45 protein-coding genes (1 of these 45 only partly in view) are annotated in these 57,671 nt (G+C 60.9%); 24 read left to right on the forward strand and 21 right to left on the reverse strand.

Translation table 11 applies throughout. The features are described 5' to 3' along the window. Positions 1-142 precede the first annotated feature (142 nt). The 7 genes from tssH to tssB all read right to left on the reverse strand — a co-directional run bounded on the left by tssH (position 143) and on the right by tssB (position 9,306). On the reverse strand, positions 143-2,806 hold the full coding sequence (gene tssH, locus FHK92_RS22735; RefSeq protein WP_181290086.1) for a type VI secretion system ATPase TssH: 2,664 nt from the start codon (positions 2,804-2,806) through the stop codon (positions 143-145). 144 nt (positions 2,807-2,950) lie between these two features. Then, a complete protein-coding gene (locus tag FHK92_RS22740) occupies positions 2,951-3,442 on the reverse strand; it encodes an Hcp family type VI secretion system effector (protein WP_030138671.1) in 492 nt (163 codons plus the stop codon). A 13-nt stretch (positions 3,443-3,455) separates the two neighbouring features. Continuing rightward, positions 3,456-5,180: an OmpA family protein gene (locus FHK92_RS22745; protein ID WP_181290087.1), complete on the reverse strand. Its 1,725-nt coding sequence runs from the start codon at positions 5,178-5,180 to the stop codon at positions 3,456-3,458. 8 nt (positions 5,181-5,188) lie between these two features. Beyond that, entirely contained in the window at positions 5,189-5,857 is a 669-nt protein-coding gene (gene tssL / locus FHK92_RS22750) for a type VI secretion system protein TssL, short form (protein ID WP_181290088.1), read from the reverse strand. Beyond that, a complete protein-coding gene (gene tssK, locus FHK92_RS22755) occupies positions 5,854-7,206 on the reverse strand; it encodes a type VI secretion system baseplate subunit TssK (protein ID WP_181290089.1) in 1,353 nt (450 codons plus the stop codon). The genes tssL and tssK overlap by 4 nt, the downstream gene beginning before the upstream one ends. A 23-nt stretch (positions 7,207-7,229) precedes the next feature. Then, positions 7,230-8,765, reverse strand: a complete 1,536-nt coding sequence (tssC, locus tag FHK92_RS22760) for a type VI secretion system contractile sheath large subunit (RefSeq protein WP_181290090.1) — start codon at positions 8,763-8,765, stop codon at positions 7,230-7,232. A 37-nt stretch (positions 8,766-8,802) separates the two neighbouring features. After that, positions 8,803-9,306 (reverse strand): type VI secretion system contractile sheath small subunit, encoded by a 504-nt coding sequence (tssB, locus tag FHK92_RS22765; protein ID WP_181290091.1) that lies wholly within the window; start codon positions 9,304-9,306, stop codon positions 8,803-8,805. A 524-nt stretch (positions 9,307-9,830) separates the two neighbouring features. On the opposite strand from tssB, the gene FHK92_RS22770 reads away from it, so the two are divergent. The 7 genes from FHK92_RS22770 to FHK92_RS22800 all read left to right on the forward strand — a co-directional run bounded on the left by FHK92_RS22770 (position 9,831) and on the right by FHK92_RS22800 (position 21,468). Then, positions 9,831-10,592 carry a substrate-binding periplasmic protein gene (locus tag FHK92_RS22770; RefSeq protein ID WP_181290092.1) on the forward strand — a complete coding sequence of 254 codons (762 nt, stop codon included), beginning with the start codon at positions 9,831-9,833 and terminating at the stop codon, positions 10,590-10,592. 189 nt (positions 10,593-10,781) lie between these two features. Continuing rightward, positions 10,782-12,035: a multidrug efflux RND transporter periplasmic adaptor subunit MexE gene (gene mexE, locus FHK92_RS22775; protein ID WP_181290093.1), complete on the forward strand. Its 1,254-nt coding sequence runs from the start codon at positions 10,782-10,784 to the stop codon at positions 12,033-12,035. A 15-nt stretch (positions 12,036-12,050) separates the two neighbouring features. Then, on the forward strand, positions 12,051-15,230 hold the full coding sequence (locus FHK92_RS22780) for an efflux RND transporter permease subunit (RefSeq protein ID WP_181290094.1): 3,180 nt from the start codon (positions 12,051-12,053) through the stop codon (positions 15,228-15,230). Next, the gene (locus FHK92_RS22785) at positions 15,227-16,651 is read left to right on the forward strand and encodes an efflux transporter outer membrane subunit (protein ID WP_181290095.1); all 1,425 of its coding nucleotides are present in this window, start codon (positions 15,227-15,229) and stop codon (positions 16,649-16,651) included. The genes FHK92_RS22780 and FHK92_RS22785 overlap by 4 nt, the downstream gene beginning before the upstream one ends. Before the next feature lie 438 nt (positions 16,652-17,089). Beyond that, on the forward strand, positions 17,090-18,145 hold the full coding sequence (locus FHK92_RS22790; RefSeq protein WP_181290096.1) for a HEAT repeat domain-containing protein: 1,056 nt from the start codon (positions 17,090-17,092) through the stop codon (positions 18,143-18,145). Positions 18,146-18,298: 153 nt separating this feature from the next. Next, on the forward strand, positions 18,299-19,801 hold the full coding sequence (locus tag FHK92_RS22795) for an ATPase domain-containing protein (RefSeq protein ID WP_181290097.1): 1,503 nt from the start codon (positions 18,299-18,301) through the stop codon (positions 19,799-19,801). Next, on the forward strand, positions 19,798-21,468 hold the full coding sequence (locus tag FHK92_RS22800; RefSeq protein ID WP_181290098.1) for a response regulator: 1,671 nt from the start codon (positions 19,798-19,800) through the stop codon (positions 21,466-21,468). The genes FHK92_RS22795 and FHK92_RS22800 overlap by 4 nt, the downstream gene beginning before the upstream one ends. A 368-nt stretch (positions 21,469-21,836) precedes the next feature. On the opposite strand, the gene FHK92_RS22805 is transcribed toward FHK92_RS22800, so the two are convergent. Genes FHK92_RS22805 through FHK92_RS22825 form a run of 5 tightly spaced genes read right to left on the reverse strand, consistent with a single transcriptional unit; the run spans position 21,837 to position 28,362 of the window. Then, positions 21,837-22,214 (reverse strand): response regulator, encoded by a 378-nt coding sequence (locus FHK92_RS22805; protein ID WP_030142671.1) that lies wholly within the window; start codon positions 22,212-22,214, stop codon positions 21,837-21,839. Continuing rightward, a complete protein-coding gene (locus FHK92_RS22810) occupies positions 22,207-23,472 on the reverse strand; it encodes a hybrid sensor histidine kinase/response regulator (RefSeq protein ID WP_181290099.1) in 1,266 nt (421 codons plus the stop codon). Before FHK92_RS22810 ends, FHK92_RS22805 begins: the two co-directional genes overlap by 8 nt. 5 nt (positions 23,473-23,477) lie before the next feature. Further along, positions 23,478-24,065, reverse strand: coding sequence for a chemotaxis protein CheB (locus FHK92_RS22815; RefSeq protein ID WP_375154626.1), 588 nt, complete (start codon positions 24,063-24,065; stop codon positions 23,478-23,480). Further along, positions 24,062-24,877, reverse strand: a complete 816-nt coding sequence (locus FHK92_RS22820) for a CheR family methyltransferase (RefSeq protein ID WP_181290100.1) — start codon at positions 24,875-24,877, stop codon at positions 24,062-24,064. Before FHK92_RS22820 ends, FHK92_RS22815 begins: the two co-directional genes overlap by 4 nt. Then, the gene (locus tag FHK92_RS22825) at positions 24,877-28,362 is read right to left on the reverse strand and encodes a response regulator (RefSeq protein WP_181290101.1); all 3,486 of its coding nucleotides are present in this window, start codon (positions 28,360-28,362) and stop codon (positions 24,877-24,879) included. Before FHK92_RS22825 ends, FHK92_RS22820 begins: the two co-directional genes overlap by 1 nt. A 260-nt stretch (positions 28,363-28,622) precedes the next feature. On the opposite strand from FHK92_RS22825, the gene FHK92_RS22830 reads away from it, so the two are divergent. The 10 genes from FHK92_RS22830 (at position 28,623) to FHK92_RS22875 (ending at position 40,249) form a co-directional block, all read left to right on the forward strand. Then, the gene (locus tag FHK92_RS22830; RefSeq protein ID WP_181290102.1) at positions 28,623-28,994 is read left to right on the forward strand and encodes a response regulator; all 372 of its coding nucleotides are present in this window, start codon (positions 28,623-28,625) and stop codon (positions 28,992-28,994) included. 75 nt (positions 28,995-29,069) lie between these two features. Further along, positions 29,070-30,362 (forward strand): glycosyltransferase family 4 protein, encoded by a 1,293-nt coding sequence (locus FHK92_RS22835; RefSeq protein ID WP_181290103.1) that lies wholly within the window; start codon positions 29,070-29,072, stop codon positions 30,360-30,362. An 83-nt stretch (positions 30,363-30,445) separates the two neighbouring features. Continuing rightward, positions 30,446-31,351, forward strand: coding sequence for an AraC family transcriptional regulator (locus FHK92_RS22840; RefSeq protein WP_030142678.1), 906 nt, complete (start codon positions 30,446-30,448; stop codon positions 31,349-31,351). Positions 31,352-31,642: 291 nt separating this feature from the next. After that, entirely contained in the window at positions 31,643-32,953 is a 1,311-nt protein-coding gene (locus tag FHK92_RS22845; protein ID WP_181290104.1) for an ABC transporter substrate-binding protein, read from the forward strand. A 163-nt stretch (positions 32,954-33,116) separates the two neighbouring features. Then, the gene (locus tag FHK92_RS22850; RefSeq protein WP_181290105.1) at positions 33,117-34,049 is read left to right on the forward strand and encodes a carbohydrate ABC transporter permease; all 933 of its coding nucleotides are present in this window, start codon (positions 33,117-33,119) and stop codon (positions 34,047-34,049) included. 10 nt (positions 34,050-34,059) lie between these two features. Beyond that, entirely contained in the window at positions 34,060-34,890 is an 831-nt protein-coding gene (locus FHK92_RS22855) for a carbohydrate ABC transporter permease (protein ID WP_181290106.1), read from the forward strand. 120 nt (positions 34,891-35,010) lie between these two features. After that, positions 35,011-36,114: an ABC transporter ATP-binding protein gene (locus FHK92_RS22860; protein WP_181290107.1), complete on the forward strand. Its 1,104-nt coding sequence runs from the start codon at positions 35,011-35,013 to the stop codon at positions 36,112-36,114. Positions 36,115-36,132: 18 nt separating this feature from the next. Continuing rightward, entirely contained in the window at positions 36,133-37,614 is a 1,482-nt protein-coding gene (locus FHK92_RS22865; RefSeq protein WP_181290108.1) for a mannitol dehydrogenase family protein, read from the forward strand. Between the two features lie 196 nt (positions 37,615-37,810). Beyond that, entirely contained in the window at positions 37,811-39,298 is a 1,488-nt protein-coding gene (xylB, locus tag FHK92_RS22870) for a xylulokinase (protein WP_181290109.1), read from the forward strand. A gap of 12 nt (positions 39,299-39,310) precedes the next feature. Beyond that, the gene (locus FHK92_RS22875) at positions 39,311-40,249 is read left to right on the forward strand and encodes a carbohydrate kinase family protein (protein ID WP_181290110.1); all 939 of its coding nucleotides are present in this window, start codon (positions 39,311-39,313) and stop codon (positions 40,247-40,249) included. A gap of 65 nt (positions 40,250-40,314) precedes the next feature. On the opposite strand, the gene FHK92_RS22880 is transcribed toward FHK92_RS22875, so the two are convergent. From FHK92_RS22880 to FHK92_RS22895, 4 genes are all read right to left on the reverse strand, one after another. After that, on the reverse strand, positions 40,315-40,593 hold the full coding sequence (locus tag FHK92_RS22880; protein WP_181290111.1) for a DUF1652 domain-containing protein: 279 nt from the start codon (positions 40,591-40,593) through the stop codon (positions 40,315-40,317). 380 nt (positions 40,594-40,973) lie between these two features. Beyond that, the gene (gene ilvA / locus FHK92_RS22885) at positions 40,974-41,981 is read right to left on the reverse strand and encodes a threonine ammonia-lyase, biosynthetic (protein WP_181290112.1); all 1,008 of its coding nucleotides are present in this window, start codon (positions 41,979-41,981) and stop codon (positions 40,974-40,976) included. A 357-nt stretch (positions 41,982-42,338) separates the two neighbouring features. After that, positions 42,339-43,487, reverse strand: coding sequence for a PQQ-dependent sugar dehydrogenase (locus tag FHK92_RS22890; protein WP_181290113.1), 1,149 nt, complete (start codon positions 43,485-43,487; stop codon positions 42,339-42,341). Positions 43,488-43,528: 41 nt separating this feature from the next. Continuing rightward, entirely contained in the window at positions 43,529-43,870 is a 342-nt protein-coding gene (locus FHK92_RS22895; RefSeq protein WP_181290114.1) for a hypothetical protein, read from the reverse strand. Between the two features lie 223 nt (positions 43,871-44,093). Here FHK92_RS22895 and ku point away from each other — a divergent pair, with 223 nt between their 5' ends. After that, positions 44,094-44,984: a non-homologous end joining protein Ku gene (ku, locus tag FHK92_RS22900; RefSeq protein ID WP_181290115.1), complete on the forward strand. Its 891-nt coding sequence runs from the start codon at positions 44,094-44,096 to the stop codon at positions 44,982-44,984. Between the two features lie 33 nt (positions 44,985-45,017). Beyond that, on the forward strand, positions 45,018-47,000 hold the full coding sequence (ligD, locus tag FHK92_RS22905) for a DNA ligase D (RefSeq protein WP_181290116.1): 1,983 nt from the start codon (positions 45,018-45,020) through the stop codon (positions 46,998-47,000). Positions 47,001-47,005: 5 nt separating this feature from the next. On the opposite strand, the gene lpxO is transcribed toward ligD, so the two are convergent. Beyond that, complete coding sequence (lpxO, locus tag FHK92_RS22910; protein WP_181290117.1) at positions 47,006-47,905, reverse strand: lipid A hydroxylase LpxO; 900 nt, start codon at positions 47,903-47,905, stop codon at positions 47,006-47,008. 403 nt (positions 47,906-48,308) lie between these two features. On the opposite strand from lpxO, the gene FHK92_RS22915 reads away from it, so the two are divergent. Both FHK92_RS22915 and FHK92_RS22920 read left to right on the forward strand, forming a co-directional pair. Beyond that, a complete protein-coding gene (locus FHK92_RS22915) occupies positions 48,309-49,895 on the forward strand; it encodes an ABC-F family ATPase (RefSeq protein ID WP_181290118.1) in 1,587 nt (528 codons plus the stop codon). Between the two features lie 355 nt (positions 49,896-50,250). After that, positions 50,251-51,444: an MFS transporter gene (locus tag FHK92_RS22920; protein ID WP_181290119.1), complete on the forward strand. Its 1,194-nt coding sequence runs from the start codon at positions 50,251-50,253 to the stop codon at positions 51,442-51,444. On the opposite strand, the gene FHK92_RS22925 is transcribed toward FHK92_RS22920, so the two are convergent. Then, on the reverse strand, positions 51,438-52,475 hold the full coding sequence (locus FHK92_RS22925; protein ID WP_181290120.1) for an alpha/beta hydrolase family protein: 1,038 nt from the start codon (positions 52,473-52,475) through the stop codon (positions 51,438-51,440). The two genes, FHK92_RS22920 and FHK92_RS22925, sit on opposite strands and share 7 nt — an antisense overlap. A gap of 180 nt (positions 52,476-52,655) precedes the next feature. After that, the gene (locus FHK92_RS22930; RefSeq protein ID WP_181290121.1) at positions 52,656-53,264 is read right to left on the reverse strand and encodes an FMN-dependent NADH-azoreductase; all 609 of its coding nucleotides are present in this window, start codon (positions 53,262-53,264) and stop codon (positions 52,656-52,658) included. Between the two features lie 130 nt (positions 53,265-53,394). Between FHK92_RS22930 and FHK92_RS22935 the strand changes: the two genes are divergently transcribed. Next, a complete protein-coding gene (locus FHK92_RS22935; protein WP_181290122.1) occupies positions 53,395-54,303 on the forward strand; it encodes a LysR substrate-binding domain-containing protein in 909 nt (302 codons plus the stop codon). Continuing rightward, complete coding sequence (locus tag FHK92_RS22940; protein ID WP_181290123.1) at positions 54,300-54,650, forward strand: MmcQ/YjbR family DNA-binding protein; 351 nt, start codon at positions 54,300-54,302, stop codon at positions 54,648-54,650. Before FHK92_RS22935 ends, FHK92_RS22940 begins: the two co-directional genes overlap by 4 nt. Before the next feature lie 133 nt (positions 54,651-54,783). Here FHK92_RS22940 and FHK92_RS22945 read toward each other — a convergent pair whose 3' ends face one another. Both FHK92_RS22945 and FHK92_RS22950 read right to left on the reverse strand, forming a co-directional pair. Beyond that, entirely contained in the window at positions 54,784-55,206 is a 423-nt protein-coding gene (locus FHK92_RS22945) for a DUF1294 domain-containing protein (RefSeq protein WP_181290124.1), read from the reverse strand. Continuing rightward, a complete protein-coding gene (locus FHK92_RS22950; protein ID WP_030142700.1) occupies positions 55,203-56,033 on the reverse strand; it encodes an undecaprenyl-diphosphate phosphatase in 831 nt (276 codons plus the stop codon). Before FHK92_RS22950 ends, FHK92_RS22945 begins: the two co-directional genes overlap by 4 nt. A 271-nt stretch (positions 56,034-56,304) precedes the next feature. On the opposite strand from FHK92_RS22950, the gene FHK92_RS22955 reads away from it, so the two are divergent. Then, on the forward strand, positions 56,305-57,671 hold the 5' portion of the coding sequence (locus tag FHK92_RS22955) for a methyl-accepting chemotaxis protein (protein ID WP_181290125.1). 268 nt of this gene lie beyond the right edge of the window; 1,367 of the gene's 1,635 nt are visible here — the first part of the coding sequence; the start codon lies at positions 56,305-56,307; its stop codon lies beyond the right edge, outside the window.

The following is a 57,671-nucleotide window of genomic DNA, read 5'->3' on the forward strand; positions in this document are numbered from 1 at the left end:
ATGCAGGTGAATTCGATGCGATAGAGGTAGGGACGACTCAGGTGCTCCTCGCCGACGAACGCGAGGACGTCGAGGTGGGCGTCGAGGCCGGAGATTCGCAGGGTGTGGCGGCTATGGTCGAAGAAGGTCGGCATGGGCATGTTCATTGCGCAGGCTCCATGACCACAGTCTCGGCGGCGTCCGCACCATCGACGAAGCTCAGGGTAATCCCCTCTTCCTGGCAATAACCCAGGTGCACCCCGCGCGTGCGCAACTGCGCGGCCCGACGTTGCAGCAATTGTTGGCTCAGCACCGGCAGGATCTGTTCGTTGAGCAGGCTGTCGACGTTGCGCGCCCCGGTGTCGGGCAGCAGGCAAGCGGCGACCATGGCCTCGCTCAGGGCGTCATCGATCTCACAGTCCAAGCCGTAGTGGCGTTGCAAACGCTTGGCCACCTGGTCGAGCTTGATGGCGACGATGCATTGCAGGGCGTCGACGTTCAGCGGGCGATAGATGAGGGTCTGGAAACGCGCCAGCAGGGCCGGCTGGAAGTGTTCGCGCAGGATCGGTCGCATACGCTCATGCAGCGTGCTGTCCGGAGCGTCGGGTTGCTCCAGCAGACAGTCTTGCAATGTGTCGCTGCCCAGGTTGGAGGTCATGAGGATGACGGTGTTGCGAAAGTCGATCTCGCGCCCTTCCCCGTCACGCATGAAACCGCGATCGAAAACCTGGTAGAACAGGTTGAGCACGTCGTGATGGGCTTTTTCCACCTCGTCGAGCAGCACGACGCTGTAGGGCCGTTGGCGCACGGCTTCGGTCAGCACGCCGCCCTGCCCATACCCCACGTAACCGGGCGGCGAGCCTTTTAGCTGGCTGACGGTGTGGGCTTCCTGATATTCGGAAAGGTTGAGCGTGATGAGCGCTTTTTCTCCGCCGAACAGGCTATCGGCCAAGGCCAGGGCGGTTTCGGTCTTGCCAACCCCGCTGGTACCCACCAACAGGAAGACGCCCAGGGGCCCCTTGTCATCGGTGAGCCCTGTCTTGGCCGCCCGCAGACGCTGGGCCAGCGCGTTGAGTGCCGGGGCCTGGCCGATGACGCGCTCGGCCAATTGTTGTTCCAGCTCCAGCAGGTTGGTTTGTTCATCCTTGAGCAGGCTGCTCAGGGGCACACCGGTCCAATCGGCGATCACTTCGGCCACGCTGCGGGCATCGACGTCCAGGAACAGCAACGGATGTTTGCCCTGGATTGCATCCAGTTGTCGCTGCAACCGCGCGCACTCGGCCCGTTGCATGGGCTCTGCCTCGCGAGCGTCGAGCAACTGCTGGGACAATTCGAGCACTTGGCTGTATTGACGCTCCACCTCGACCCGAGCGAGTTCCAACTCGGCGTGTTGCGCGGCGATTTGCACCAGCCGTTCGGTGCCGATGCTACCGCCCAAGTCTTGATCCGCATCCAGCGCCTGGCGCTCCAGTTCCAGGGCGATTTGCCGCGCCTTGATCCGGACCAGCGCCTGGGGTTCGCAATCGACGCTCATGCGCACCCGAGCGCTGGCGGTGTCCAGCAGGTCGACGGCTTTGTCCGGCAACTGGCGGCCCGTGAGGTAACGCCGCGACAGGCTGACGGCAGCCTGCACCGCCGCGTCCTGGATGTGCACGCCGTGGTGGCTGGCGTACCGGGCCTTGAGGCCGCGCAACATCAGGCAGGCGTTGGCGTCATCCGGCTCGTCGACCTTGACCTGCTGGAAGCGTCGCTCCAATGCCGCATCTCGTTCGAAATATTGTTTGTACTCACTCCAAGTGGTGGCGGCGATGGTGCGCAACTCACCACGGGCCAAGGCGGGCTTGAGCAGGTTTGCCGCATCCGCACCCCCTGCCTGGTTGCCGGCGCCGATCAGCGTGTGGGCTTCGTCGATGAACAACAGGATCGGGATTTCGGCGTGCTGCACCGCGTCGATCACATTCTTGAGGCGCTGCTCGAATTCGCCCTTGACCCCGGCGCCGGCCTGCAACAACCCCAAGTCCAGCGCGCGCACGCTGACCGACTTGAGGCTATCGGGCACGTTGCCCTGGGCGATGCGCAGCGCCAGCCCTTCGACCAGCGCGGTCTTGCCCACGCCGGGCTCGCCGACCAGGATCGGATTGTTCTTGCGTCGGCGACTGAGGATGTCGATGACCTGGCGTATTTCGTCGTCGCGACCGAACACCGGGTCGATCAGCCCTTCCCCTGCCCGGGCAGTGAGATCCTGGGTGAACCTGTCCAGCAGCGCCCGCCGTGCATCGGGCTTCGCGGCAGCGCCGGAGTCGGGCTCGCTCAATGCCCCGTCCGTCGCATTGACAACGAGCGCCTGCACATCGGGACGCTCTTCGGAGATCTGGTCCAGCAACCCGGATAACCGCTGCAGTTGCGGCTCGCCAAGGCTCAGCAACGGCCAGGCCGCCTCGCAGGCCAGCAGGCCGGGCGCGTCCATCAGCGCCCCCAACAGATGGGCGGAGCGCAGCCGGTCGTTGTCGTCATCCAGCGAGGCGCGCAGCCAGGCATTCTTGATCAGTTGCTGCAGCGCCTCCGACAATTGTGGCTTGGCCTGGACGCTGCGCGGCAGGTTATCGAGGTGGCTGAGCAAGCCACACCAAAGCGCCTCAAGGTCCAATTCGTGACGGCGCGCGATGACGGTCAGGTCGCCCTCGCCCTGCCCCAACAATTTGAGCAACCAGTGCTCGATGGTGATGTGCGCATGGGCGCGGCTCTGGCACAGCGACGCCGCGTCGCTCAGGGCTTGGGCGCAATAGGGGTTCAGACGACGAAGCAGACGCGTGGGGCTCTGTACCATGGGTGGCATCCTTGTGCGGGTTCAGTAGAGGTCGGGCGAGCGCTGGACAAAAAGCGGATGTGCTTGGCTGAACGCCCGCGAACGGACGCTCAACCCAGCACACCGGCAATCGACAGGCGCAGGCGGCCTGTCGATGCCCGCGCGTCAGGCGCTTTGGCGCTCGCTCCAGGAATCGGAATGGATGATGTTGCCGTCCTTGTAGGTCCAGGTGACCTTCTCGTAGCGCAACTCAATCTGTTCCAGGTGGTTGTGTTTCTCCTTGGTCGGATCCTTGACGTCGTGCATTTTCGGCGCGACCTTCACCACCTTGACGTTCTCCAGCTTGGTGATGAAGTACTCGACTTCCTGCCCGGCATCATCGATGCGGTACCACTTGAACTCGGCGCTCTTGAGGGTCTGGCCGGTGGTCACGGCCTTGTAGAGGTAGGGACTGGAAGCGTCGATTTCCTTGGAAAACAGGAACGGCGTGTGAACCCGCGCGCCAGTCAGCTTGCCGGTGCTGTTGTCGGTCGGGATGTACAGGCTGTGGTCCTGAGCGATGACTTCAATGCTGCCCTCGCGCTTTTGCACGTCCACCGAACCCTTGATCTCTGCGCCGCCGTCATCTTGCAGCCAGAGGTAAACGGGAATTGCCATGTGAAGCTCCTTTTCATAGATTGTCGCGGGATGCGACGGGGGGTTTGCTGTCCGGCCCTGTCGTGGGGAATGCGCAAGCGCCCACCTCAGGTACCAGACGGATATCGACGCGACGGTTGGCTGCGCGCCCCGCCTCGGTGTCATTGCCGGCAATCGGTTGGCTGGCGCCGAACCCCTGCACGGCAAAACAGCTGTCGGGAATGCCGCCCACATGCAGCATCCATTCATGCACGGCGGCAGCACGCTCCCGGGACAACCGCAGGTTCTGCGCGGCATCGCCCGTGGCATCGGTGTGCCCGGCGATGACGATCAACCAGCCGGGTTGGGCCTTGATCCCGACCAGCGCATTGATCAGCACCCTGGTGGAGTCCGGCTTGAGCCGCGCGCTGCCCGGACTGAACAGCGACAAACTGTCCAGCCTCACCGGTTCGGAAGCCGGCAAAGCCATGGGCCCGGACATCGCCTGACGATGTGAAAGCGCCGCCAGCAACGGCTCACGCAAAGGGGCGCCGCGATACAGCCCCAGGCCCAACGACAGGGGCTCGCCATGTCGGTGATAGGTGTCCAGGCGATGCGCGGCTTCACCGAGGACGGCCTCGGCTTCCTGTCGCCGATGGGATGTTCCTTGCAGTGGCGACTCCACAGCCAGGAGCGGCGCATAACGACGCAGGTCGTCAGTGACCTGGCGCACCAGCAAGGTGTTCTGCCACGCCGAACTGACCAGGGCGACCACGCCGGCGAGCCCGAACATCCATATCGCGAGGATGCCGGCACGCTGTCGAGACGTGCGCTGGGCACGCAATGGAATCAGGCTCAGCACAGGATCCGGAAACGGCAACACCGCCTTCGTGATAGCTCGCCTGGGGTCGGCCAGCGCCACCTTGTCGCGTAGCCACTGCTCCCAGAGATTCCCTTCCACAGCTTCAGTCAACGCCGGTACCGGCCTGACTGCCCAGCACACCGCCGAGCCTCGATCAGCGCCGCCAGCACGGGCATTGAAGTGCGGCAGCACCCTCTCCTGCAGCCATTGCACCGCGCTGTTCAACTGCACGCCGGCCTGCATCCGCATCGCCCGTAAGGATGAGTCGGTGGGCTGCTGCAGCCAGTCGGCCAGATCGACGCTGGCTCCGGCATCAAGAACGCGAGGACTCGACTGACCACCCGTCCAACAGAACCACGGAGTCTCCCCCCGCGGTGCATGGAAATAGCTCACCATCGTCAGCGGCATTGACGCACCCTGACCCGCCAGGGTGGCTTGATGACGAAACGTCCGTATCCGCCCCGCCAGTTCAGCTTCATCACTGTGTGCCGCCGGGTTGATGATGAACATGACACTGAGCTGGGCGCTCCATCCCGGACGCAAGGCCAGGATGCTCTCGGTCACGTTGGGGAGCTGATCGAGCGCCGGTACGCGTAGATAACAACCTTGATGCGTCACCCGTACGGCCAACTCAAGTTCGGGAATGCTGCCGAACAAACCGTCCAGGCCATCGCCGCAGACCAGCACCACTGGCCGACGAAACGAGGCTGGGGGAACGGACCCGTTGGCGGCGAGTTTCACCGATTCGCGCAAACGGGCGACACGCCGGTTGACCACGACCCAACCCACCGCCGTGACGCTCACCATACCCAGCATGACAACCACGCGTATCCATGTGGCAAGCGGGACCATGAGCAGCAACGCCAGGACAAGGATTCCCGCCCATAGCCAAAGGACTCGTTGCAACTGAATTGTCATAAGGCCCCTCACGCCTGGCCGGGCATGAGGGAAGCAACCACGCCGGTCAGCCAGCGATCCATCATCAACCAGACGCCGGCGAGCAGTAGCGCCACCGCCATCCCGTGCGTCCAGCGGGATTGGGAACGGGCCAGGCGACCGCCCTTTCGGGTCACCAGGTTTGCGCTGATTTTCAAGGACGTGACCCGTGCTTCGAGGGCCTCCAACAGTTGCTCGCGCTCAGGATCGGCAAGATCCGCGTAACGACCTTTGAAACCCAGCATCAGGACTCGATGAAACACCGTCAGCACCCGCGGATCCGGTGACGGCTCGCGCAACACCAGGCGGATCTCCTCGTAGAGGAACTCACCGGCCTGATGCCGATTGAACAACTTGGCCTGCAGCGGTTCACGGGTCCATTCAGTCCGTACCGCGTCCTTGGTGCAGAGGAGCACCGCCTCATCCAGCAGTGCGCATTGGGCGTGGTTGATGTGCTCGATGTCCCGCGGATCCATGGCGATCTGTTCGAGCTGCTCGCGAACCTGCTCGACCTGGTTCAGGCAAAGCTGTTGCAGAGCCTGGGTGTCCGGCACCGACAGGCCCTGGCGTAGCTGGACCACAAGCAAATAGCTGTCCTGGAGCAAGGCGTCGATATCCGTCGTCAGTGCGCCTGGTTTTTTCGAGAAATTCAGAGTCATGTGCGTAGCACCGCAAACAGTTCAAGTTGTACTTGCGACAAGGTGCTGGGCACGTAGCAAGCGAAAGTCCCCGAAGTCAGCATGGCTTGGCCCTTGGGATGGCCAAGGTCGAGGGCGAAGTATTGGTTTTCCAGGCGCAGCGGGATGGCCGCCGGCACGTGGTTGAGGGGTTTCAGCGGGACGCCATCGAGCGCCGCATTGATCAGCTCGTCGACATCCGCCGGCGCGCCGATTTTGCACAGGCGAGGAAACTGATCCTGAAGCTGTGCCGCCGGTAACTGGCAGCGCACCGACAAGTAGAAGTCAGCCCCGTCGGGCTCACGAAGCCGAGCATCGTTGAGCGTCACTTGCCAGCGATTGGCGCTGTGCTCCAGCGTCAGGGCGATGACACGCGACGGCAGGCTGGCTTCCAGCAACGTCGCAATACAGCGCATCAGCGGCGGGAACACCGTTTCCAGGTGTTCATGGCGATAGGCTGGGATCTTGTCGATGTCGTGTTCCAGCGAAAACGTCAGCAGGCTGCCGGCCAGCTTGGCCAGTTCCAGGTAGACCTGCTCGGGGTGGCGTTGGGGATATGCCTTGAGATCGGCCAGCACCGGCTGGTAGGTGTTCAAGGCATTGAGCAACCAGAACAACGACACATCGGCGACGGCGAAATCGGCCATGCGCTGGTTGCTTTCACGACGCATGCCCATGAGGCGCTGTCGCTTCGCAGACAGCTGCCTCAACAGATTGTCCAGCTGGACCAGGAGCCCCGGGTGCGCTGCAAAACTGATCAGCGGTGGCACATAGGTCGGATCAAGACTCCACCTGCCCTGACCCTCGCGCACCAGGCGCGCGATGGGACAGGTCAGGTAATCGCCGTTGTCATCCTTGTCCAGGCGCAGCGTCAGCGCGTGTTCCAGCACGGCGATCGACTGGACTTCGTCTGCATACAGATCCTGAACCGGCCGCCAGTCCTGGCGGTAGCGGGTTGGCCGGTCAGCCCGCCCCTCCTGCATCAGGCAGTTGTTGCCATTGGCCTGCTCCAAGGGCAAGGCCAGCAGCACGAGCGCCTGCCGGTCGTCGTCGCTCATCAACCGTGACAACTCCAGCCCCGGCGGCAGGCGATCCACCCGTTCACTGTCGAGCAGGCTGCCGTCGGGCATGCGTACGCTCAAACGGGTAGCCTTGAGCTTGCCCAGGCGCAATGCATCGGCGTCGAACTCAACGGCCTTCACGCCCCAAGGGTGCGCCAAGGCCAGGCTCGCGAGCTGTTCGTTGACCCACGCTTCCCAGCGCGCTTGTTGCTGGAACTGTTGCGCAGACAATAGGGTGCCGGACGTCCACAAGGGACGATCGATTTTCATGGCGTCGTTTCCTCGGGGTTAAGTCAGGCTTTCGCCTTGGGCATTTGCGAAACCAGCGACAGGTTGACGTCCATGCCCTCGACCTGAAAATGCGGCACGGCGTACAACTTGACCCGGAAGAAACCAGGGTTGTCCTCGATGTCTTCCACCGTCACCTTGGCATCACGCAGGGGGTGCGAGGCCTGCAGGGCATCGCCGGGATCAGTCATTTCGGTCACCAGCCCGCCGATCCATTTATTGAGTTCCAACTCCAGCAAGCGACGGTCCTTGGTGGTCCCGATGTTTTCGCGCTGGATCAACTTCAGGTAATGGGCAATGCGCGAGAGCAGGAAGATATAGGGCAGGCGCGCATTGATGCGGCTGTTGGCGGTGGCATCCGGCGTGTCGTACAACGCAGGTTTCTGGGCCGAACTGGCGGAGAAGAAACAGGCGTAGTCGCGGTTCTTGTAATACGACAGGGGAATGAAACCGAGATTGGCGAATTCGAACTCGCGGGTTTCCGGGATCATCACCTCAGAAGGAATCTTGACCTGGTTGCCGGTACCCAGGTCATACAAGTGGATCGGCAGGTCCGTGACCGCGCCACCCGACTGGGGGCCGCGAATCTGCACGCACCAACCATTGGCGATAAAGCTCTTGACCATGTTGGCGGCAAACGCGAAGGACGCGTTGGTCCACAAGTACTTGTCGTGATCGGGGCCCTTGACGCTTTCAACGTAGTTGAAGCTGCGCACGGGAATCGTATCCGGCCCATAGGGCAAGCGCCCCAAGACCCGTGGCATGGTCAGGCCGACGTAACGCGCATCGTCACTGTCACGGAAGGCCTTCCACTTGATGTACTCGGCTCGATCGAAGTAATTGCCGATGTCCTTGATGGCGGCCACCTCTTCCATGGATTGCTTGCCGAAGAATGCCGGCCCCACCGAACCGATAAAGGGCATGTGCGCCGCCGCGGCCACTTTCGAGACATTGCGCAGCAAGGCGATGTCCTGCGGGCTGCGATCGAACTCGTAATTGGAAATGGCGGCGGCGATCGGCTCCCCGCCTGGCGTGTCGTATTCGCGGGTGTAGGTATGCAGGTACAAACCACTCTGGGCGATTTCGGGAGCATCTTCAAAATCCCGCACCAGGTCAGCCTTGCTGATATCCAGCAATTCGATGCGCACGTTCTGGCGGAAATCCGTCTGGTCGATCAAGGACTTTACGCCGCGCCAGGTTGATTCGACGCGTTGGAAGTCCGGGTGATGCATGACCGCATCGAGTTGACGGCTGATCTGCATGTCCAGCGAAGCGATATGCTCGTCGAGCAATACCTTGTCCAATCGCTCCACTTTTTGCGGTGAGTCCTTGAGCAACTTCAAGAACACACTGACAGCGGCAGTGACCCGCTCATCAACCGATGCCTCGGACAATGCCTCGGCGTGCTGGAAAGTTTCGATACTTCCCAGCTCAGCAACAGGATTCAAATTTATCTTGCTGAACAGAGCCGCATAAACACCCTTATCTTCAGCCAATACTGTAGCGCCGCGCGATTGCACGTTAGAACTTTCATTAGACATAGATGTAATTACTCTTCTGGCCTGCTGGCGAAATGAATTAGCGGATTTCTTTTGGCGCCAATGCCGCCAATTCAGTCCGGAGTTCATCACTGAGCGCATCATCCTGGAGGATGCGTTCCAACTCGTGACGGAAGGTCATGTTGTCCAGCAAATTCGACTTCAGGTCGCGCAACAGATTGCGCATGGCCAGCAATGCCCGTAGCTGAGGAATCTGGCGTGCCACTTGCTCCGGCTCAAAATCCTTCATCCGTTGAAAACTCAGTTCAACGGAAATATCCGCTTCATCATCTATCAACGTGTTGCGCGCAGCGAATGCGAGGCTGGGGGAGAATTCCTCAAGGACGTTGTCAACGTTGTTTTTATCGATATTGACCTTGCCCCTTTCCGATAAAGGGCGCTGCTCCTTGCCGTTACTGTAGTCCCCCATCACCATCAGCTTCAGCGGCAATTCAACTTTTTTCTGTGCGCCTCCGGTGTGTAGATCGAGTTTGATATTGACCCTGCTTTTGGGCACTTCATTTTGAAAACTGTATGACGCCATACTTCCTCCTTTGAAACGTGGTCAAGGCAATGATTTGCACATCGTCGTTGCTCTGCATCCTGCATCTACGCTTTTCGCTGTCTTAATGTAGCGACGAAATACAAGGCCGGATAGGCCAAATCCACCCATCTGAACAAAAAGGAAGAAGCTCACAAAAAGGAGGACGAGGCCCTACAGAAAAAACTTACAAAAAGGCAAAATTGACGGGAAATTACTCGAATAAATTATTTATGTAGGAAAAGAATGACAGACGAGAGATTAGGACAAACAGGACTTATGTTTGAAACATTCTTCGAGTCTCCGTTCTGTAAGCCAATCACAAAGTTCCAGGCTTTTGTCGGCCAAATGATCTATACCTTCAATGACACGCAGTCAGGCCGACGCAACAGATGACGTGTCCAGACGAAACGGGTGTGGCAACGCCTTTTGGGTGCGCTGCACCACATAAAATTGGCCTGCAGCACCTGTATGCGGCGCCGCGCCGTAGAATGGGCACATTATTTTTCAATGCCTGAAGTCCGACCATGACCCCGAGCAAGCGCGTTTCGAATCTGCCCATCAAAGCGCTATCCGGGCTTTGTCTATTGATACCGCTGTTGGTCATGACTCATGCGGGCGGTGAGCCGTTGGAGCTGGAGCTGCACATCCCCGATGCGCCTCCGCTGACATTCGTCGACGATCCCAGGGGCCACGGGATTGCTGGCGATGTCGCCGTGGCGGCCATGGCCAAGGCCGGCTACGCGGTCAAAATCCATGTATTGCCTTGGGCCCGTGCGCAAAAGCACGTCAGCGAGGAACATGACTACCTGATCACCCCTCTCTCGCGTATTCCCACGCGTGAGGATCGTTTTACTTGGATCGCTTCGATCATGCCCATGGAGCGCGCCTTCTTCAGCCTTGACCGTCGAGTGAACAGCTTCGCCCAAGCGAGAGAAACCTACCGCAAGATCGGGGTCGGCCTCGGCAGCGCGCAAGAGGATATCCTGCGGGCCGAGGGCTTCAGCGATGAACAGATCTATCCGCTGGCCATTGGCGACAACCCCGCTCAACTGCTGCTGATGGGGCGTATCGATGCCTGGTTCAACGGTGTTCCCGAGAGCCGCTATATCTGGCCGAAAGTGTCCAAGCGCAAATTGCTGATGAGTTCCGTTGGCAGCAGCGCCGACCTTTACCTCGCCTGTTCGAAGCAATGCTCGCCAAAAATCGTCGAAGACTTACGCAGCGCCGTGGAGATGCTGCGCAAAGAAGGCGAAATCAAGCGAATCCATGACATCTACCTGCCGTGACAGAGGACAACGCCAACCTGACGAGACATCAGCCAAATTGATAGCCTACTAACGAAAGCCCCGGACTAGAGGGCTCATCGATGGCTTATATCATTCCGAATGATAGTTACCTTTGTTTCATTCGATTCGTTCCTCTGCGCCTCGACACGCATCATCCGCCCATCTCAATACACTTGGCGGATGCTATCCATGGAACATTCACTTACTAAATTGCGCTTTCCCCTCGCACTGTTGGCGGTGCTGGTGATCAGCGCTTGTGGCAAGACCCCCGACACGGCAGCTTCCATGCCGGCGGCCAAAGTCAGTGTGGCCAAGGTACTGGAGCAGCCCGTCAACGAATGGGATGAGTTCACCGGACGCCTCGAAGCGCCGGAAACCGTCGAGATTCGTCCACGTGTCTCGGGGCAGATCGATGAAGTGGCCTTCACCGAAGGCTCGCTGGTCAAGAAAGGCGACCTGCTATTCCAGATCGACCCTCGTCCCTTCCAGGCTGAAGTGCGTCGTCTCGAAGCTCAACTGGCCCAGGCCCGCGCCACCGCAACTCGCAGCGAAAACGAGGCCCAGCGTGGTGAACGCTTGCGTTTGAGCAATGCGATTTCCGCCGAGTTGGCCGATTCGCGCACTACAGCGGCCCAGGAAGCCCGCGCCGCCGTCGCAGGCATCCAGGCGCAGTTGGACCTGGCAAAACTGAACCTGAGCTTTACCCGGGTCACCTCGCCCATCAACGGTCGTGTCAGCCGGGCGGAAATCACCGCCGGCAACCTGGTGACCGCCGACGTCACGCCGCTGACCAGCGTGGTGTCCACCGACAAGGTCTACGCCTACTTCGATGCCGACGAACGCGTCTTCCTCAAGTACACCCAACTCGCCCGCCAGGGCCAGCGCGGCCAGGCCACGCCGGTCTACATGGGCCTGTCCAACGAAGAGGGTAACCCGCACCTGGGCCAGATGAACTTCGTCGACAACCAGGTCAACCCGCAGACCGGCACCATCCGTGGTCGCGCGGTGTTCGACAACAAGGACGGCGCCTACACCCCTGGCCTCTACGCTCGGTTGAAACTGGTCGGCAGCGGCACCTATTCCGCCGTGCTGATCAACGACGAAGCCGTGGGCACCGACCTGGGCAAGAAATTCGTCCTGGTGATGGACGCCGAGAACAAGCCTGCGTACCGCGCCGTCGAGCTGGGGCCGAAGATCGAAGGCCTGCGCATCGTTCGCAACGGTTTGAACAAAGACGACACCATCATCGTCAAGGGGCTGCAACGGGCCCGTCCGGGTTCGCCGGTTACGCCTGAAACCGTGCCGATGGCCAGCGAGCAAACCCTCGCCGCCCTGGCACAACAACGCAAAGCGCTCGAAGCCAGCAACCTGCCACAAGTCGCGCCATCCAAGGCAGCGTCCAGTTCGGCAGGCAAACTGGCCTCTGCGTCCCCACGCGGCTAAGGGACTGAACTCAAGATGAAATTTTCCCAGTTCTTCATTTCGCGGCCGATCTTCGCAGCGGTGCTCTCGCTGTTGATCCTGATCGCCGGCGCCATCTCGCTGTTCCAATTGCCGATCAGCGAATACCCGGAAGTCGTGCCGCCGACCGTGGTCGTGCGTGCCAACTTCCCGGGCGCCAACCCCAAGGTCATCGGCGAAACCGTTGCCGCGCCCCTGGAGCAAGCCATCACCGGCGTCGAGAACATGCTGTACATGTCCTCGCAGTCGACTGCTGACGGCAAGATCACCCTGACCATCACCTTTGCCCTGGGCACCGACCTGGACAACGCCCAGGTGCAGGTGCAGAACCGCGTGACCCGCACCGAGCCCAAGTTGCCGGAGGAAGTGACCCGCATCGGCATCACGGTGGACAAGGCATCGCCCGACCTGACCATGGTCGTGCACTTGACCTCGCCGGACAAACGCTACGACATGCTCTACCTGTCCAACTACGCCTTGCTCAACATCAAGGATGAGCTGGCGCGCCTGGGTGGCGTGGGTGATGTACAACTGTTCGGCATGGGTGACTATTCCCTGCGGGTCTGGCTGGATCCGAACAAGACCGCTTCGCGCAACCTGACCGCCACCGACGTGGTCACGGCGATCCGTGAGCAGAACCGCCAGGTTGCCGCCGGTGCCCTGGGTGCGCCACCAGCACCTAACGCCACGGCGTTCCAGCTGTCGGTCAATACCCAGGGTCGCCTGGTAAACGAAGAAGAGTTCGAGAACATCATCATTCGTTCCGGCGCCAACGGTGAAATCACGCGCCTGAAGGACATCGCGCGGGTTGAGCTGGGCTCCAGCCAATACGCCCTGCGCTCGCTGCTGGACAATCAACCGGCAGTGGCAATCCCGATCTTCCAGCGGCCAGGCTCCAACGCCATCCAGATTTCCAACGATGTGCGCGAAAAGATGGAGGAGCTGAAGAAAGGCTTCCCGGCCGGCATGGACTACAGCATTGTCTATGACCCGACGATCTTCGTCCGGGGCTCCATCGAAGCGGTGGTCCACACGCTGTTCGAAGCGCTGATCCTCGTGGTGCTGGTGGTCATCCTGTTCCTGCAGACCTGGCGTGCCTCGATCATTCCGCTGGTGGCCGTACCGGTGTCGCTGATCGGTACCTTCGCGGTCATGCATTTATTCGGCTTCTCGTTGAACGCCTTGTCGCTGTTCGGCCTGGTACTGGCGATCGGTATCGTGGTGGACGACGCCATCGTGGTGGTGGAGAACGTCGAGCGAAACATCGAGTTGGGACTCACTCCTGTGGAGGCGACCAAGCGCGCCATGGGCGAAGTGACCGGCCCGATCATCGCCACCGCCCTGGTGCTGTGCGCGGTCTTCGTTCCGGCGGCCTTCATCAGTGGCTTGACCGGTCAGTTCTATAAGCAGTTCGCCCTGACCATTGCCATCTCCACAGTGATCTCGGCAGTCAACTCCTTGACCTTGTCGCCGGCCCTGGCCGCGGTGTTGCTCAAAGGTCATGACGCGCCCAAGGATCGTTTCTCCAAGTTCCTGGACAAGATCTTTGGTGGCTGGCTGTTCCGTCCGTTCAACCGTTTCTTCGAACGTGCCAGCCATGGCTACGTGGGCACGGTCGCTCGGGTGATCCGCAGCAGCGGCATCGCGCTGGTGCTCTACGCAGGCTTGATGGTGCTGACCTTCTTCGGTTTCTCCACCACGCCGACCGGATTCGTACCCGGCCAGGACAAGCAATACCTGGTGGCCTTCGCCCAACTGCCGGACGCCGCGAGCCTGGACCGCACCGAAGACGTGATCAAGCGCATGTCGGACCTGGCCCTCAAGCAGCCTGGCGTTGAGAGTGCGGTGGCCTTCCCCGGCCTGTCGATCAACGGTTTCACCAACAGCCCGAACGCCGGCATCGTGTTCGTGACTCTCAAGCCCTTCGACGAGCGCAAGGACCCGAGCATGTCGGCTGGCGCCATCGCCGGCGCATTGAACGGCAAATATTCGGAGATCCAGGAAGCCTACATGGCGATCTTCCCGCCGCCGCCAGTACAGGGGCTGGGCACGATCGGTGGTTTCCGCCTGCAAATCGAAGACCGGGGCAACCTGGGCTACGACGAGCTGTACAAAGAAACCATGAACATCATCACCAAGAGCCGCAGCGTGCCGGAACTGGCCGGTTTGTTCACCAGCTACACCGTGAACGTGCCGCAGGTCGATGCCGCCATCGACCGTGAAAAAGCCAAGACCCACGGCGTGGCCGTCAGCGACATCTTCGACACCCTGCAGATCTACCTGGGTTCGCTGTATGCCAACGACTTCAACCGCTTTGGCCGCACCTATCAGGTCAACGTCCAGGCCGAGCAACAGTTCCGCCTCGAATCGGACCAGATCGGCCAGCTCAAGGTGCGCAACAACCGTGGCGAGATGATCCCGCTGGCGACCTTCATCAAGGTCAGCGACACCTCGGGACCCGACCGTGTGATGCACTACAACGGCTTCATCACCGCCGAGATCAACGGTGCCGCCGCCCCGGGCTACAGCTCCGGCCAGGCCGAGAAAGCCATCGAGAAACTGCTCAAGGACGAACTGCCCAACGGCATGACGTATGAGTGGACCGACCTGACCTACCAGCAGATCCTCTCGGGCAACACCGCACTGTTCGTGTTCCCGCTCTGCGTATTGCTGGCGTTCCTGGTGCTCGCCGCGCAATACGAAAGCTGGAGCCTGCCGTTGGCGGTGATCCTGATCGTACCGATGACCCTGCTGTCGGCGATTACCGGGGTGATTCTGTCCGGTGGCGACAACAACATCTTCACCCAGATCGGCTTGATCGTACTTGTAGGACTTGCCTGTAAGAACGCGATCCTCATCGTCGAGTTCGCCAAGGATAAACAGCTCGAAGGCCTGAACCCGCTGGCAGCCGTACTGGAAGCTTGCCGCCTGCGTCTGCGGCCGATCCTGATGACGTCGTTCGCTTTCATCATGGGCGTGGTGCCCCTGGTGTTCTCCAGCGGCGCCGGTGCCGAAATGCGCCACGCCATGGGTGTCGCGGTGTTCTCGGGGATGCTCGGCGTAACCTTCTTCGGGCTGCTGCTCACCCCAGTGTTCTACGTATTGATCCGTAACTTCGTCGAGCGCAGCGAGGCCCGCAAAGCGGCCCGTGCCTTGAAACTGGAGGCGCAACAATGAGTGTGAAAGCGTTCCTGCCGAGCCTGTTGGTATTGGCGTTAAGCGCCTGTGCCGTGGGCCCGGACTACAAGGCGCCGCAAACGGAGGCGGCGAACATCACCACCGCCACCGACGGCGCCGCCGGCCAGAAGAACTTCGACCGCGCCCGCTTCGAAGGCATCTGGTGGCAGCAATTCGACGACCCGACCCTCAATGCGTTGGTGACCCGATCCCTGGAAGGTAACCGTGAGTTGCGCGTGGCCTTCGCACGCCTGCGGGCCGCCCGGGCGATTCGCGACGACGCCAGCAACGACGTCATGCCGACCATTACCAGCCGCGCCAGCAGCGAACTGGGCAAAGGCCAGAATCCAATGGGGCAGACCGACGACCGGGTCAACTCCGAGCGTTATGACCTGGGCCTGGACATGGCCTGGGAACTGGATCTGTTCGGACGCATCCGGCGCAACCTGGAAGCGACCGATGCCGACCAGCAGGCCGCCGAGGCCGACCTCTATCAACTGCAGGTGACCATGATCGCCGAGCTGGTGGACGCCTACGGCCAACTGCGCGGCGCGCAGCTGCGGGAAAAAATCGCCCTGGCGAACCTGCAGAACCAGCAGGAATCGCGCAAGATCACCGAAAGCCTGCGCGAAGCCGGCGTCGGCGATCAGCTCGATGTGGTACGCGCCGATGCCCGCCTGGCCGCAGTGGAAGCCAGCGTGCCGCAATTGCAGGCCGAACAGGCCCGCCAACGCAACCGCATCGCGACCTTGCTCGGCGAGCGTCCGGACAAGTTGACAGTGGATTTGAGCCCTAAACAGTTGCCGGCCATTGCGAAAGCTCTGCCCATTGGCGATCCGGGACAATTGCTGCAACGCCGTCCCGACGTCCTCAGCGCCGAGCGTCAACTGGCCGCGGCCACGGCGCGCATCGGTGTAGCCAAGGCCGACCTGTTCCCACGGGTCAGCCTGAGCGGTTTCCTCGGCTTTACCGCCGGGCGTGGCTCGCAGATCGGTTCTTCAGCGGCCAATGCCTGGGCGCTGGGCCCGAGCATTACCTGGGCTGCTTTCGACCTGGGCAGCGTGCGGGCTCGCTTGCGCGGTGCCAGCGCCGAAGCGGATGGCGCCCTGGCGAATTATGAACAGCAAGTGCTGCTGGCCCTGGAAGAGTCGGAAAACGCCTTCAGCGACTATGGCAAACGCCAACAGCGCCTGATCTCGCTGATCCGCCAGAGCGAATCGAGCCGCGCCGCCGCCGACCTGGCCGAGATTCGCTACCGCGAAGGCACCGAGGACTTCCTCGTGCTGCTCGACGCCCAACGTGAACGCCTGGCCGCCGAAGACAGCCAGGCCCAGGCCGAAGTGGACCTGTATCGCGGCATCGTCGCGATCTACAAGGCCCTGGGCGGCGGCTGGCAACCGGAAACCGTCGCCAGCAATTGATAGCCCCCTTCCCAACCGAGCTCCTTTGGTTGGCCGCAACCAACCAATTGTTTGCCCCGCGCCTCATTCGGACGCGGGGCTTTTTTTGTCTGCTGACCGGGTTCCATTGTGGGAGCTCCCACAAGGGCATGTGCCTGGCCAGTGCCAAACATGTTCCAGCCACCCCAACTCCGTGGCGAGGGAGCTTGCTCCCGCTTGGCTGCGAAGCGCCCACAAATAGGGGTCTGCTACGCAGCCCAGCGGGAGCAAGCTCCCTCGCCACAAACGCGCTTAGCGGCGTGTCAGTCGATATCAACCTCGTCGATCCGACGCCATCGTCGTATCACCGCCCGCAGCAAGCTCGCTCACACGAGGCGAACTCAGATACAAGGGTTTGACTCAAGCCCTCACCTGACCGAAGCTTGCGACATTTCGCGCTTCTGGTTATGGATTACCTGCATGTCTTCGTCTCGCCGCTATGTGCTTCTCAGTCTTGCCGTTGTATTGGCGATCGGTCTCGTCGCGATATGGCTGCGCAACACCACGCCGCAGATCCCCGAGGCCATCAAGCGCGGCTACAGCGAAGCCCTGGAACACGCACGCAACGGCCAGCCTGGTGCCGCGAGAATGTTGTATCAGCAATTGGGACGGCCGGACTTGTCGCCCAAGCGCCGTGTCTGGCTGCATGCGGAATTGCCCAACTATCCAAGCCCCCAAGCCTTGAAACTGGCCCAGACGGATCTGCTAAGCGAATCGCCGGATGTGCGGCGCGCGGCCATCGGCAGCATCGTCGGGCTGGTGCCGAACGCCCAGCGCAGCCTGTTGCTCGGCCCGCTCCTGGATGACAACGAGCCGGACGTCCGATTCGCCGCCGTGAATGCACTGCTGGGTCTGTCGCCTGACGAGCTGGGCCTGTATTTCGGAGCGATGCAAATCGCCGTCGATACCTGGAAGCAGGTGCTGAATGACGCTCCGCCCACCCCCGAATCCCTCTATCAGCTCGCCCGGCTGTATGCGCATAACGCCGAGCTGAAAAAAGCCCAGCAGGCGCTGGAACAGGTACTGAAGCTACAACCGGGCAACCTGCCGGCGCTCGTCATGCAGGTCGATGTGCTGGACAAGCAAGGCCAGGGGGAAGCCGCACGCCAGTTGCTCGCCCGGGAGTTGCAAACCCAACCCGCGTCGGCCTACCTGCAACATGCGCTGGGCATGTGGCTGCTGCAGCACGGCCAAAGTGAGTATGCAGTGCTAGGCTTGGCAAAAGCCGTGGAGCTGGAGCCTGATAACAGGCAATACCGCTACGATCTCGCGACCACCCTGCATGCCGAGCAGGAGGTGGAAGCCGCGCAGAAACAGCTACAGGAAATCGTCCAGCGCTACCCCGCCGACCGCAACGCGCGGGTGTTGCTGATCAATTACTGGAAGGAAACCGGTCAGTTGCAGCACGTCCAGGTCCTGTTGGCTCAACTGGAGCAGTTGAACCCCGACGACCCGGCGATACAACAGGGTTTGTAAGCCAATGGGCGCAGGCCAAAAGTTGTGCACCACTGCGCGTTTTGTCAAAGAAAGCGGAACCGCCATGACTGTCAAAGGTCAAGTGTTCAGGCAGTTTCATTTCAGGCGTTACCCCGCCTGCTGCCCACTTCCCTAGTCACGAGAGGGTTATTTTTGACTACATCTAACGAGTTGATCAGCGCAAAAGCCGCCACCGGCATCGAAGGGCTGGACGATGTCCTTTCCGGTGGTTTGTCCCGAGGTCACGTGTTCCTCCTGGAAGGAGAACCGGGCACCGGCAAGACCACGGTCGCGTTGCACTTCCTGCTGGCCGGCGCCGAAGCCGGCGAGCGCTCGTTGTACATCACGCTATCGGAAACCGAGCGTGAATTGCGCCAGGGCGCAGCCTCCCACGGTTGGACGTTGGATGAAAATATCCACATTTTCGAGCTGACCCCACCCGAGAGCCTGCTCAACGCCGAGCACCAGCAAAGCCTGCTGTATTCCTCGGACCTGGAACTGGGAGAAGCGACCCGGCAGATCTTCGAAGTGGTCGAGCGATTCAAGCCGACTCGAGTTGTGCTGGACAGTCTTTCGGAGATCCGTCTCCTGGCGCAAAGCTCCCTGCGCTATCGCCGGCAGATCCTGGCGATCAAGCATTACTTCGTGCGCTACGACGCCACCGTGCTGCTGCTGGATGACCTGACCACCGAGTCCCTCGACAAGACGGTTCACAGCGTGGCCCACGGCGTCATCCGCCTCGAAGAACTGACGCCGAACTACGGCGCCGAGCGACGCCGCCTCCGGGTGGTGAAATACCGCGGGCAGAAATACCGCGGTGGCTACCACGACTTCACGATCATGGGCGATGGCGTGCATGTCTTCCCTCGCCTGGTGGCCGCCGAACATCGAGGTCAATACATTCGCCAGCAGCTCTCCAGCGGCATCGCGGAAATGGACGCGCTGTTGGGTGGCGGTATCGAGACCGGCTCAAGCACGCTGATCCTGGGCCCGGCCGGTACCGGCAAATCGTTGATCTCCCTTATCTTTGCAGCGGCGGCTGTGCATCGCGGCGAAAAAGCCGCCCTGTTCATTTTCGATGAAGAGCTGGGTCTGTTGTTCGAGCGCATGAAGAACATCGGCATTGATCTGCTGGCGCTGCAAAAGACCGGTAACCTGCTGATCGAGCAAGTCGACGCCGCCGAGCTGTCTCCCGGTGAGTTTTCCCACCGCGTGCGGCGCTGCGTCAATGACGCGAACATCAAGACCGTCGTGATCGACAGCATCAACGGCTACCAGGCCGCCATGCCGGAAGAAAACGCCCTGGTCCTGCATATGCATGAGCTGTTGCTTTACCTGAACCGCAAGGGCGCAGCGACGTTCATGACGGTTGCGCAGCATGGGTTGGTGGGCGACATGCAGGCACCGGTGGACATCACCTACCTGGCCGACACCGTCATTCTGTTGCGCTACTTCGAGGCGCTGGGCAAGGTTCGCCGGGCGGTTTCCATCATCAAGAAACGGACCGGCAGCCATGAATCGACGATTCGCGAATACCGCATCAGCAGGCTGGGCATGACCATTGGCGAGCCGCTGGAAGCATTCCAGGGTGTATTGCGTGGAGTACCGACTTACATGGGAGCGGATAATCCATTGCTAGAGGATGATTCCCAGTGACGTCGGCCGAACCCTTGTCCGAGCGGGCGCTGATTCTTGCGCCGCTGGGACGGGACAGCCAGATTGCCCTGATGATTCTCAACGAAGCCGGTTTCAGCGGCCTTGTCTGCAGTCATTTGGGGCATCTGTGCGAGGAGTTGGAGCACGGCGCGGGCCTGCTGGTGATTTCTTCGGAGGCCTTGGTCGGGCCGGACCTGGAAACCCTGTTCCAGTACATCGAACAGCAACCGGCCTGGTCCGACCTGCCCATCGTCCTGCTGACGCATCATGGCGGACCGGAGCAAAACCCGGTGGCACGCATCGGCACCCAGTTGGGCAACGTGACGTTCCTGGAACGGCCCTTCCACCCGGTGACGCTGGTCAGCCTGGTCACCACGGCCTTGCGCGGGCGTCGAAGGCAATATGACGCGCGGGACCGCCTGATCGACCTCAGCAACAGCGAGCTGCGCCTGCAGAACACCCTGGAAACCCTCGAGCAACAAGTCGAGGAGCGCACCGCCCAATTGCGTCACAACGAGGAGGCCTTGCGCCAATCGCAGAAAATGGAAGCGGTCGGCCAACTCACCGGCGGCATCGCCCATGACTTCAACAACATGCTCACCGGCATCATCGGCAGCCTCGAACTGCTGCGCCGACGCCTGGCCCGTGGTCGCACCGAAGACCTCGACAGCCTGATCGACCTGGGCGTGACATCGGCCAATCGGGCGGCCGGCCTGACCCACCGACTGCTGGCGTTCTCCCGGCGGCAATCGCTGGACTCCAAGGCCGTACAAATGAACACCCTCGTGCTGTCCATGGGCGAGCTGCTGCAACGCAGCCTCAATGAGAGCATCGGCCTGGAAATGCGCCTGGACGAACAACTCTGGATCGCCGAGGCCGACCCCAACCAATTGGAAAGCGCCCTGCTCAACCTGGTCCTCAACGCCCGCGACGCCATGCCCGACGGCGGCAAACTGGTGGTGCAGACCTTCAATCAATACCTGGACACCGGCTTCACCGACGCCTACACCAACCTGGAGCCCGGCGACTACGTGGTGTTGAGCGTGCAAGACAGCGGTTGCGGCATGCCCGAAGCGGTGATCAATCGTGCATTCGACCCGTTCTTCACCACCAAACCCATCGGCCAGGGCACCGGGCTGGGGCTGTCGATGATCTATGGTTTCAGTAAACAGTCACGCGGCCACGTGACCATCGACAGCGAGGTCGGAAAAGGCACGACCGTGAATCTCTACCTGCCGCGCTTCATTGGCGAAGAGATAGACGAACCGCTGGTCCACGCCCAACAGGCGCCTTATGCGCAAGATGGTGAAACCGTGCTGATCGTCGAAGACGATCCAGCGGTGCGCGTCCTGGTCAGCGCGGTGCTGAGCGAGTTGGGCTACGCCTTCGTCGAAGCCGGCGATGCCAATGGTGCGATGCCGATCCTGCAATCCAACCAGCGCATCGACCTGCTGATCAGCGACGTGGGCCTGCCAGGCATGAATGGCCGGCAACTGGCAGAAATCGGCCGCCAGATCCGCCCCGACCTCAAGGTGCTGTTCATCACTGGCTACGCTGAACACGCGGCGGTGCGCGGCGGCTTCCTGGATTCGGGCATGCAAATGATCACCAAGCCGTTCACGTTTGATCTGTTGACGGCGAAGGTGCGGGAAATGATCAAGGTTTGAGTTCGGCCGGGCTCTTCGACGACGCTTTCCTCCGGTGGGAGCGAGCCTGCACGCGAAGGCGTCAGGTCAGTCGATTAAGATATTGAATGTGCCGGCCTTTTCGCGAGCAAGCTCGCTCCCACAGAGGGCTGTGGTGTACATGAATATTGTGGCTGGTGAAAACCCGAATGTGGGTGGGAGCGAGCCTGCTCGCGAAGGCGTCAGGTCATTCGATGAAGATATTGAACGTGCCGGCCTCTTCGCGAGCAGGCTCGCTCCCACAGGGACTTTTGGCGCTCTTTCCAAAAGTGACCCGCTGTAAGAGCGGAACCGCCAGCCGCCATTACCGCAGAAACGGATATGTACTCAACCACCCGTTACCGCAAAACCTACGACAACATCCCCTGCATAATCCCCTGCAACACATCCAAATCAAACGGCTTATCCAAAATCGGCGCCTTGCGCGTAATCGGACTATCAGTCTCACGCACCTCCTGCGCATAACCACTGATGAAAATAACCTTCAAGTCCGGACGCAACCGCACCGCAGGCTCAGCAATCTGCACCCCGGAAATGCCACCGGGCAAGCGGAAGTCAGTGATCATCATGTCCAGATGAGGCTTGCTCGCAAGAATCTCGAACGCCTGCTCACCGTTTTCGGCTTGCAGCACCCGATAACCCTCCCCGGACAGGTAGGCCGACAGCACCATCAGGATCGATGGGTCATCCTCGACGATCAGTACAACGTCTTGCGCATCTTCACTCATGAGAAGCCTTTGTTGGATCAATAGCTGCTGATACGACCTTGGGGTCACTCAGAGGTTGCGTCCGTTCGCCAGTTTTCTGAAAAGGCAGACAAACGCGAAATAACGCCCCTTCGTTGAGGCGACTATTGACCGTGATGATACCGCCGTGGGCGGTGACGATCTGCTCGGAAATGAACAGCCCAAGCCCCAGGCCCGCCGTGGCAGCCTTGGAGGACACACGTTCGAATTGCTGGAAAATGCGCGCCTGGTTCTCTTCGCTGATGCCGATGCCATGGTCCTGGACTTCGATGCAAGCATGTTCGGGCGTCTTGTAGACCCGCACCTCGATCGGACTCTTGCTGCCATAGCGCAACGCGTTGGTCAGCAGGTTCGAAACCACCTGCTCGATGCGAAACTCATCCCAATGCCCTTCTACCGATGACTCGGCGGTACAGGTCACCGTGCATTCGGCGGCGGCGATCTGCGGCTGGAAGTTGTGCAGCAGGTTCTGCACCAGCGCCGTCAAATTGAAGCAGGTCGGACGAATGGACAGCTTGCCGGTGCGAATCCGCGACACGTCCAGCATGTCCTCGATCAAGCGGATCAAACTTTTGATCTGGCGCTCGTCACGCTCGACCATCGCCTTCACCTTGTCCAGGGTGAACGCTGCGGCGTTGTCCCGGGCCAGGTGCATCTTGCGCAGCTGCGTTTCCAGGATCAGTCCGTTGAGCGGCGTACGTACCTCATGGGCGACGATCGACATGAAGTCGTCACGCATGCGCACCGCCTGTTCGAGTTCGCTGCGGGTCGCTTGCAGTTGCTGAAGCAGTTGCTCCTGCTCCCGACGGCTCTGCTCCAGGGCAATCACCTGTTCCTTCATCGCCTTGCGCTGGCGATAAAGCTCGACGAATACGTTGACCTTGCTTTTGACCGCATGGTTGTCCAGCGGCTTGTGCAGGAAATCCACCGCACCATTTTCATAGCCGGTGAAAGCGTAGTTGCGCTCGCGGCCAGCGGCGCTGACGAAAATGATCGGGATACTGCGGGTCTTTTCCGTGCCGCGCATCAGCTCGGCCAATTCGAAACCGTTCATGCCCGGCATCTGCACGTCGATGATTGCCAGGGCAAAATCGTGTTGCAAAAGCAGGGACAGTGCTTCGTCCGCCGACAAGGCTTTATAGACCTGACGGTCGTCGCGTTTGATCAACGCTTCCAGGGCCAACAGATTCTCAGGCAGATCATCGACGATCAGCAGTTTGGCTTGAATATCTCTTGGCATGTGGTTCATTCCAGGCCGGCCAACAGTTGGCCGATGCCCTGCAAAGTGAGGATGTGGTCGGGCTCGTGCAAGGTGAGTGCCGCTTCGGGCATGGTAGGGACCTGCGCCTCCTCCGGGTCCTGGACAATCGTGATACCGCCCAGCGCCTTCACCTTGGCCAGGCCCCGGGCGCCATCGCTATTGGCACCGGTCAGCACCACTGCCAGCAAATGACGGCCATAGACATCGGCGGCCGACTCGAACAACACATCAATCGATGGTCGCGAGTGGTGCACCGGTTCTTCCAGGCTCAAGGACAGGCTACGGTCAGCCTCGATCGACAGGTGATAACCGGGCGTCGCAACGTACAAGGTTCCGGGCACGATGTCCTGTTTGTCCCGGGCTTCCTCCACCGGTATCGCGAGACGATGACGGAACACCTGGGCCAGTTGGCTATGACGCTCGTCCGGCAGATGCAACACCACCAGAATCGGCACCCCGAACCCTTGGCGCAGTGGGCTGAACACGTTCAACAGCGCTTCGACACCGCCGGCGGACGCGCCGACGACAATGGCCTCGATCATTGGCCTGGACCTGTCCGTCATTGATTTCATAACTTGCGATAGATCCGTTCCTGTTTGACCAACGGTTCGAATTGCTTGCCAAACACCGAAAAATCCAGCGTTTCCTTGCTGCCCAACACCAGGAAGCCACGATGGCAGAGTGATTCGTGAAACAAGCCGAAGGCACGATCTTGCAGTTTTTTATTGAAATATATCAATACGTTACGACAGGAAATCAACTGTGTTTCCGAAAAAACGCTGTCGGTCGCCAGGCTGTGGTCGGCAAACGTCACGTTCTGGCACAAGGTTTTATCGAACATGGCGTAATCGTAGGCGGCGGTGTAGTAATCGGCAAATGATCGCCGACCTCCCGCCCGCTGATAGTTTTGCGTGTAGGCCCTGACGTTTTCCAACGAGAAAATGCCCTGCTTGGCTTTTTCCAGCGACCGCGGATTGATGTCCGTCGCATAAATGAGCGTGCGCTCCAGCAGCCCTTCCTCGCGCAGCAGGATCGCCATGGAGTAGACCTCCTCCCCGGTGCTGCAACCGGCGATCCAGATCTTGATCGAGGGATAGGTCTTGAGCAGCGGCACCACTTCCTCGCGGATCGCGAGGAAATGCGAGGGGTCGCGGAACATCTCACTGACCGGAATCGTCAGCAGTTGCAGCAATTGCATGAAGGCCCCCGGGTCATGCAGCACCCGCTCCTGCAGCGCCGAGATGGTCTTGCAATCGAACTGGCTCAACGCATGCAGGACCCGGCGCTTGATGGAAGCGCCGGAGTAATCACGGAAGTCGTAGCTGTACTTCAGGTAGATCGCTTCGATCAACAAACGAAGTTCAATGTCAGTGTTACGTTCCACTAAATTCTTTCCATATTCGGCAACCACACGCGAATCAGTGAAAACAGGCGATCCAGGTCGATCGGCTTGGCCAGGTAATCGTTGGAGCCGGCCGCCAGGCACCGCTCCTGGTCATCTTTCATGGCCTTGGCCGTCACCGCGATGATGGGCAGTTTCTGCCAGCGCGGGTCCTTGCGGATCAGCGTGGTGGCTTCAAAGCCGTCCATCTCGGGCATCATCACGTCCATCAGTACCAAGTCGATGTCCTCGACTTCATTCAGGCGTTCGATCGCCTCGTAGCCGTTACGCCCGATGACCACGATCGCCCCTTTCGCCTCCAAGGCGCTGGTCAGGGCAAAGATGTTGCGCACATCGTCGTCCACCAACAGCACCTTGCGACCTTCGAAAACCTTGTCGCGGCTGCGGGCGGTCTGAAGCATCCGCTGCCGTTCATGTGACAGCCTGGATTCGACTTTGTGCAGAAAGAGTGTCACTTCATCCAACAGGCGCTCCGGCGAACGCGCGCCCTTGATGATGATCGAGCGCGAATACTTGCGCAGTTCGGCTTCTTCATCGCGCGTCAGGTTGCGCCCGGTGTAGACGATCACGGGTGGGAACGAACAGATCTCTTCGCTGGACATGCGCTTGAGCAGATCGTTACCGAGCATGTCCGGCAGCTTGAGGTCAATGATCATGCAGTCATAGACGTTGTCGCGCAGCAGATCCAGGGCTTGCTGGGCCAGGCCGACGGCGGTGATCTCGATGTCTTCGTCGCCGATCAGGCGGGTAATGCTGTCGCGCTGCAGGTCGTCGTCTTCCACCAGCAGCACGCGCTTGACCTTCTGGGTCAGTTTGGCTTCCAGGCGCGCGAACACATCCTTGAGCTCCTCGCGGGTGGTCGGCTTGACGGCGTAACCGATGGCGCCCATGTGCATCGCCGCTTCGACGCGGTCTTCAACGGAAATGACATGCACCGGGATGTGCCGGGTGGCTGCCTGTTCCTTGAGGCGCTGCAGCACCGTCAGCCCGGAGTGGTCCGGCAGGCGCATGTCCAGCAGGATCGCGTCGGGACTGAGGCGTGAGGCCAGGTCAAACCCTTCGTCTGCGCCATGGGCCACCAGGCATTGGTAGCCAAGTTCATGGGCCAGGTCGAACAGGATCCGGGCGAACTTGGGCTCGTCTTCGATGACCAGGATGCAACGGCTGTCGAAAGGCGCCTTTTCACGGTCATCGGCGAACTGCGGGACAGGCGCCTCCACTTCCGCGACCAGTGTTGCCGGCGCGGGGGCAGCCGTCTGGACCGGTGTCAGCGAGGCTGCCGGTGGGGTGAACGTCATCGGCGCGATGGGGCTGTCCCCGGGCTCAACGTAGCGCCCAGGCATTGCCAGGGTGAATTCACTGCCCTGCCCTGGCGCACTGGTCACCGAGATGGAACCGCCCAGCAACGTCGCCAAGTCCCGAGAAATCGACAGGCCCAGGCCCGTACCGCCGTAACGGCGATTGGTGGTGCCGTCGGCCTGGCGGAACGCCTCGAAGATACTCTGCTGCTGGTCGGCGGCGATGCCAATCCCCGAGTCGCGGACCATGAACGCAATGCCGCCACCCGGCTGGCCCGCCACGGTGAGCCGGACAGAGCCGTGTTCGGTGAACTTCACCGCATTCGACAGCAGGTTCTTGAGCACCTGTTCCAGGCGCTGGCGATCGGTGTACAGCATCGCCGGCGCATCGGGCTGCACCTGCACATCGAAGTCCAGGCCTTTTTCCCGCGCCAGCGGCGTGAACAGGTCCCCCAGTCCCTCCACCAGGCGCGCAACGCTGGTGTTTTCCGGACGCACTTCCAGCTTGCCGGCCTCGACCTTGGAGATATCGAGAATGTCGTTGATCAGGTTCAGCAAGTCGTTGCCGGCGGAGTAGATCGATTCGGCGAATTTGACCTGCTCTTCGCTGAGATTCTTGTGCGGGTTTTCCGCCAGCAACTTGGACAGGATCAGCGAGCTGTTGAGCGGGGTGCGCAGTTCATGGGACATATTGGCCAGGAACTCGGACTTGTACTTGCTCGAGCGTTGCAGCTCTTCGGCGCGTTCCTGCAACTGGATCTGGGCGATGTTCAACTCGCTGTTCTTCTGATCCATGGCGTCGCGCTGCTCGGCCAATTGCTCGTTGGTCTGCTCCAACTCCTGTTGCTGGGCTTCCAGGTGGGCCTGGGATTCCTTGAGGATGCGCGACTGCTCTTCCAATTCCTCGTTCGCAGTCTTGAGTTCTTCCTGCTGCACTTGCAGTTCTTCGTTCAACTGCTGGGTCTCGGCCAATACTTCCTGCAGGCGCTGGCGATAACGAGCTGCTTCGATGGAGGTGCCAATGTTGCCGGCCACCAGATCCAGCAACTCGATGTCCCGCTCGGTCAAGGGTCGCAGGAAGCCCAACTCGACGACACCGTTGATCCGGTCGTCGTCACGGGTCGGCACCACCAGCACGCAGTTGGGGCGCCCCTTGCCGAGCCCGGAGCTGACGTTCAGGTAGTCGTTCGGGACGTCATCAAGGCGAATGACCCGGCCTTGCCGCACGGTCTGCCCGACGATGCCTTCACCGTCGATGATGACCTGTTGCTGTTCGTCATCCTCCCGGGACATACCATAGGTAGCAACGCGCCGGAGGACGCCATTTTCTTCCCGCGCATAAAGTGCCGCGACCACGGTGCCCAGGTATTGCGCGCAGAATTGCAGAATGTTGCGGCCCAGCAGGTTCAGGGACAATTGTCCAAGGACTTGCTCGGCCAGTTGAGTCTGCCCATTGCGCAGCCACGCTTGTTTTTCCAGGCGCGCCGCGCTGTCCTGCTGAACTTTGAGCGTCACGCTATAGCTGCGGGACAGGTTCAACAGGTCCCGGCGCCCCACGTAGGCCAGCAGCCCGCTGACCGCCGCGACAAACAGCAGATACAGAGCGATGCTCCAGACCGTCGTGGTGCGCACTTGCTCGTTGCGCTGGGCGCGCAGTTGTTGTTCGGTTTCAACAACGTCTTCGAAGGTCTTGCGGATCTCGTCAGTCAATCGCTTGCCGCGTCCGGCCTTCACCGCTCCCCGGTAATCACCGCTGCTGCGTTGCAGATCGATCATGCCCTGGGCGTAGTTGCTCCACTCCACCTGGAGTGCTTGGATCTTGTGCAGGCGGTCAGTCTGCACGGGATTGTCGGCTGTCAGTTCCAACAATGTATCCAGTGCCACCGCGATGCGCGGCTTGGCCACTTCGTAGGGATCGAGAAAGTGTTCGTCGCCGCTCAACAAATAACCGCGCATGCCGGTTTCCAGGTCCACGCTCAGCTTCATGGCGTCGTTGACGTTGTTGAGGACCCGATCGGTGTGCCCGACCCACTGGATCACCGACAGCAGGTACGTGATCAACACAATGAAGAACACGGCGCTGAGGGCGCCCATGCCCAGGGGCAGGCTGATATTGCGGCTCAGGAGCTTGCGAAAACTTTGCTCGTCGACCGAAGACGAAAGAGGCATTGGAAATGGCCCTGGTGGAAAGTTGAAAACCGTGGAGTTTGCCCAAAAACACGGGGTGGATCCACACTTCCGACAAGTCCAGGACGCAAATCCCCCAGGCCGTTCGCCTGGGTCTCAAGGATGCGACTATCCTTGTCAGCTCTTGTACTATAGATCCTTTCTTGTACAAGTTCGGGAACTTGTGCCGCCTCGCGACTTACTCATGCATACGGCCGGTTCTTTACCACGCCCTCCCGATTCCATCTTCCGAGAAGTCTATTATGTCCGTCCCTGCTCCTGTCACCCCTCCCACCATTCTGGTAGTCGAAGACGACAGCATCGTGCGCATGTTGATTGTCGATGTGCTGGAAGAACTGGAATACAAGGTGTTGGAGGCAGAAGGTTGCGAAGAGGCGCTGGCGCTGTTGAATGATACGGACCGCTCCATCGATCTGATGATGACCGACGTCAACATGCCGATCATGGACGGCCGCGAACTGGCAAAAGAAGCACGCAGCGTGCGCCCCGGACTTCCTATCCTGTTCGCCAGTGGCTACGCCGAAAGCATCGACGTGCCGGAAGGCATGAACGTGATTGGCAAACCGTTCTCCATCGATCAATTGCGCGACAAGGTCAAAAAGATTCTTTCTTGAGCCCAGGCGCATTCTTGGTCACTATCGGCGCCCCGCGCGCCGACCGCGCCTGACCCGCTTCAAGGAATGCCCCAGATGCCTCATCCCACCGCCACCAAAGTCCTGGTTATCGGCTATGTCTGGCCCGAGCCACGCTCATCGGCGGCGGGTGGGCATGTCATGCAACTGCTGGAAGCCTTTCTCGGACAAGGCTGGGACATCACTTTCAGCAGCCCCGCCCGGCCCGGCGAGAACCGCGCCGACCTGATCGGCTTGGGCATCCAAGAAGTACCGATCGAGCTCAATAACAGCAGTTTCGATGCCTTCATCAATGAACTCGCGCCGGATATCGTCCTGTTCGATCAGTTCATGATGGAAGAACAGTTTGGCTGGCGGGTGGAAAAACACTGCCCCGACGCCCTGCGGGTGCTGGAGACTTCGGACTTGCAAAGCCTGCGGCATGCCCGGCACCAGCGCCTGAAGGATCGCTTGAAAGCCGACGAGACTTCCCAGGATTTCAGTGATCTGTTCGCCCCGGCCCTGCGCGAGGAGTTCGAGCTGATGGCCGACACTGACATGGCCAAGCGCGAGATCGCTGCCTTATTGCGTTGCGACTTGAACCTGATGGTGTCTGAATTCGAGATCGAGCTGCTGGTTGAACATTTCAAGGTGCCCCGCGAGTTGCTGCTCTGGTGCCCGTTGATGCTGGACCTGCCCACCGAACCGTTCGTGCCCTTCGAAGATCGGGCGCATTTCCTCAGCATCGGCAACTTCCGCCACGCACCGAACTGGGACGCCGTGCTCTGGATGAAAAACGCAGTGTGGCCGCTGATTCGCCAACGATTGCCCGGTGCACAGCTGCATCTTTATGGCGCCTACACGCCACCCAAGGCCGCGGCGCTGCACAACCCGAGCCAGGGCTTTCATATCATGAACTGGGCCGAGGACGCCTTGCAGGTTATGTCCGCGGCGCGTATCTGCCTGGCGCCGCTGCGTTTCGGCGCTGGCATCAAGGGCAAGCTGATCGAAGCCATGCTCTGCGGCACGCCCAGTGTCACCACGCCGATTGGCGCCGAAGCCATGCACGGCGGCATGCCTTGGCCCGGTGCGATCGCACAGAGCGCCGAGGACATCGCCAACGCCGCCGTGCAGTTGTATACCGACTCGGCCCGCTGGGCCCATGCCCAAGAGGCGGGGCTGGCCTTGCTGGCGGAACGTTTCCGCAGGCAGGTCCACGCCCCTGCGCTGATCGACAGCCTCAACGCCTGCCGCGCCGACCTGGCCCGCCGCCGCCGGGATAACTTCATCGGCGGCATGCTGCGTCACCATCAGCACAAGAGCACTCAGTACATGTCCCAATGGATCGAGGAAAAGAACCGCAACAGCTGAGCCAGGCTTCGTTCGCCAGGGCTGGAACCCGGGCGGCGAAGGGGGCATTATCCAGCGGCGATAACAACAAAAGCGCCAGGCACATGACCCGCACAGCCAGAGTCACCGACCCTTCCTACGAGTTGATGGACGATCATAACGGCCTGTCCATCATTTACCGCCAGCACGGTTTCCCCTGCCCGCTGGTGCGCTGGCATTTCCACAAGGAGTACGAGCTGCACCTGATCGTCGCGAGTTCGGGCAAGGTGTTCATCGGCGATTACATCGGCAATTTTTCCCCGCAGTCGCTGTTCCTCACCGGCCCCAACCTGCCCCACAACTGGATCAGCCAGGTGGAGGAAGATGAAGTGGTGCCCAAGCGCGACATGCTGGTGAATTTCACCGATGAGCTGTTCGAAAGTGGCAACCAGGTATTTGCCGAACTCAAGACCCTGGCGCCGCTGCTGGAACGGGCTCAATACGGCATCGAGTTCCGCTGCAAGCGCACCGTCCGCCAGGCGATGATCCTCATGCAGCGCATTGCCGATTCCCAAGGCATGAGCCGACTGGGTTATTTTTTCATCCTCATGGAATTGCTGGCGAGCTGCGACGACTACCAATTGCTTTCAGGCGCCACCTCCACTCAAGCGGCAGACGAGCACAGCATTGACCGTACCAACCGCGCGGTGGACTACATTTTCGCCCACTACGCCCGGGAGTTGCCCTTGGAGGAAGTGGCCGAGCACCTGGGCATGAAACCCACCTATTTCAGCCGGGTGTTCAAGCAAGCCACCGGGCGCTGCTTCATCGAATTCGTCAATCGCCTGCGCATCAGTAAATCCTGCGAACTGCTGGCCGATGGCGACAAACCGGTGACGGACGTGTGCTTTGAATCGGGCTTCAACAATATTTCCAACTTCAACCGGCGCTTCCAGCAACTCAAGGGCATGACTCCTTCCCACTACCGGCGGCTGGCGGTGCAGCGGTTGACCGAGCAGAACCAGGGTTGAATATTCACCCCTTCCCCCGTGGCGAGGGAGCTTGCTCCCGCTGGGCTGCGCAGCAGCCCTAAAAGACAGGGCCGCTGCGCGCCCCAGCGGGAGCAAGCTCCCTCGCCACAAGAGCTCCTCGCTCGCGCTACTCCTTTTCCAGTGCAAAAAAGTATCAGTAAAAGTGTGACGGATGATTTGTCACACCGCTCATTGAGGGCTGTAATCAGCGCACATTCTTCCACTCATCCGGAAGACACAAAAACAATAACTGTCCTTCTGCAGCCCGTGGGCGCGGAAAAGGAGTGCGCGATGAAACCTTCGGTAAAAGCTCTGCTTGTCTCCACCTGCATGACCCTCAGCAGCGTCAGTTTCGGCGCACAAACCCTGACCATTGCCACCGTCAACAACAGCGACATGATCCGTATGCAAAAGCTCTCGAAGACCTTCGAGGCCGAGCACCCGGACATCACGCTGAACTGGGTGGTGCTTGAAGAAAACGTCCTGCGCCAGCGCCTGACCACCGACATCGCCACCCAAGGCGGACAATTCGACGTGCTGACCATTGGCATGTACGAAGCTGCACTCTGGGGCGCCAAGGGCTGGTTGGAACCCATGAAAGACCTGCCGGCTTCCTACGACCTGGAGGACGTCTTCCCTTCCGTGCGCGATGGCTTGTCGGTCAAGGGCTCGCTGTACGCCCTGCCGTTCTACGCCGAGAGTTCGATCACTTACTACCGCACGGACCTGTTCAAGGACGCCGGGCTGACCATGCCCGAACATCCGACCTGGACCCAGATCGGTGAGTTCGCAGAAAAGCTCACCGACAAATCCAAGGAACAATATGGCCTGTGCCTGCGGGGCAAGGCCGGTTGGGGCGAGAACATGGCGCTGATCACCACCCTCGCCAACGGCTTTGGCGCGCGCTGGTTCGATGAGAAGTGGCAGCCGCAGTTCAATGGACCCGAGTGGAAGGATGCGCTGAACTTCTACGTCGACAACATGAAGAAATCCGGCCCGCCCGGCGCTTCCAGCAACGGCTTCAACGAGAACCTGGCTCTATTCAACAGCGGCAAATGCGCGGTCTGGGTCGATGCCAGCGTCGCCGGTTCGTTCGTGACCGACAAGACCCAGAGCAAGGTGGCCGATCACGTCGGATTCACCTTCGCGCCCCACGAGAAAACCGACAAGGGCAGCTCGTGGATGTACTCCTGGTCCCTGGCGATCCCGACCAGTTCCAAAGCCAAGGACGCCGCCAAGGTCTTTACCACTTGGGCAACATCCAAGGAATACAGCCAATTGGTCGCCAAGACCGACGGCATTGCCAACGTCCCACCGGGCACCCGCACCTCGACCTACAGCGACGAGTACATGAAGGCCGCGCCGTTTGCCAAGGTGACGCTGGAATCGTTGAAAGTCGCCGACCCGAAAGCCCCGACCCTCAAGCCCGTGCCTTACATCGGCATCCAGTTGGTGACGATTCCTGAATTCCAGGCCATCGGCACCCAGGTGGGCAAGTTCTTCTCTGGCGCGCTGACCGGCCAGCAGACCGTGGACCAGGCGTTGACCGCCGCGCAGTCCACCACTGAACGCGAGATGAAGCGTGCCGGGTATCCCAAGTAAAGACTTGTAAATATCCATTTGTGGCGAGGGAGCTTGCTCCCGCTGGCGGGCGAAGCCCGCCCTGGCGATCAGAACGATTGCCAATCGGCATGGGCCCGCTGCGCGGTCCAGCGGGAGCAAGCTCCCTCGCCACAGGGAATGTGTCGCATAAGAGTAAGCGCTCATGAATAGCTCAACGACAACAGTCAAAGCCCCCATCGAAATAGCCCCGCCAGCCCGCAAGATCCGCCTGGCCAACCCCGGCTGGTTCCTGGTCAGCCCTTCGGTCGCCTTGTTGCTGCTGTGGATGATCGTGCCGCTGGGCATGACCGTCTATTTCTCGATGATCCGCTACAACCTGCTCTATCCCGGCGAAAACGAGTTCGTCGGGCTGGAGAACTTCACGTATTTCCTCACCGACTCAGGGTTCATGACCGGCGCCACCAATACGTTGCTGCTGGTGGGCAGCGTGCTGTTGATCAGCATCGTGCTCGGCGTCTTGATCAGCGCGCTGCTGGAAGCCAGTGAGTTTTTCGGCCGCGGCATCGTCCGGGTGTTGCTGATTTCGCCGTTCTTCATCATGCCCACCGTGGGCGCGCTGATCTGGAAGAACCTGATTTTCCACCCAGTCTCCGGAATCCTCGCCTCGGTGTGGAAACTCTTCGGCGCGCAACCGGTGGACTGGCTGGCCCATTACCCGCTGCTGTCGATCATTATCATCGTCTCGTGGCAATGGCTGCCCTTCGCGATCCTGATCCTGATGACCGCCATGCAATCCCTCGACCAGGAACAGAAAGAAGCCGCGCGCCTGGACGGTGCCGGCCCCATCGCGATCTTCTGGCACCTGACCCTGCCGCACCTGGCCCGCCCGATCGCCGTGGTGGTGATGATCGAAACCATTTTCCTGCTGTCGGTGTTCGCCGAAATCTTCACCACCACCAACGGTGGTCCGGGCTACGCCTCCACCAACCTCGCCTACCTGATCTACAACCAGGCGCTGGTGCAGTTCGACGTCGGCATGGCGTCGGCCGGTGGGTTGATCGCCGTGGTGATCGCCAACATCGCCGCCATCATCCTGGTCCGGATGATCGGCAAAAACCTCACCGACAAGCATTGAGGCCGTCGCCATGACTCTTCAACAATCCCGTCGCCTGCAAAGCGTGCTGTTGGGCACGCTGGCCTGGGCCATCGCGATCGTGATCTTCTTTCCGATCTTCTGGATGGTGCTGACCAGCTTCAAGACCGAAATCGACGCCTTCGCCACGCCGCCGCAGTTCATCTTCGCGCCGACGCTGGAGAACTACCTGCACATCAACGAGCGCAGCAATTACTTCAGCTTCGCCTGGAACTCGGTGGTGATTTCCTTCAGCGCCACCGCCCTTTGCCTGCTGATCGCGGTGCCGGCGGCCTACTCCATGGCGTTCTATGAAACCCAGCGCACCAAAGGCACGCTGCTGTGGATGCTTTCCACCAAGATGCTGCCACCGGTGGGCGTGCTGATGCCGATCTACTTGCTCGCCAAGCAATTTGGCCTGCTGGACACGCGCATCGCGCTGATCATCATCTACACGCTGATCAACCTGCCGATCGTGGTTTGGATGATTTACACCTACTTCAAGGACATTCCGCGCGACATCCTCGAAGCCGCGCGCCTGGACGGCGCCACGCTGTGGCAGGAAATGGTCCGCGTGCTGCTGCCGATCGCCAAGGGCGGCCTGGCCTCCACCGTGCTGCTGTCGCTGATCCTGTGCTGGAACGAGGCGTTCTGGTCGCTGAACCTCACCTCCTCCAAAGCCGCGCCACTGACCGCGTTGATCGCCTCGTATTCCAGCCCTGAAGGTTTGTTCTGGGCCAAGTTGTCCGCCGTCTCGACCCTGGCCTGCGCGCCAATCCTGATCTTTGGCTGGATCAGCCAGAAACAGCTGGTGCGCGGTTTGTCCTTCGGCGCGGTGAAATGAAACGCCAAGAGATCGCAGGCTTCGCCAGCTCCTACACGATCCTCGTAGGAGCTGCCGAGCACAGCGAGGCTGCGATCTTCCTGAGCCAATTGAATAAATGACAAGTGGAGGCCCATCATCATGGCCAACCTGAAAATCAAGAATCTGCAAAAAGGCTTCGAAGGATTTTCCATCATCAAGGGCATCGATCTTGAGGTAAACGACCGCGAATTCGTGGTCTTCGTCGGCCCTTCGGGCTGCGGCAAGTCCACGTTGCTGCGGCTGATTGCCGGCCTGGAAGAGGTCAGCGACGGCACCATCGAACTGGACGGCCGCGACATCACCGAAGTCAGCCCGGCCAAGCGCGACCTGGCGATGGTGTTCCAGACCTACGCCTTGTACCCGCACATGAGCGTGCGCAAGAACATGTCCTTCGCCCTCGATCTGGCTGGCGTGCCCAAGGCCGACGTCGAGAAGAAGGTCAACGAAGCGGCGCGCATCCTCGAACTGGGACCGATGCTCGAACGCAAGCCCAAACAACTGTCCGGCGGCCAGCGCCAGCGCGTGGCGATCGGCCGGGCCATCGTGCGCAATCCGAAAATCTTCCTGTTCGACGAGCCGCTGTCCAACCTTGACGCGGCCTTGCGGGTGCAGATGCGCCTGGAACTGGCGCGCCTGCACAAGGAACTGCAAGCGACGATGATCTACGTGACCCACGACCAGGTCGAAGCCATGACCCTGGCCGACAAGGTCGTCGTACTCAACGGCGGGCGCGTCGAGCAAGTGGGCTCGCCGCTGGAGCTGTATCACCAACCGGCGAACCTGTTCGTCGCCGGATTCCTCGGCACGCCGAAAATGGGCTTCCTCAAAGGTAAGGTCACCGGGCTCGACAGCCAGGGTTGTGAAGTGCTGCTGGACGCCGGGACCCGCATCAGCCTGCCGCTGAGCGGCGCCAACCTGAACGTTGGCGGTGCCGTGACCCTCGGCATCCGTCCCGAACACCTGAACCTGGCACAGCCGGGCGATTGCACGCTGAAGGTGACCGCCGATGTCAGCGAGCGCCTGGGCAGCGACACTTTCTGCCACGTCGTCACCGCCTCCGGCGAAGCCTTGACCATGCGGGTGCGCGGCGACCTGGCGAGCCGTTTCGGCGAGCAACTGGACCTGCACCTGGACGCCGAACACTGCCACTTATTCGATGCCGAAGGCGTAGCGGTTTCCCGCGCGCTGCGCGCTGCCGCCTGATTGCCGAGATTTTTTGTGATGAAACTCAACCGACAGAACCTGCACAACCTCAACGCCGAGGTCGTCCTGCCCGCCTACAACCTGGGCGACCGTCGCCAAGGCATCGCCCACATCGGCGTCGGCGGTTTCCACCGCGCCCACCAGGCGTACTACACCGATGCGCTGATGAACAGCGGCGAAGGCCTCGACTGGGCCATCTGCGGCGTAGGCTTGCGCCCCGAAGACCGCCGCGCCCGGGATGACCTGGCCGGCCAGGATTATCTGTTCACCTTGTATGAATTGGGCGACACCGACGACACCGAAGTCCGCGTGATCGGCGCCATCACCGATATGCTGCTGGCCGAAGACGGCGCCCAGGCGCTGATCGACAAACTCGCCGACCCGCAGATTCGCATCGTCTCGCTGACCATCACCGAGGGTGGCTATTGCATCGACGACAGCAACGGCGAGTTCATGGCCCACCTGCCGCAGATCCAGCACGACCTGAGCCACCCCGACGAGCCGAAAACCGTGTTCGGCTTCCTTTGCGCCGCCCTGGCCAAGCGTCGCGCGGCGGGTATTCCGGCGTTTACCCTGATGTCCTGCGACAACCTGCCCCACAACGGCGCCGTCGCGCGCAAGGCACTGCTCGCCTTCGCCGCGTTGCGCGACCCTGAGTTGGGGCAATGGATCGACCAGAACGTAAGCTTTCCCAACGCCATGGTCGATCGCATCACCCCGATGACCAGCGGCGCCCATCGTCTGCAATTGCATGACGAGCACGGCGTTGACGACGCCTGGCCGGTGGTCTGCGAACCGTTTGTGCAATGGGTATTGGAAGACAAGTTCATCAACGGTCGCCCGGCCTGGGAAAACGTCGGCGTGCAGTTCACCGATGACGTTTCGCCCTATGAGGAGATGAAGATCAAGCTGCTCAACGGCAGCCACCTCGCCCTGACCTACCTGGGTTTCCTCAAGGGTTACCGCTTCGTCCACGAAACCATGAATGACCCGCTGTTCGTGCGCTATATCCGCGCCTACATGGATTTGGATGTCACGCCGCAACTGGCGCCCGTGCCCGGCATCGACCTGACGGAATACAAGGACACCCTGGTGGAGCGCTTCTCGAACCAGGCGATCGCCGACCAGCTGGAACGGGTCTGTTCGGACGGTTCGTCGAAATTCCCGAAATTCACCGTACCGACGATCAATCGGCTGATTGCCGACGGTGGCGAGACTCGCCGAGCGGCGCTGGTCGTCGCGGCCTGGGCCGTGTACCTCAAAGGCGTGGATGAGAATGGCACGACCTATTCGATCCCCGACCCACGGGCGGCGTTCTGCCAGGCGCTGGTGGCTGACGATGTGCTCGTCACCCAGCGGATGCTGGACGTGGAAGAAATTTTTGGCACGGCGATTCCCCGTTCACCCGAATTCGTGGCAGCCTTCGAGTGGTGCTGCAACAGCTTGCGAGAGCATGGGGTGACGAGAACGCTTGAGCGAGTGCTGGCTGACACAAACTGATCTCGACGCGATCCGCTTTTCGTGGCGAGGGAGCTTGCTCCCGCTGGGTTGCGAAGCGACCCCCTGGGTTTGTCAGGCTCACTGCGTTGCCCGGTTTGGGGCTGCTGCGCAGCCCAGCGGGAGCAAGCTCCCTCGCCACAGGTAAGCCGTTAACCGCAGGTATTGTGTTGACTGTTCTTTTGACCCGAGGATTTCCATGGCAAACCAACAACTGTTCCTGGGCATCGACTGCGGCACCCAAGGCACCAAGGCGCTGATCCTCGATGCGGTCAGCGGCGAGGTACTTGGCCAGGGTGCCGCCGGCCATAGCATGATCAGCGGCGCCAACGGCCGCCGTGAGCAGGACACCCAGCAGTGGCTCGACGCGTTTACCCAGGCGACTCATCAAGCCTTGAATGCCGCCGGGGTCGATGGAAACGCGATCCTTGGCATTGGGGTGTCCGGTCAGCAGCACGGGCTGGTGCTGCTGGATGATCAAGGCGAGGTGCTGCGCCCGGCCAAGTTGTGGTGCGACACCGAGACCACGGCGGAAAACGATCGCCTGTTGGCGCACCTCGGCGGCGAAAGCGGTGCCCTGGAACGCCTCGGTGTGGTCATCGCGCCCGGCTACACGGTCTCCAAACTGCTCTGGACCAAGGAGCAGCACCCGCAAATTTTCGAACGCATCGCCAGCGTCCTGTTGCCCCATGACTTCCTCAATTACTGGCTCACCGGCCGTCATTGCAGCGAATACGGCGATGCGTCGGGCACCGGCTATTTCAACGTGCGCACCCGCCAATGGGACATGGAGTTGCTGCGGCATATCGACCCCAGCGGCCGGCTGCAATCGGCGTTGCCCGAACTGATCGAGGCTCACCAGCCCGTCGGCAGGATCCTGCCCGAAATCGCTGCGCAGTTGGGTATCAACCCCGAAGCGGTGGTCTCCAGCGGTGGCGGTGACAACATGATGGGCGCCATCGGCACCGGCAACATCCAGCCCGGCGTCATCACCATGAGCCTCGGCTCCTCCGGCACGGTGTATGCCTATGCAGCGGATCCCACCGTCAGCCCGCAGGCGTCGGTGGCAACGTTCTGCTCTTCCAGCGGCGGCTGGCTGCCACTGATCTGCACCATGAACCTGACCAACGCCACCGGGGCCGTGCGCGAGCTCCTTGAATTGGATATCGATAGCTTCAACACCCTCGTGACTCAGGCGCCGATCGGGGCCGAGGGCGTCTGCATGCTGCCGTTCCTCAATGGCGAGCGCGTCCCCGCCCTGCCCCATGCCACCGGCAGCCTCCTCGGCCTGACAACCACCAACCTCACCCGCGCCAATCTCTGCCGCGCGGTTGTCGAAGGCACCACCTTCGGCCTGCGCTATGGCCTCGACCTGCTACGCGCCAACGGGCTCAAGGCCGAGAGCATCCGCCTGATCGGCGGTGGCTCGAAGAGCGCGGTCTGGCGGCAGATCGTCGCCGACATCATGGACACCACTGTCATCTGCACCGAGCAGAGCGAGGCGGCCGCGCTTGGCGGCGCAATCCAGGCGGCGTGGTGCCACAGCAATACACAAGAATCCCTGGCTGAGTTGTGCGAGCGCTGCGTCAAGCTCGATCCAACCAGCGAAACCCGGCCCGTCACCGAACATGTCACGGCGTCGCAACTCGCCTACGAACGTTACCGGCAACACGTCGCAACCCTTTGAGAGCAGGCAATTATGTATTTGGTGTGTGGTGAAGCGCTGTTTGATTTCTTCAGCGCAAACGATGCTGGGGCACCAGCGTCGCAAGTGAATTACAAGGCGATCGCGGGTGGCTCGCCCTTTAACGTGGCCGTCGGGTTGCGCCGGCTAGGGGTCGAGTCGGCGCTGTTTACCGGGCTTTCCACCGATTATCTGGGGCGTCGCCTGCATCAAGTGCTGGTCGATGAAGGCGTCAGCACCCGGTTCGCCCACGATTTCGACGCGCCAACGACCTTGGCCATGGTCGCTGTCGGGGCCAATGGTTCGCCGCACTACAGCTTCCGTGGCGAAGGCTGCGCCGACCGACAGTTGAGCCCGGAACATCTGCCGGCGCTGGGTCCGGACGTGCGTGGCTTGCACATCGGCTCGTTTTCCCTGGTGGTGCAACCGGTGGCCGACACGCTGCTGGCGCTCGTGCAACGGGAAAGCGGCAAGCGCCTGATCAGCCTGGACCCGAACGTGCGGCTCAACCCGCAACCGGATATCGAGCTGTGGCGCTCGCGGATTGCGACGTTGGTGCGCTACGCCGACCTGATCAAAGTCAGTGACGAAGACCTGACCCTGCTGTATCCCGACCGGGACCCGCAGGAGGTGATCGATGGATGGCTGGAGCATCGTTGCCGGTTGGTGTTCCTGACCCGTGGCGGCCAGGGTGCGACGGCGTTCAGCCGTCAACATGGCGTATGGTCCCTGCCCGCCTGCCCAGTGACCATCGCCGATACGGTGGGTGCGGGAGATACCTTCCAGGCGGCATTGATCGCCTGGCTCACGGAGCACAATTTCGATTCAGTGGAAGGGGTGAATTCGCTGGAGCAGGACCAGATCGACAGCATGTTGGCGTTTGCCATGCGCGCCGCGGCGTTGACCTGTGGCAGGACTGGGCCAGATCTGCCCTATCGTGAACAACTGAACTAAGCCCGTCGAAACCGGACGCTGGGCTCGAACTCATCGATCCCGGCGTCAGGTTTGAAGGAACGTGATTAACGACCGCTCATCCGGTGTTGCTGGTGGAAGTAGTTGCCGCCGGTATTGCCTTGGTCCAGTTCGGTGCGCACCTCGGCAATCAGATCGTTGATCGCCCGGCAGCCTGTCAGCTTAGTGGCATCGATGTCACTTTTGATCAGCGCCACGCGGTCGGTTTCGTGATCGTCGTAAATCTTGATCGTCATGCAAAGGTCTGGGGACAACGTGCATTGCGAGCGCTTGGGCAGCAAGCTGCTTTCAATGATGTTTCGCATTTCAAGGGCAGATAAAAACATGGCAACTCTCTCCTGTTGAGGCAGCCAACTTATGTTCACGACGGCGGAATTTTCGTCCGATTCTTCCCTGCGGACAGGACTACGAATGCCGTGCCGTTCGTTCATCTTGGCGTTGTTGTGTTGTTGAAGCTCGTTATTCGAACTCTCGAATCAACCCGCAAAAAATATGCCCTTATCTGGATACAACGACACTGTTGCAAATCAATTACTTAGGAAATAAATCAAGCGAGACGGTCATGCAATTTGCACGCAAACGGCGTTTTATTCATGCAAAGTGCAACTGGCCCGACCTGCCTGATTGCTCAGACTAGCCACTATTTCGATTGCACAACCGGGCATTCGTCGGCTGCTTCAAAAAAATCACGATGCCCTGCATATTTTCAAGAAACGGCCACACCGGCACGCTCCACCACGTGGCGCAGCGTGTCGAAATTGATGTTGGCACCCGAGTTGATCCCCACCAGCGTCTGGCCTGACGCTGCGCTTTGCGCCACGTATTGCTTGATCCCCGCCACCGCCAACGCGCCTGATGGCTCGGTGATCGAGCGGGTGTCGTCATAGATGTCCCTGATCGCCGCGCAGAGCTGGTCGTTGCTGACCGTCATGACTTCATCGACACAGAAACGACAGATATCGAAGCCATGCTCGCCGATCTGCGCCACTGCCACGCCGTCGGCGAAGGTGCCGACGCTCGGCAGCGTCACCCGTTTACCGGCGGTCAGCGCGGCCTGCAGGCAGGCGGAGTGTTCGGACTCGACGCCGATGATGCGGATTTCCGGACGCAGGTATTTGATATACGCCGCCACGCCGGCGATCAGCCCACCGCCGCCCACCGGCACGAAAACCGCGTCCAACTGGCCTGGATGCTGGCGCAGGATTTCCATCGCGACGGTTCCCTGGCCAGCGATGACATCCGGATCGTCAAACGGCGAGACGAATTGCCGTCCAGTCTGCCGAGCCAGGTCCAACGCAAACGCCAGGGCGAACGGAAAACTCTCACCGTGCAGCAACGCTTCGGCGCCTCGACTGCTCACGCCCGACACCTTCAACTGCGGTGTGGTCAGGGGCATCACGATGGTGGCGCAGATGCCCAACTCCCGTGCGGCCAGCGCCACGCCTTGGGCATGATTGCCCGCCGACGCTGTGATAACGCCCCGGGCGCGTTGTTCCGGCGTCAGCTGCACCAGCTTGTTGTAGGCGCCGCGAATCTTGAAGGAAAACGTCGGCTGCAGGTCCTCCCGTTTGAGCAGGATCCGGTTGCCCAAGGCTTGTGACAACGCTGGGGCCGCTTGCAACGGCGTGGGAATCGCCAGCTCGTAGACCGGAGCGGCAAGGATCTTCTTGACGTAGTGCTCCAGCAGGGTTTGCTCGTCGCTGGTGGGGGTCATGGCGGTCTCCTGGTTCAAATCAGGCCCAGGAGACAGAAAGAAAAAACCCGCCTCGAGGGCGGGTTGGGTGCAGTCGTGAGCTAGCCCGCCAAATAAGGAATGGCGGTAATAATGCTTGGCTGGCTGCGCAGTACGGTGGAAGTCATGGCTGGAAATTAGCCGCGAGGGGGCGGGCAAGTCAATTGAAATTTCTGCGGCCGCGCCCTTGTGGCGAGGGAGCTTGCTCCCGCTGGGTTGCAAAGCAACCCCAATCCAGGCGACGCGGTGAGCCTGACACATCGAGTGTCCGATCTTAGGGCTGCTTCGCAGCCCAGCGGGAGCAAGCTCCCTCGCCACGGATGCTTTATCGCATCGTGATTATTTCAGCCCGACCTTGTACAGCGCGCCGTCATCCTCGTCGGTCAACACATAGAGGAAACCATCCGGCCCCTGGCGAACATCGCGAATACGTTCCTTGAGCTCGCCCAGCAAGCGCTCTTCGTGGACGACCTTGTCGCCGTCGAATTCCAGGCGGATCAGGTCCTTGGACACCAGCGCCCCGATGAAGGCATTGCGTTGCCAAGGCTTGAATCGATCACTGTCATAAAACGCCATGCCGCTGAGGCCCGGCGACACTTGCCAGACATGATGGGGCCCGACGGTGCCTTCGACGGTCTTGCCCTGGGCCTCGGGAATCGGCGCGCCGGAATAGTTGTCGCCATGGGTCGCCAGCGGCCAGCCATAATTCTTGCCACGCTCGATGATGTTCAGCTCGTCGCCGCCCTTGGGGCCGTGCTCGTTCTCCCAGAGCGTTCCGTTCCACGGGTTGAGCGCAGCGCCCTGAGGGTTGCGCAAGCCGTACGACCAGATTTCCGGACGGACGTTTTTCTGGCCGACGAAGGGGTTGTCGTCCGGCACCTTGCCGTCGGGGTAGATGCGCGCAATCTTGCCCTGCAGCTTGTCCAGGTCCTGGGCGGTCGGGCGATCGTTGTTTTCCCCCAAGGTGATGAAGAGGTAGCCGTCCCGGTCGAATACCAGGCGCGAACCGAAGTGGTTGCCCGTGGAAAGCTTGGGTTGCTGGCGAAAAATCACGTCGAATCCCTCCAGACTTTTCAAGTCCTTGGACAACTGCCCACGGCCCACGGCGGTGCCGGCCTTGCCGTCCTCCCCGGCCTCGGCATAGGACAAATACACCGTGCGGTCCTGCTTGAAGTCCGGCGACAGCACCACGTCCAGCAAACCGCCCTGCCCCTTGGCCCAGACCTCGGGAACGCCGCTCAACGGCGCGGACAACTTCCCATCGGCACTAACCCAACGCAGGTTGCCGGGGCGCTCCGTTACCAGCATGCCCTGTTGCTCCGGCAGGAACGCAACCGACCAGGGATGCTCCAGGCCCCTGATAACGGTGGTGACCTCGACGGTGCCTTCCTCGCTCTTGAATGTCTGGACTTGCGCGGCCAGAACCGGTGTAGCGAAGGCCAGTACAGCGCTTGCACAAAGGGTGCTCATCAGGGTTTTACGCAACATGCACACTTCCTTCTGTGGTGATGGGTAGATCAGACGGCGCCTCAGCGATTGCCATTGTTCGGGTTCCTGGGCGGCGTCGGTGATTCAGCGGTGGGGCGCGGCGAACCCGGTGGAGGGCCGGAACGCGGATAGCCATTGCCAATGCCGCCATTTTCCAGGGTGGGTGGCCGAGGAACGGGCACTGTCGGGTTGCCGCGTAGCGTCGGCACATTGGGCTGGGTGCCCTGCATGCTATTGGGATTGGCCCGGCGAATCGGGCTGTTGTAGGGATTGTTGTTGCCCGGCAGGTTCTGCGCCAGGAGCACCGAGCCGTGGCCAGGCGCAGCTGCCTGGACGGCGGTACTTATCAATAACCCTGCGATGGCGAACATCAGCCTGTTCATGGGACACCTCCCGGATTCACGGATACGGCACCGATATATCGAAAGCACGCTACGCCGCAGGTTCGATGTTGTCAGGCGAAATGTCCGGGCGAAGATGTAACCAAGCGTCTCTGGTTTTGGACAAACCCAGGCGCCAACCGCAGCCAACCGGCGCCGGATGGAAACTTTTCCAAATCTCCCAGTGTCACCAGAGAGACTATTCACCGGTAAGGAAATCTGCACCATGGCACGGGCAATCTGGAAAGGCGCAATCAGTTTCGGACTGGTCCACATTCCCGTGGCGCTGGTGTCGGCCACGGCCTCCCAAGGTGTGGATTTCGACTGGTTGGACAAACGCACCATGGACCCAGTGGGCTATAAGCGCGTCAACAAGACCACGGGCAAGGAAGTGACCAAGGACGACATCGTCAAAGGCGTCGAATACCAGAAAGGTCAGTATGTGTTGATCAGCGAAGAAGAAATTCGCGCCGCCCACCCCAAATCCACCCAGACCATCGACATCTTCTCTTTCGTCGACAGCGAAAAAATTCCCCTGCAGAACATCGACAAGCCTTACTTCCTGGCGCCTGACAAACGCGGCGGCAAGGTCTACGCGTTGTTGCGCGAGACGCTGCTCAAGACCAACAAAGTCGCCCTGGCAAATGTGGTGTTGCACACCCGCCAGCACCTGGCGGCGCTCATGCCGCTGGAATCAGCCTTGGTGCTGGTGATGCTGCGCTGGCCAGCAGAAGTGCGCGAACTCGACGTCCTGGAACTGGGCGACGAAGTCACCAGCCCGACGCTGGCCAAGGGCGAGCTGGACATGGCCAAGCGCCTGGTGGAAGACATGAGTGGCGACTGGGAGCCGCAGGAATATCGCGACAGTTTCCAGGACAAGATCATGGAGTTGGTGGAGAAAAAGGCCACCGAAGGCCGGCTCGAAGCGGTGGAAACCGACCCCGGCGAAGAACAACGCAAGACTGCCGACGTCATCGACCTTACCGAGCTGCTCAAGCGCAGCCTCGGTGGCAAAGGCAAGGCGCCCGACAAAACGGCCGAAAAACCCGCGGCAAAATCGACGAAAACGCGCAAATCCGCTCCAGCTAAAAAAGCCACCAAGGCCTCCCGGGGCTGAACCCCGGGCGCCTGTCACACAAGGGAATCTGTCATGGCTAAGGCCGAGAGTGAATCTGCCCGTCTGTCCGCCGTGGAAGCGGACGCAACAACGACTCGCAGCCGCGCCCGACGGGGTAAGCAGGCAGACACCGGCCAGCTCCCGGAACGCCTGTCGCCCCAGTTGGCCACGCCGGTGGAGCAACCACCCGCCGGGGAATGGCGCTATGAGGTGCGGTTCCACGGCTATCGGCTTTTGGCGCGCATCGAGAAAGGTGAGGTCCGGCTGTTCAATCGCCACCACACGGACTGGACCGATCGCCTCAACCTGCATGCGCAAGCCTTGGCGCAGTTGGACTTGGGCGACAGTTGGCTCGATGGCGAACTGGTCCTGCTCGACGACACCGGTCACTCCAACTTCCCTGCCCTGCGCCAGGCGTTCGAGATTGGCCGTAGCGTCGACATGGTGTACTTCCTCTTCGACGCGCCATTCCTCGATGGCGTCGACCTGCGCGAACAACCAGTGGAACAACGCCGCGCAGCGCTGAAGAATGCGTTGAAGAACAACGCCAGCAAGCGCCTGCGGTTTTCCGAGGCGTTTTCCGCCAGCCAACACGACATTTTCGAAAGCGCTTCAGCCCTCTCGCTCGACAGCGTGGTCGGCAAGCGCCTGGGCAGCCCGTATGTCTCGGGACGAAACCCCGATTGGGTCAAGCTCAAGTGTCGGCTGCGCCAATGCTTCGTCATCGTCGGGTTCACACGCCCGCAAGGCAAGCGCAACGGTTTCGGTGCGCTGGTACTAGCGGTCAACGGGCCGTCAGGGCTGGTGTATGCCGGCCGGGTTGGCACGGGTTTCAGCCAGTCCCAGCTCAAACAATTGCACGAACAACTATGTGCCCAGGAACGCCAGACTTCAGCGCTGGACCAACCAATCAAGGGTGCCAAAGGGCGCGATGTGCATTGGGTCGAGCCGACACAGGTCTGCGAGGTCGAATTCGCCGAATGGACCGCTGATGGCTTGGTACGCCAAGCGGTGTTCCTCGATCTACCGGGTGGCAACCAGGCCAGCCGCGTGGTCCGTGAGCAACCCATGCCGATAAAAGCCGCGGCGCCCAAGCCCAAGCGCCGTACCAAAGCCGACACCGCCAAAGTCGACGGCGTGGTCATCACCCACCCCGATCGCGTGGTCGACAGCGTCAGTGGCGTGCAGAAAGCCGAGCTGGCCCAATACTATCTGGAGATCGCTCCGTGGATCCTGCCGCACCTCAAGTTGCGGCCGGTGTCGCTGGTGCGAGCACCCGAGGGGATTGGCGAGGAGCTGTTCTTCCAGAAGCACGCCGACCGTTTGGAAATCCCTCATATCAAACAGCTGGACCAGCGTCTGGACCCCGGCCATGCGCCGCTGATGGAAGTCGACAGTATCCATGCCCTGGTCGGCGCGGCGCAGATGGGCGCGGTGGAATTTCATACCTGGACGGCGACCCATGACCGGATCGAAGCGCCCGATATGTTTGTCCTGGACCTGGACCCGGACCCGTCGCTGCCCTGGAGCGCCATGCTGGAGGCGACGCGCATGACCTTGTCGGTACTCGACGAGCTGGGTCTGCAAGGATTTCTCAAGACCAGCGGTGGCAAAGGCATGCACATCATCGTGCCGCTGGCGCGTAGCGAGGGATGGGACACCACCAAGGCCTTCGCCAAGGCCATATCGAAATTCCTGACCCGGCAGATGCCACAACGGATCACCGCGACCATGGGGCCGAAAAACCGTGTGGGCAAGGTGTTTGTCGACTACCTGCGCAACGCCCGCGGTGCCAGTACGGTGGCCGCCTACTCGGTGCGCGCTAGGCCCGGGCTACCGGTGTCGGTGCCGATCGCCCGGGATGAGCTCGCAGACCTGCGCAATGCCCAGCAGTGGGATATCCAGACTGCGCTGGAACGGGCCAAGGGCCTGGGCGCCGATCCGTGGGAAGGCTATAGCCATCGCCAGCGGATCACCGCCAGGATGTGGGACCAGTTGGAAGCTGAAAAGCCCTGACCTCATCAGATCCAGACGAAAATCCCCAGCAGCGCGCCAAAGAACGCCCACTTCTGCACGTAATACAACGTGCGGTTGCGTTTCTTCAGCGCCTTGCCTTGCAGGCGAATCTTGTACAACCGGGAAAATGCCCGGTTCAGGCCGCCGGTCTTGTCGCCCGCATCGTTCGGCGCTCCGGCGGCGGCCATGACGGTGCGGCTGAACCAGCGGTTGAACGCCGTGGCCCAACGGTATTTCATCGGCCGCTCAACGTCGCAGAACAAGATGATGCGGTTCTGCGGCGTGGTGTTTTCAGCGTAGTGAATGAACGTCTCGTCGAACACCACCGCTTCGCCATCACGCCAGTGATAGGTCTCGCCGTCGACATTGATGTAGCAACCGGCATCGTTGGGCGTTTGCAGGCCAAGGTGGTAGCGATAGGACCCGGCATACGGGTCGCGATGGCGCACCAGTTTCGAGCCAGACGGCAACTCGGCGAACATCGCCGCCTTGATCGATCCGATGCCTTGGACCAGTTCGGTCGTGCGCGGGCACAGCTTCATGGCCGACGGATGGCTGTCGCCGTACCACTTGAGGTAGAAGCGCTTCCAGCCGGTCTTGAAGAACGAGTTGAAGCCCACGTCGTCGTATTGATTGGAACGCTTGATCTCTCCAGCCTGCAGCAGGCTCTGGCCTTCGGCGCGGATTTCTTCCCAATGCGCCTGCAGCGGGCTCAGGTCTGGAAACTGCTCGGGACTGAGGAACGGCTTGTTCGGCCATTTCGAACACAGGTACAGCAAGCAATTGATCGGCGCGAGAAAGGACGAGTGGTCGCTCAGTTGACGACCGAGCTTGTGCCGCACGCGTCCGCGCAGATGCACATAGCCAATGGAAAGGATATAGATCGCAACAATGATGAGCTTCACGGAGTCGGTCAGGCCCAGAAGTGAAGAGGCTGCTTCTCCAGGCCAGCCAAGCGGCAAGGGAGAGGCGTCGAGTGAGATGGCATTTTAGCCAGAGTTTGTAACCTGAAGTTATCCCCCAGTTGTGAAAAACTGTCTAGCCAGGGCAACACCCTATCGTTAACGCGCCCAGATCAGTACAATCGCCGCCAAATATCACGCGCCCCCTTTGGCCGATGCCGGAAATCCCGACTTCGGCGCATATGCACTCGGGCCAGGCGCTCCGTATGCTGCTGTCCTCTTATGCCGGATGGACCCTTGCGCTTGCGACCGCGAAGCCTCTAGCGCGGTGCGGATCGGCGCAAACAGGTACTGAACAGGTACTGCCGCACCCTTAGCTACTCTGAATGTTCCGCAGGATAAACCTTTGATCTCTACAGCTAACATCACGATGCAGTTCGGCGCCAAGCCACTGTTCGAAAACGTCTCTGTCAAGTTTGGCGCGGGTAACCGCTACGGCCTGATCGGCGCCAACGGTTGCGGCAAGTCGACCTTCATGAAAATCCTTGGCGGCGACCTCGAGCCGTCCGGCGGCCAGGTGATGCTGGAGCCGAACGTGCGCCTGGGTAAGCTGCGCCAGGATCAGTTCGCCTACGAGCAATTCTCCGTGATCGACACCGTGATCATGGGCCATGAAGAGCTGTGGAAGGTCAAGGCCGAACGCGACCGCATCTACTCGCTGCCGGAAATGACCGAAGAAGACGGCATGGCCGTGGCCGAGCTGGAAACCGAGTTCGCCGAGATGGACGGCTACACCGCCGAATCCCGCGCTGGTGAACTGTTGCTGGGCCTGGGCATTCCCCTGGAACAGCATTTCGGTCCGATGACCGAAGTCGCGCCAGGCTGGAAGCTGCGTGTGTTGCTCGCCCAGGCCCTGTTCTCCGATCCGGAAGTGCTGTTGCTCGACGAACCGACCAACCACCTGGACATCAACACTATCCGTTGGCTGGAAAACATCCTCACGGCGCGTAACAGCACCATGATCATCATTTCCCACGACCGGCACTTCCTCAACAGCGTCTGCACCCACATGGCCGACCTGGACTATGGCGAGCTGCGCCTGTTCCCGGGCAACTACGACGAGTACATGATCGCGGCCACGCAGTCCCGCGAGCAATTGCTGTCGGACAACGCCAAGAAGAAAGCCCAGATCGCCGAACTGCAGACGTTCGTCAGCCGCTTCTCGGCCAACGCCTCGAAAGCCAAGCAGGCCACCTCCCGCGCCAAGCAGATCGACAAGATCCAGCTGGCCGAGGTCAAGCCATCGAGCCGCGTCAGCCCGTTCATCCGCTTCGAACAGACCAAGAAGCTGCACCGCCAGGCGGTGACTATCGAGCGCATGTCCAAGGGCTTCGACGGCAAGACTCTGTTCAAGAACTTCAGCTTCACCGTCGAAGCCGGCGAGCGCGTGGCGATCATCGGCCCGAACGGCATCGGCAAGACCACCCTGCTGCGCACCCTGATGGGCGAGCTGACGCCGGACGCCGGTACGGTCAAATGGACCGAAAGCGCGGAACTGGGCTACTACGCCCAGGACCACGCCCATGACTTCGCAGACGACGTCAGCCTGTTCGACTGGATGGGCCAGTGGACCCAGGGCGAACAGATCATCCGCGGCACCCTGGGCCGCATGCTGTTTTCCAACGACGAGATCCTCAAGTCGGTCAAGGTCATCTCTGGTGGTGAACAGGGCCGCATGCTGTTCGGCAAGTTGATCCTGCAAAAGCCGAACGTGCTGGTAATGGACGAACCGACCAACCACTTGGACATGGAATCCATCGAAGCGCTGAACCTGGCGCTGGAGAACTACCCGGGCACGCTGATCTTCGTCAGCCACGACCGCGAGTTCGTATCGTCCCTGGCCACCCGCATCATCGAGCTGAGCGCCGACGGCGTGGTCGACTTCAGCGGCACTTATGACGACTACCTGCGCAGCCAGGGTGTCATGTTCTAAGAGCAGCCACGAGCGATAAGCTTCGAGCTGCAAGCAAAAGCCCCGTCCATGTGACGGGGCTTTTTGCATTCAAGGCGCAGTCGCATGCAAGCGATGTCCAGCTAAAAACGATGCCCCCGTGGCGAGGGAGCTTGCTCCCGCTGGGCTGCGTAGCGGCCCCTTCTGTGAGCGCTTCGCACTCAAGCGGGAGCAAGCTCCCTCGCCACGGGTTTTCGACACCCTTGAGTGATCAGCCCTACTCATATGTGCGATAGCGTCAGCAAGTTCACCGTGCAAGGAACCGTTAGCCTGCTTCCTTTTCTCTCCGCCACACGCCATGATGAAGCACTCCTGCCGCTGCCCGCGAACGAGTCCCATGCCAACAGCCCAGCCCGCTCCCAGTTCCTTGTCGATCACTTTGCAGATCGTCTCCATCGTTTTCTATACCTTCATTGCCTTCCTCTGCATCGGCCTGCCGATAGCGGTGCTACCCGGTTATGTCCACGAGCAATTGGGCTTCAGTGCGGTCATCGCCGGGCTGACCATCGGTTCCCAGTACCTCGCCACCCTGCTCAGCCGCCCCATGGCCGGGCGGTTGTCGGACAGTGTCGGGACCAAGCGGGCCATCGTTTATGGCTTGCTGGGGATTCTGCTCAGCGGCGTGCTGACGCTGATCTCGACACTGCTGCAGGACTTTGCGCTGACGAGCCTGCTGATCCTGATCGCCGGTCGTTTGCTCCTCGGGGTGGCCCAGGGCCTGATCGGCGTCGGGACAATCAGTTGGTGCATGGGCCAGGTCGGCGTGGAGCACACGGCCCGTTCGATTTCCTGGAACGGCATCGCTTCCTACGGGGCCATCGCCATCGGTGCGCCGCTGGGGGTGGTGATGGTCGGCAGCCTCGGCTTCGCCAGCCTGGGCATCGCCTTGTCATTGTTGGCCGGCATGGCGCTGTTGCTGATTCGCAACAAACCCTCGGTGCCGGTCGTGCGCGGCGAGCGGCTGCCGTTCTGGGCCGTGTTCGGGCGCATCTCACCGTTTGGCACGAGCTTGTGCCTGGCCTCGATCGGCTACGGCACGCTCACCACCTTCATTACCCTGTTCTACATAAGTCGCGGCTGGACCGGCGCGGCGTGGTGCCTGACGGTCTTCGGCATTTGCTTCATCCTGTCGCGGCTGTTGTTCATTTCCAGCATCGCCCGTTTCGGCGGCTTCAGCTCGGCGATTGTCTGCATGAGCATCGAAACCCTGGGCCTGGTGTTGCTGTGGCTGGCGCCGTCCACCGCGTTCGCCTTGATCGGCGCGGGACTGGCCGGCTTCGGGCTGTCGCTGGTCTACCCGGCGCTGGGGGTGGAGGCCATCAAGCAGGTGCCCAACAGCAGCCGCGGCGCAGGATTGAGCGCCTACGCGGTGTTTTTCGACTTGGCATTGGCGATTGCCGGGCCACTGATGGGCGCGGTGGCGTCGAACCTGGGGTACCCCGCGATTTTCTTTTTTGCCGCACTGCTTTCAATCGTCGGCCTGGGATTGGCCCTGCTGCTGAGGCGTCGGGCCGAAAAAGCCGATTACTGATCGGCCGTCCTCAAGCCGGCCCGCGTCGGCTTGCCCAATGCGTCGCTGAAGAAGCGAGTGGCTTCAGTGATCATGGTGCGATGGATGTCCTTGCGGTCGACGCCGTCGGCGTCGGTGCACAGCGCCGGCATCGCCGCGATCTGCTCGTCGGTGCAGGGGGCCAGGAACACGAAGTGCCCTGCCCCGGCCAATGTCTTGAAATCCGGCGCCGTGGGGAGCTTGCGAGCCAGCGCGGCGGCGTTCTTATCAAACGCCACCAGTTTGTCGCCGTCGCCGCTATACAAGAGCACCGGCACATGCACATCCGCCAGGGTGTGACGCCCGAACTTCAAGCTCAGCGGCGCCATCAGCAGTAATGCACGCACCCGGGGATCCGCCACCGGGGCCAGGTCATCGCGATCGGCAACCAATTCACCTTGGGTATTGCACGCGTCGCGGTCGTCCGGTCGCTCCTGGCAATAGCGCCGCAGGCGATTGAGGTCTGGCGTGGCGCCGGACAGGATCAAGGCGGTTTCGCCACCCGCCGAATAACCGATGACGCCGACTTGCCCGGCATTCACGAAGGGAGAAAGCATCGGGTCATTTAATGTCGCGGTGATGGCCTCGGAAATCTGGATCGGTCGACCATACAGGTTGCTCAAGGTACCGAGCCGGCTGTGATCCTGGGCGTTGTCGCCGGGATGAATCACCGCCACCACGACGAATCCCTTGCGGGCCAGTGATGTGGCCAGGTCATGCAGGGCCAGCGGCGTGCCCGTGTTGCCGTGGGACAGCATCAACAGCGGAAACCGCCCGATGGCGATCTGGGCCTCCGGTGCCGCGTCGATCTGATAGCCCCCCAGCGAGCTCGATTGCTCCCGGGCAGTCGATGGATAAAACGCGATGGCGTGCATCGGCTGTTGATCCAGCGGATCGAGAAAATTCAACTCATGAAAGCCTGCGCTCCAATGCGGATGCGGCGCCGGCGCGGCGTGCACCGAACCGAGACTGGTAGCCAGACAAAGCAGCAACGCTGCACCAAGACGTTTCATTTGAATCTCACCTTCACCAGCGCGCGGGAAGGCCCCGCTGCTCGCACATTGGCCGTGCATAACCTGCGCCAGAAACCGGCGCCAAATGCAGGAAAACCCTGCATCCCGGCCATCCAATGACGACGAGAATACAGGGTTTTCCGAAGGTTGCCCGTAATGCTTGGGGCTTTTACGCAAGCCTTACGCAGCGGCGAACTGCTGGCCGATCTGCAACTGGGCCTCATGCATGGCTTTGGCGCGCATGTCGTCACCGTAGGCCAGGCCTTCGGCGCGGACAAATTCGATGTCGGTGATGCCGAGGAAACCGAAGACCAGTTTCAGGTATTCCTCATGGCCGACGCCGCTTGGCTGGCCGGCATGCAGGCCGCCGGAGGTGGAAACAATCAGCAGCTTCTTGCCACCACACAGGCCTTCGGGACCGGCCTCGGTGTAGCGGAACGTCTTGCCGGCCACCGCGATGCGGTCGATCCAGGCCTTGAGCTGCGTTGGGATGCTGAAGTTGTACATCGGCGCTGCAATCACCACCGCGTCTGCCGCGAGGAACTCGGCCATGGTCGACTCACTGAGCTCGGCTTCGTGCTTGAGGGCGGCGTCACGCAGTTCGGCGCTGGTGCCAGCGGCAACCAATGTCTGGGAGGAGAAATGGCTGATGGCGTCGGCGGCCAGGTCACGATAGGTGACGGTAATGTCCGGCTCGGCGGTTTTCCACGCTTGGACAAGCTCACGGCTCAATTGGCGCGAAGCGGAGTTGTCGCCGAGGATGCTCGAATCGATGTGCAACAGTTTCATATGAGTACTCTCCAAGTGAGGACCGCAGCTGGGCGATCAATTGAGGACAATCCTATCGATGAAACCAATGGCCGATAAGTCAGCAACAATGCGATAGTTCGTTCCACTGACAGGACAATCGAGGCCAGACATGCAAGACCTCAACGATCTCTATTACTTTGCCAAGGTGGTCGAAGCCGATGGCTTCGCGGCTGCCGGGCGTTTGCTGGGTATTCCGAAGTCGCGGCTGTCGCGGCGCATCGCCGAGTTGGAGGAACGCCTCGGTGCCCGGCTACTGCAACGCACGACGCGCCAGTTGAAGCTCACCGCCGTCGGCGAACGCTACCTGCGCCATTGCCAGGCGATGTTGCTCGAAGCGGAGATGGCCGACGAAGCGGTGGCGAGCATGTCCAGCGAACCCCGCGGGCGGTTGCGGGTGTCGAGCCCCGTGGGGCTGGCGCATCAGTTCTTGCCGTCGATCATCGAAACGTTCCTGGCGAAGTATCCCCAAGTGCAATTGGAGATGACCCTGCTGAACCGGCGGGTGGATTTGATCGGCGAAGGCATCGACGTAGCGTTGCGCGTGCGCGATCTTGGCGACGAAGACCCGTTGCTGATGACCCGACGCCTGCGTCAGGCCCGGCTGATGATGGTCGCCAGCCCGGCCTTCACCCAGGGACGGCGGATCGAAACCCCGGACGACCTGAGGCAACTGCCGGTGTTGGGCGCGCTGGAGGCCGATCGACTGGTCCATCTGCGCCTGCTCGACAGCACCGGGCAAAATGTCGATCTGGCCCTGGAAGCGCGCCTGGGCATCGACGATTTCATTGTGCGTCGCGCTTGCGCCCTCGCCGGCCTGGGTTTCACGTTGCTGCCCAGCATGTATTGCGAAGAAGAACTGCAGGACGGCAGGTTGGTGGAACTGTTGCCTGGCTGGTCATCGCCCGATGGCTGGTTGCAGGCGGTCTATCCTCACCGGCGCGGTATGCTGCCGGCGGTGCGCGCCTGGATCGATCATCTGGTGGTGGCGTTCGAACAATGTGGAGACAAAACGATATGAGCTTGAGCGAAGAGGATGTCGCACAGTTTTGCCTGGGCTTGCCAGGCGCCAGGGAGGATTACAAATGGGGTGGCGTGCGGGTGTTTTCCATCGCGGTAAACAAGATGTTCGCCTTGCAGGGGCTGCGCAGCGACTCGTTGGCGTTCAAGGTCGACAAGGACCTGTTCCTTGGTCATTGCGACCGGCCAGGCATCCATCCGGCGCCTTATCTGGCCCGGGCACAGTGGATCATCATGAACGTGCCCTACCCGCTGGGCGATGATGAGTTACGCGGGTTGCTGCAGCGCTCCCATCAACTGGTGGTGAGCAAATTGCCGAAGCGGACGCAGGTTGGGTTGTTGCTGTAGCGGTGGCTGGCGGGTACAACCGACCCACTGTGGGAGCGAGCTTGCTCGCGATGAGGTCAGCCCAACCAGTATCAATATTGGATTGAAGACCGCTATCGCGAGCAAGCTCGCTCCCACAAGGGATGCGTGGCGGCTAGAACAACGCCAACAGATGCCCGCCCAGGAACAACTGGTCGACCCAGAATCCCTGGTGCAACAGCACGATGAACCAGAACACCACTTGGAACGACACCTTGCGAGTCTTGTGGCGAAACACCTGTTGCGCCAGCAACGCGCCGGGCCAGCCGCCGGCCAGTTCGACGGCGTGCAATACATTTTCCGGCGTACGCCAGGCGTCTGCCCGCGCCTTGCGCTTGTCGCTCCAGTAGAGCAGGAATGCCACCAGGCTGACGCTGCCATAGGCGACCATCGGGACCCAGGATTCGCCTTGCAGCCCAAGCAGCAGCGAACCTACCAGCGGCAACGCGCACAGCAGCGCGAACACCATCAGTTTGAGCCGCAGGTTCTGTACGGCTCCGCCGGAATGACGCACGGCGCGCCTGGCCGATTCGGTCATGGCTTGGCCGCTGACCAGTCCACCCAGCCAAACTGCCAGGTCGCCAGGATCAACAGGCCAAACGCGATCCGATACCAGGCGAAGACCGCGTAGCTGTGGCTGGCGATAAACCGCAGCAAGCCTTTGACGGCGATCATTGCAAAGATGAACGCGGTAATGAAACCAATGGCAAACACCGGGAAATCCGCCGGGACGAACAGCTCGCGGTATTTGTAGCCCGAGTAAACTGCAGCACCGACCATGGTCGGCATCGCCAGGAAGAACGAGAATTCGGTGGCAGTCTTGCGGGACAGGCCAAACAACAGCCCGCCGATGATGGTCGCTCCGGAGCGGGAGGTGCCGGGAATCATCGCGATGCACTGGGCCAGGCCGACTTTCAGGGCGTCCTTCCACGTCATGTCATCCACGGTTTCGGCGTGGACCTGATGCTGGCGCCGCTCGGCCCAGAGCATCACGAACCCACCCAGCACCAGCGCCGTAGCCACGGTGATCGGGTTGAACAGGTAATGGTGGATCCAGTCGGCAAGCAGCACGCCCAGGATCACCGCCGGAAAGAAGGCAATCAGCAGGTTGGCGGTAAACCGACGGGCACCGGGTTGCGTCGGCAGGCCCAGCACCACGTCGAAGATCTTGCGCCGAAACTCCCAGACCACCGCGAGGATCGCGCCGAGCTGGATGATGATGTTGAAGGCCATCGAACGCTCGCCCCCGAACTCGAGCAAGTCGGCAACGACGATCTGGTGCCCCGTGCTGGAAATCGGCAGGAACTCCGTCAGCCCCTCAACCACGCCAAGAATCAATGCCGAAAAGGCTGTCCACAAATCCATTATTCCCCCAAAAAAGGCCAGTCTGCTCAGGCCTCATCACTATTTAAACGTCGTGCAGGTGCACGCAGCGGCTGCACGATAACCGCGACCTTGCAAAAAAAACCAATGAAAAAGCAGAACCGACTCAGGTTTTGCGCTGCGGGGCCGAAATCCTATCAGACAAGCCCTGATAACGCTGCCGCGTCATGACCCAGGTCAATTCAGCAGGGCCGCCGAGCGTTAAAGTGCCGGCCGTCGTATATGACAAGAATAAAAACCGGAGTGACAGCGTATGAATAGCTTGCGCAGTGTATCGATCAGCCGACGCTTGTGGCTCATCCTGATCGTGGCGGTCGTGATGTTGTTCACGCTCGGCGCGTTGATGCTCAAACAGATCCACAGCGATCTGTATCAAGCCAAGGTCCAGAAAACCCAGCACGTGGTGCAGACCGCCAGCGGTGTGCTCACCTATTACCATGGCCTGGAAACGGCTGGCACCCTGACTCGCGAAGCGGCGCAAAAGCAGGCCCTCAGCGCGGTTCGTGGCCTGCGCTACAACCAGACGGACTATTTCTGGATCAATGACCTGACGCCGGTCATGGTCATGCACCCGGCCAACCCGAAGCTCGAAGGCCAGAACCTCTCGGCCATCCGCGACCCCAACGGGTATGCGCTGTTCAACGAAATGGTCGCCATCGCCAAGGCCAAAGGCGCCGGCATGATCAACTACCTCTGGCCGAAACCGGGTGCCGAGGCGCCGGTGGGCAAGACCTCCTACGTCCAGCTATTCGAACCCTGGGGTTGGATCATCGGTTCTGGCGTTTATGTGGATGATGTCCAGGCCGAATTCCAGTCCCAGGTGATCAAGGCCTCGCTGGTCGGCCTGGTGATTACTCTGCTGATGGGCGTGCTGTTGACCCTGATCGTACGCAGCATCGTCCGTCCTCTGCAGGAGACCGTAAACGCCATGGCCAACATCGCCAGCGGCGAAAGCGACCTGACCCGTACCCTCGATACCCACGGCCAGGATGAAGTCACCCAGTTGGCGCGGCACTTCAACGCCTTCACCGCCAAGCTGCGCCAGGTTGTCGGCCAGTTGCAGGTCTCGGCCAGCGCATTGGGACAATCGTCCAGTGAACTGGGCAACGACGCCGCCCAGGCCCAGCAGCGCAGCCAACAGCAATCGCAGCAAATGGAACTGGTCGCGACTGCCATCAACGAAGTGACCTATGGCGTGCAGGACGTGGCAAAAAACGCCGAGCACGCGGCCAGCGAGATGCGCGATGCCGAGTCCCAGGCCCAGCAAGGCCAGGTCAATATCGACGGCAGCCTGCAACAGATCGACCGGCTGTCCCAGACCATCGACCAGGCCGTGGAGGTGATCCGCACCCTGGCCAGTGAAAGCACCCAGATCGGCAGCGTGCTGGAAGTGATCCGCTCCATCGCCGAGCAGACCAACCTGCTGGCGCTCAACGCTGCGATCGAAGCCGCCCGCGCCGGCGAGCAAGGCCGTGGCTTTGCCGTGGTAGCCGATGAAGTGCGCTTGCTGGCCCAGCGCACACAAAAATCCACCGCCGAAATCCAGGCCATGATCGAACGCCTGCAAAACCATTCCGAAGCCGCAGTGAAAGTCATCAGCGACAGCAGCCGTGCGTCGCA

The sequence above is a fragment of the Pseudomonas brassicacearum subsp. neoaurantiaca genome (assembly GCF_013608025.1).
Classification (GTDB): Bacteria; Pseudomonadota; Gammaproteobacteria; order Pseudomonadales; family Pseudomonadaceae; genus Aquipseudomonas.

Bases quoted from the DNA above. Each gene is read 5' to 3' on its own strand.
- ku (WP_181290115.1), top strand. From the start codon at position 44,094: ATGGCACGGGCAATCTGGAAAGGCGCAATCAGTTTCGGACTGGTCCAC.
- FHK92_RS22845 (WP_181290104.1), top strand. From the start codon at position 31,643: ATGAAACCTTCGGTAAAAGCTCTGCTTGTCTCCACCTGCATGACCCTC.
- ilvA (WP_181290112.1), bottom strand. From the start codon at position 41,981: ATGACCCCCACCAGCGACGAGCAAACCCTGCTGGAGCACTACGTCAAG.
- mexE (WP_181290093.1), top strand. From the start codon at position 10,782: ATGGAACATTCACTTACTAAATTGCGCTTTCCCCTCGCACTGTTGGCG.
- FHK92_RS22810 (WP_181290099.1), bottom strand. From the start codon at position 23,472: ATGCCAAGAGATATTCAAGCCAAACTGCTGATCGTCGATGATCTGCCT.
- FHK92_RS22925 (WP_181290120.1), bottom strand. From the start codon at position 52,475: ATGAAACGTCTTGGTGCAGCGTTGCTGCTTTGTCTGGCTACCAGTCTC.
- FHK92_RS22950 (WP_030142700.1), bottom strand. From the start codon at position 56,033: ATGGATTTGTGGACAGCCTTTTCGGCATTGATTCTTGGCGTGGTTGAG.
- FHK92_RS22860 (WP_181290107.1), top strand. From the start codon at position 35,011: ATGGCCAACCTGAAAATCAAGAATCTGCAAAAAGGCTTCGAAGGATTT.
- FHK92_RS22825 (WP_181290101.1), bottom strand. From the start codon at position 28,362: ATGCCTCTTTCGTCTTCGGTCGACGAGCAAAGTTTTCGCAAGCTCCTG.
- FHK92_RS22780 (WP_181290094.1), top strand. From the start codon at position 12,051: ATGAAATTTTCCCAGTTCTTCATTTCGCGGCCGATCTTCGCAGCGGTG.
- FHK92_RS22875 (WP_181290110.1), top strand. From the start codon at position 39,311: ATGTATTTGGTGTGTGGTGAAGCGCTGTTTGATTTCTTCAGCGCAAAC.
- FHK92_RS22940 (WP_181290123.1), top strand. From the start codon at position 54,300: ATGAGCTTGAGCGAAGAGGATGTCGCACAGTTTTGCCTGGGCTTGCCA.
- xylB (WP_181290109.1), top strand. From the start codon at position 37,811: ATGGCAAACCAACAACTGTTCCTGGGCATCGACTGCGGCACCCAAGGC.
- FHK92_RS22930 (WP_181290121.1), bottom strand. From the start codon at position 53,264: ATGAAACTGTTGCACATCGATTCGAGCATCCTCGGCGACAACTCCGCT.
- FHK92_RS22770 (WP_181290092.1), top strand. From the start codon at position 9,831: ATGACCCCGAGCAAGCGCGTTTCGAATCTGCCCATCAAAGCGCTATCC.
- FHK92_RS22850 (WP_181290105.1), top strand. From the start codon at position 33,117: ATGAATAGCTCAACGACAACAGTCAAAGCCCCCATCGAAATAGCCCCG.
- FHK92_RS22890 (WP_181290113.1), bottom strand. From the start codon at position 43,487: ATGTTGCGTAAAACCCTGATGAGCACCCTTTGTGCAAGCGCTGTACTG.
- FHK92_RS22745 (WP_181290087.1), bottom strand. From the start codon at position 5,180: ATGACAATTCAGTTGCAACGAGTCCTTTGGCTATGGGCGGGAATCCTT.
- FHK92_RS22815 (WP_375154626.1), bottom strand. From the start codon at position 24,065: ATGAAATCAATGACGGACAGGTCCAGGCCAATGATCGAGGCCATTGTC.
- FHK92_RS22935 (WP_181290122.1), top strand. From the start codon at position 53,395: ATGCAAGACCTCAACGATCTCTATTACTTTGCCAAGGTGGTCGAAGCC.
- FHK92_RS22840 (WP_030142678.1), top strand. From the start codon at position 30,446: ATGACCCGCACAGCCAGAGTCACCGACCCTTCCTACGAGTTGATGGAC.
- FHK92_RS22920 (WP_181290119.1), top strand. From the start codon at position 50,251: ATGCCAACAGCCCAGCCCGCTCCCAGTTCCTTGTCGATCACTTTGCAG.
- FHK92_RS22835 (WP_181290103.1), top strand. From the start codon at position 29,070: ATGCCTCATCCCACCGCCACCAAAGTCCTGGTTATCGGCTATGTCTGG.
- FHK92_RS22790 (WP_181290096.1), top strand. From the start codon at position 17,090: ATGTCTTCGTCTCGCCGCTATGTGCTTCTCAGTCTTGCCGTTGTATTG.
- FHK92_RS22880 (WP_181290111.1), bottom strand. From the start codon at position 40,593: ATGTTTTTATCTGCCCTTGAAATGCGAAACATCATTGAAAGCAGCTTG.
- FHK92_RS22830 (WP_181290102.1), top strand. From the start codon at position 28,623: ATGTCCGTCCCTGCTCCTGTCACCCCTCCCACCATTCTGGTAGTCGAA.
- FHK92_RS22895 (WP_181290114.1), bottom strand. From the start codon at position 43,870: ATGAACAGGCTGATGTTCGCCATCGCAGGGTTATTGATAAGTACCGCC.
- tssH (WP_181290086.1), bottom strand. From the start codon at position 2,806: ATGGTACAGAGCCCCACGCGTCTGCTTCGTCGTCTGAACCCCTATTGC.
- ligD (WP_181290116.1), top strand. From the start codon at position 45,018: ATGGCTAAGGCCGAGAGTGAATCTGCCCGTCTGTCCGCCGTGGAAGCG.
- FHK92_RS22740 (WP_030138671.1), bottom strand. From the start codon at position 3,442: ATGGCAATTCCCGTTTACCTCTGGCTGCAAGATGACGGCGGCGCAGAG.
- tssB (WP_181290091.1), bottom strand. From the start codon at position 9,306: ATGGCGTCATACAGTTTTCAAAATGAAGTGCCCAAAAGCAGGGTCAAT.
- tssL (WP_181290088.1), bottom strand. From the start codon at position 5,857: ATGACTCTGAATTTCTCGAAAAAACCAGGCGCACTGACGACGGATATC.
- FHK92_RS22865 (WP_181290108.1), top strand. From the start codon at position 36,133: ATGAAACTCAACCGACAGAACCTGCACAACCTCAACGCCGAGGTCGTC.
- FHK92_RS22785 (WP_181290095.1), top strand. From the start codon at position 15,227: ATGAGTGTGAAAGCGTTCCTGCCGAGCCTGTTGGTATTGGCGTTAAGC.
- tssK (WP_181290089.1), bottom strand. From the start codon at position 7,206: ATGAAAATCGATCGTCCCTTGTGGACGTCCGGCACCCTATTGTCTGCG.
- FHK92_RS22855 (WP_181290106.1), top strand. From the start codon at position 34,060: ATGACTCTTCAACAATCCCGTCGCCTGCAAAGCGTGCTGTTGGGCACG.
- tssC (WP_181290090.1), bottom strand. From the start codon at position 8,765: ATGTCTAATGAAAGTTCTAACGTGCAATCGCGCGGCGCTACAGTATTG.
- FHK92_RS22805 (WP_030142671.1), bottom strand. From the start codon at position 22,214: ATGAGTGAAGATGCGCAAGACGTTGTACTGATCGTCGAGGATGACCCA.
- FHK92_RS22945 (WP_181290124.1), bottom strand. From the start codon at position 55,206: ATGACCGAATCGGCCAGGCGCGCCGTGCGTCATTCCGGCGGAGCCGTA.